Source organism: Coleofasciculus sp. FACHB-1120, from assembly GCF_014698845.1.
In the GTDB taxonomy this organism is placed as follows: domain Bacteria; phylum Cyanobacteriota; class Cyanobacteriia; order Cyanobacteriales; family FACHB-T130; genus FACHB-T130.
The window spans coordinates 1-57671 of sequence record NZ_JACJTV010000027.1; the positions used below are offsets into that span (position 1 = coordinate 1).

The following is a 57671-nucleotide window of genomic DNA, read 5'->3' on the forward strand; positions in this document are numbered from 1 at the left end:
GTCACGAGTGCGTTGCGGCACTGTTTGGGCAACTCGCAACTCGCTCAACATCGAGTCCTCTGCTTCGCTTAAGATAATCCGAATCGGAGCTGGCATAAATAATGGAACACTCCGTTTAGAGAACCTATCCCATCTTATATTTAATTAGTCCCAGCTACTTACCAGAGAATGTGGCAATTCTTTTTCAGCCCCCCTATAGTCCTCAAGCTAATCCAATAGAAAGATTATGGAAAGCTATCAAGAAAGATATGAAGTGGGAACTGTTTGATAACTTAGATGAGTTAAGAGACTCTCTCAAAAAGATTCTGGATAAGTTAACCGTACAAGATATCACTTCTTTAACAAAGTGGCAATTCCTTGTTGAGGGGCTATCTGTAGCAAACATTTAGCTAATTGATATAAGCCGTAAATGACCAGAGGAAGAGAGATTCTAAAAAGACTGATAATGAACGCAGCGATCGCAAGGCCCACTGGGATTGATCGCACATCGAAACAACTCAGAGCGAGCATTGTATGAGCAGGTGATATCTCCAATCACCCAGCGCCCATCCAACAGACTGCACTCTGCCGGGGTATCGAACTTTTGAACGTATAGAGCAATCTTGTGAAGCTGATAACGACCCGATTTGAGCAGATAGCGATGCCTACGTTCTAAAACCATATACGTTTGACCCTCGACTTCCAGATAAGCTCCCGGCTCAGGATGCCAGTCTAGATATAGATGACTAAGGGTAGAACGAGAATGGCTCAGAATGACTTCTGTAGGCAAAGGATTCAGCTTCATAACCAATTAATATCGACAGACCGCCAGAAAATTCACATCTATCTACAACAATCCTATTTAAGTCATAAGAATGCGTAGTGCGGGCATCTTGCATGGAACTGAACGCAAGCAGAACGCTCACACTACGCAAAAATCTCACGACTTAAGGATTGCCATCGGTTATTGACCCCGACGAATCACTCCGCCGGAGCCAATCCCTTAGTTCGCAGCCTGACGCTCTCTGGCTTCCTTGATCACCTCTTCCGCGATGTTATTGGGGCAAGGAGCATAGTGTGAGAACGACATTGAGAACTGTCCACGCCCAGAGGTCATGGTACGCAGATCGCCAATGTAGCCAAACATTTCGCTCAAAGGCACATCTGCCTTAATGCGTGCCCCCGTCTGACCTGTCTCCTGAGATTTCATCATCCCCCGACGACGGTTAAGATCCCCGATGATATCGCCCATATAATCATCTGGCGCAAAGACATCGACATTCATGATCGGTTCGAGCAACTGCGGCGCAGCCTTAGGAACAGACTGCCGATAAGCGGCTTTTGCTGCAATCTCAAACGCCATTGCCGACGAGTCTACTGGGTGGAAACCTCCTTCAAGCAGCGTGAACTTCAAGTCCAAGCAAGGGAACCCAGCCAATACACCGCGATCGACGCAGCTTTCAAAGCCTTTTTCCACTGCTGGCCAATACTCTCTCGGCACACTACCACCCGTCACCTTTGACTCAAACTGGAAACCGCTTCCTGGTTCACCCGGCTCAATGACATAGCCAATTTTGGCAAATTGACCAGAACCACCAGACTGCTTCTTGTGGACGTAGCTGTCTTCGAGGCGCTTCGTAATCGACTCGCGGTAGGCTACCTGAGGTTTACCCACCTCAACCTCTACCCCGTGGGTGCGCTTCAGAATGTCCACCTTGATGTCGAGATGTAGTTCGCCCATTCCCTTGAGGATCGTTTCGCCGCTCTCCTCATCTGTCACCATGTGGAAAGATGGGTCTTCTTGCACCATCTTTGTGAGCGCGGCGACCATCTTTTCTTCACCCCCCTTTAGCTTCGGTTTGACCGAAATGGAGATGACGGGTTCTGGAAAGACCATTGGCTCCAGCGTGGCGGGATTCTTGGGATCGCAGATGGTGTGTCCGGTTCGGATGTTCTTCATGCCGACGATCGCCACAATGTCACCCGCCTGAGCTGAGTCGATCTCTTCGCGAGAATTTGCATGCATCTCAACCAAGCGGCTGACCCGCTCGGTCTTACCTGTGGCGGTGTTAAGTACGGTATCGCCCTTGGACAATGTACCGGAGTACAAGCGAGTGAAGGTTAAAGCACCGAAGCGATCGTCCATGATCTTAAACGCGAGTGCCCGCAATGGTTTGTCTGGATCGACAAGCGCAAATTTGCCTGTTTCATGCCCTTCCAGATCCACCTCTGGCTGCGGTTTGACCTCCATCGGGTTCGGCAGGTAGTCAACCACAGCATCCAGCACCAACTGTACGCCCTTATTCTTAAACGATGAGCCGCAGTAGGTCGGGAAAAACGCCAAGTCGCGAGTACCCTTGCGAATACAACGCTTAATATCCTCCATCGACGGCTCTTCCCCTTCGAGATACTGTTCCATCACAGCATCGTCCTGCTCAACCGCTAGCTCAATCAACTGTTCGCGGTAGGTCTCGACCTGATCGACCATATCGGCAGGAACCTCTTTGATCTGATAGTTCATCGGATCGCCAGAGTTATCCCATACCCATGCCTTACGGGTCAGCAGATCGACCACGCCGGAAAACTGTTCTTCAATACCAATCGGCAGCACCATCACCAGTGGCTTGGCACCAAGCACTTGATCGACTTGCTTGACGACTCGGTAAAAATCAGCGCCTGTGCGGTCAAGCTTATTGATATAGACGATGCGAGAGACTTTGGAGTCGTTGGCGTAGCGCCAGTTGGTCTCAGATTGTGGTTCGACTCCACCTGAACCACAGAAAACACCAATACCACCATCAAGAACCTTCAGGGAACGGTAGACCTCAATGGTGAAATCAACGTGTCCTGGGGTATCGATGATGTTCAGTTGGTGATCGTTCCAGAAACAGGTAGTCGCAGCTGACTGGATGGTAATCCCGCGCTCTTGCTCCTGTTCCATGAAGTCCGTCGTCGCCGCGCCTTCGTGTACTTCACCAATTTTGTGGATTTTACCTGTCAGTTTCAGGATTCTTTCAGTTGTGGTGGTCTTGCCAGCATCGACATGAGCGAAGATGCCAATGTTTCGATAACGAGTCAGGTCTTTCATAAATTGGTCTCTAGAGTAAATACAACGAACCGTTGGCGACCACCTGCAAGCATTACAAGCCAGGAAATCAATGTTGCCTTTGTAGCCAGTGCAGGCTGGATTTCAATTACGCGGAATATAAAGAAATCCTTTTGCGTATCTCTGGCAACATTACTAATTGTAAATTGTGGAATGTCAAGGTGACAGTGGTTAGAGAGATTAGACATATTTGAATCAGCGATATCGCAGCCGCTACTAGCGATCGCGTCAATCTCACTGTTCTCTACCAAGCCAGATGCTCGGAGTTCGCTTGCTGGCAACTCTAGGTTGTAGCGGCTCTTGTAGGGCTTGGCAGTCTTTTCGCCCCCTCGTTCTCGTAAGAGTGCTGACAGTTGATGTGGGGGGGTTGGTTCTGTTTGAATCTTCCTGTTTGGAGCGGTTAGCAGCTTCGTGAAACAGGATCGCGATCGCTTTCGCGATTGAAGGCATATTCTCAACGAAAACTGAGTGACGGGAAAGCTTGCACTGTCCAAAAAGAACACTGCTTTTACAAGCCTACGGGTAAGGTTAGCGTGAATGCAGTCTGTCCAGATAATGTCGGATCAAGCGTCAGATTACCACGATGCGATCGCGCGATTTCCCGCGACAAGCTCAGTCCTAAACCAATTCCCTCTACTTTGCGCGTTCGGGCTGGATCGCCGCGATAGAAACGGTCAAAAATGCGGTTTCGTTCATCCAGAGGAATTTCTTGAGAGCAATTACTGATGGTAATCAACACAGTTGTACTCTGACGACGAGCATGAATCCGAATCCAGCCATTCGGGAGATTGTATTTAATGGCATTGCTAATCAAGTTTTGCAAGACTTGAATGAGTAAGTCGCGATCGCCCTGTACGCGCAAACCGTCAGCAATTTCTGTTTGAATCTCCAGATGCGGTGCCAGCAATTCGATATCTTCCAGCATCTCAATTAACAAGCCGGACAAATCCACCTCAACCCGATACAGGTTCATTTGTCCGGCATCTGCTAGGGAAAGCAGCAACAGTTTCCGCACAATCCCCGTCAGTCGGCGCACTTCATCCAGCAAATTGCTCAGGCTTTGTTGCACCTCGCAACCGGGATCGGCTTGTTGCAAGGTGCGTTCCAGTTCTCCTTGCAATATCGCCAGCGGAGTCTTGAGTTCGTGGGCAGCATCTCCACTAAAGCGGGATGCTTGTTTAAAACTACGTTCCAGACGTTCCAACATTTTGTTGAAAACCTGAATCAATTCGACAAATTCAATATCTGTTGTCCCGATGGGAACCCGTTGTTCCAAACCGCTAGCGGTGACATTCCCAATACTCATGGTTAGCCGTCGGATGGAATGCAAGGTGCTTCCAGCAATTGCCCACGCACCCCCGGCTACAAGCAGAAGTACCCCTGGAATTGAAATCAGGAAGATGTTGCGGATGACGACCATCTCAGTTGCGATCGCGTTTAAACTCACTGCGATCGCAATTTGAGCAAAAGGTGTTGTAACTGCACCAATCCGCCATGTTCCGCTTGCGGTGCGCTGAGTGACGAATCGAGGCGTAGGCGGCGGTCGATCCGGCGGCGGTTGCGATCGCGCTGGAAATGGCGGGTTGGTTTCGGAAAAGGGGGCTGTTGGGCGATCGGAAGGGGGTGATGGAAACGGCGGCAATTGGCGGCGCGATGTCCAAAGGTTTCTGGTATCGAGATCGGCAGTCCATTGCTCGGAACGATACAGCACATTGTTATCTGCACCGATAATTAGTAAGGTGATCGCTGTTTTTGTATCAGTTCCGAACGACTGCCCAAGTGAGCCTTCATAGGACTGCCAGCCGCGCGGTCGAGGGCGACCTACCCGCATCAATTGGCTTTCCAGTTCTGCATCCAGACGGCTCACCTTTGCCTCATAAATCAGCCACCAGGAAATTAATCCAAACCCGACGAGGGCGCTACCTGCAAGAACAGCAGACAATAGAGCAATTCGGATACGGAAGGAACGCAACTTCACTGTTGAGCCTCTGATTGGCGAAATCGATAGCCAACACCGCGAATGCTTTCAACCCAACCCGCGCCACCGATGGAATCAATCTTTTTGCGAATGCGTTGAACACACACATCGACTACGTTGGTATTGGGATTAAAGTCATAGCCCCAGATGTGTTCCAAGATTTGCGTTCGGGTGAAGACTCGTCCGGGCGATCGCATCAGATATTCCAAAAGATTGAACTCGCGGGTGGTGAGTTCTACAATATGCTGATTGCAGGTGGCTTCTCGCGTGATGCGGTCGAGCTTGATCGGGCCGACGCAAACCAGATTTTGGCGATCGCCCGCAGTCCGACGTATCACTGCATGAATGCGGGCAACGAGTTCTTCAACAAAAAATGGTTTCGCGATATAGTCGTCAGCACCCAAATTTAGACCTTCAAGTCGGTCATCCAATTCATTACGAGCAGTCAACAAAATGACTGGCACATTCTGTCCTTTCCGGCGCAGGCTCTTGAGGATAGACAAACCATCTTTTCCCGGCACCATGATGTCAAGCACGAGCGCGTCATACTCGTTATCCAAGGCGCGAGTATAGCCCTCGTCTCCGTTGTCACAGTAATCGACGACAAACCCCTGTTCCTTCAATCCGGCTCGGACAAAGTTAGCAATTTTCGCTTCATCTTCAACGAACAGAATATGCATGGGTTTCTCATGCGTCGGGCAGCTTGGGCGTTTATTCAGTTTAGCCTGTGGTTATCTGTAAGCGACAGGTTCCAATAATTTTTTCCTGCAAATTCAGAAATTGGCTCTATCGACTAGGCAATAATTGAATTGACCAATTTTGGTAATTATATGAAGCTAAATCAGTTGATCGCCGTGTTGCAATCTGTTAAAGCAAACGCCAACAAAGGCAAAGCCGAAGTATCGCAACTAGGTCAGAAGAGTACCTTGTTTCAAGGATTAAGCAGAACTTATCAGCCTAGAGAAGAGGATGGATTTGTATATCCTCCTGAATCGCAAAAACTGACGCTGAAGGCTGAGGAGTTGATCGAGAAATTTGTGCAATCTTGCTCTGAATTTTTAGACCTATCAGCTACTCAGGACTATGCTAATACTGAGGCTAAAGCATCTGTAACAGTAGATGGACAGACTATTATTGCAGATGTTCCTGTTTCCTATCTATTATTTCTCGAAAAGCAGCTTCAGGATGTGAAGACGTTCATTGCTTCGCTACCCGTGCTTTCGATTGACAAAGACTGGCAGCATGATCCCAATCGAGGATGCTACGTCACCAGTCCCAAAGAAACTGTGAAAACAAAGAAAATTACTGATTTTGTGGTTGCCTATGAAGCAACGGAACATCACCCTGCTCAAATCAAGGAGGTTTCCAAAGATATTGTGGAAGGAACCTGGAGTTTGATTGAGTTCTCAGGGGCACTTCCTCAAGACCGCGTGAATCGACTGCTGCGTAGAGTGGATGTATTACAAAAAGCTGTGATTCAAGCTAGAGAAGAAGCCAATGGCAGAGAAGTGCAGCAGCGGCAAGTTGCCAATGCGATTTTTGGCTACTTATTTGCAGATTAAACTACACTGGATTTGGAGTACAAGTTCATTTTTAGCGAGTAGGGTATTTGCAGGTTCAAATCCTGCCCCCCAGTTGATCTGGGGGTAGGCAAATGGTAAAGCCGCCCTAGCGCATTAAGCTCAAAATAAAGCTCAAGCTATTGCTCCAATCTCATCTTGAAAAATCGCTTCCTGTATCATTCTCTGTAGAACGAGGCTAGCGAGACGCGGGTTCAAATCCCGTCCCCTGCTCTAAATATGCGGGGGTAGTTTAGTGGAAAAACCTCACAGCATCAGATTGATTCTGCGGAAACCGGAAATCTCTCATATAGGCTCAGCGATTACTTCTTTCCCGGCATTCAGGATACGAGTGCCGGGATTTTAAATTGGGAAAACTTTTCAGGTCATATCAATCTGTTGAGATAGTCATGGTTTCGGAAAGGAGTTGGACGACTTTGCCCCTGTGAGGGTTGTAATATGCAAATGGAACTTCAACTTGTTTAGTGGCATAGCTAACAACTGCGTGTACCGGATTGACTAACGCTTCTTGTGCTGAGTTCAAGCTGATCTGCAACCGATAACGCTAGTTGTTAGACCTGAAAACAAATGTACAAATATCGCGCTATTTTGAAGCGGGTGGGTATTGTGCTGATCGCGGTCGGGATTCTCGATATCGCGTATCTGGTCTATTGCATATCACAGCAAAAGAGCTATTCATCCAGCTTGAACATCCTAGCTGTAGTGGGGGGTGTGTTTCTCTTTCGGGGTAGCCTGCGTGCCGTTCACATCGTCACCTGGTTCGCTGCTTTCATGCTCTCTTACTTCGTCAGCGTATTCATACTGCTTCCATTTTTGAAGCCAGCAGAACTCTGGGGAACTGAATTTCGCCTCGATCCGGTCGGTCTTTGTCTGTCGCTTTTACTTACAATTACGCTGATCGCCCTTCATTTTTGGATCTACACACAGCTGCGAGCTGCACCTGTAGTATCGGAAAGCTTTAACTCTGGGCATTCTGCCTCCACTCCGAAGTTTGCCTTCATCCTTGGGGTAGCGCTCGTAGTATTACCTGCTGGCATGATGCACTTCACGCGAGGTGGCGCGGCTGGAGCTAAAGCAGTGGAGATAGCTCGTACACAATACGGACAGGACTACAAGTATCACCTCACAGGTATGAGTTGGTCGAACGGGAATGTGAGAGCTAGCCTCACGGCATACAACGAACAAGAGATAAAACCTGTTCAAGTAGAGTGGGAACAGTGAGCAGGGCTAATCACGTAGCAGGGACAGGAACAGCAGTTTGTGTATTTGAGGTGCTTGACCAGTGTTTGAGCAGAAATTGGACTAGAGACAATGCTTTAAGATTAATCTGTAGGGTGATTGCGATGATTTGAAGCAATTAAGGCTTAAGGGAAAGCAGTATGCACTTCATGACTCTCGCTGCTCAGAACGTTAGCATTCGCATCCTTGAAGCCTCTGCACCTGTCATCACTATGGAATGCAAGCTGTTGCCAGTAGTGTTTGTGCATGGTATGGCGTGTTCCGCAGACCTCTGGGATGAACAACTTGCTTATGCCGCCCGGACTCGACGTGCGATCGCGATCGATTTGCGGGGACACGGAGCTTCCTCACCGCCTGCGGATGATGACTACTCTCCCGCCTCGTGTGCAGCGGATCTCTTGGCTGTATTAGAAGCCCTTGGACTTGAGCAGATCGCGCTCGTTGGGCACAGCTTCGGCGCTTGCGTCGCACTCGCTGCGGCGGCGGCTAAACCTAACGCGATCGCGCAGTTGGTACTGGTAGATCCACCAATCGATTGCACTCAATGCCCCGCAGAGGTATATCAGTCACAAATAGTTCCGATGCAAGCAGCGCTGGCAACTGACGACTGGCGAGCAGTCCTGGAAGACTCTTTCCGCAACGCACTGGCGGGGGGCACCTTGGCAACGCAAGAGCAAATACTCGCCCGCCTTGCTGCTACCCCAAAGGATCGGCTGCTGGGAACGTCTCGCGGTTTGTTCGCCTTTAAAGCAGTGGAAGCTCTCGATAGGTATCTCGCTTCGCCAGGGGCACGCGCTCACGCTATTCTTGCTCCGTCGAATAACTCGCCGTTCAGCCTTCACGTCCTCCGTCCAGCACTAACCACAATCACTCTACCCGCTACAGGACACTGGCTCATGCTTGATGCGCCTGAGCCGTTTGCTACAGCACTCGATACCTGCCTAGCAGTTGTCTAACTAAGAACTCCGTTGTCATCTATGCTTGCTTCATCACCCATGTTGAGGGCAAAAATAACATAGTAAAATTCTGCCATGCCAGTTCAACAAATCCTTCTGCTTCCTGTCGTTCTGCTTGAGACGGCGTATGACCCTTATCCTGACGATCTAACAAAGATTGCAAGTGTGTTAGAACCGCCAGGGGAAGTTGAAATCGGGTTAGTTTGATAGGAATCTCAACGATTTCGGGTATAAAGCTGTTGGCTGAATTAGGAACTTTGGGATAGCCTCGTTGTATTCCACTGTCAGCTGATCAGGATGGGGTGATTCGGAGTCAGGTGTTTCCAGGCTTGTGGTTGGCAGCGCATGACCTATTGACTGACTGGGAATAGGGAGGAGTGCTTGCTGTGTTGCAGTCAGGGTTGGCGGCACCAAAACATACCGCATTTATGCAGCAGCTCTCGCAGTAACTATGGTTTTGCGAGTGGTAGATCCGGTAAAACTATCTTCTTAGCGATGTTAGGACGTTAGACGACTTCAAAATTTTAGGTGTATGTTTACTGTAAAAGTTTTTATGGTAAGTCATTTCTCGCTCAACTTCATATTGAAGTTTGGTGTACCAACTCAATAAATTTCTAGCAACATAAATGAATTTTAAAAGTTTTTCTGAGTTACGAGAGTTTATTAGGCGTTACAATTCAACCTCCGTCCTGGAGATTGGAACTAAGAAATGCTGGCAAATTTGGGAAACTCAACCTTCAGCTCCTGTAGACTGGGTGAAGCGCAATGCCGAACGCAATTATGCTGTCCGGCTCATGTTACTAGCTAGTGCAGGTAATCCCCATCGGCGTGAGAATATTAGTGTTCAGGCGTTTGATAATTTAATTAATGCTTACCATAACTGGAGCGGACATACTATTTCAGAGCAATATCTTCTTGAAAAAGAAGCAGAAGTTCTATTAAGTTCTCTCACAAAATGGGAAAGTGATAATAAGACAATAGTAAAAAATTGGTCTTTAGAATTAAGTAAAGTTTTTGATTTAGGAGTAATTCGTAACCATGTAGCTTATTTGTTTTTTCAACGGATAGTTTCTTTCCAAAATGCAGGTTTTGGATACCCAATCTCTCGCATACGGCGAACAATCAAATTTATTGAGTTGCTAGATAACTATTCTGAAAAAAATTTTTCTAATGAGGTTTCAAGATATACAAAGCTAAACCATTCAGATTACTTTAAACAAATTCTAGGCTGCTTAGCTTTATTTAAAAAATCTAAAAAACAAGGATTCTGTAATTTATCTCAGTTCGCCAATTTAATAGATGAAGAAGTTCATAAATTAGGGATCACGCCCGAAAATCTAGAAATATTTGTGAAGCAAAATAGTGCGGTTCTTACCACACAAGTTGATAATTCTTTTCGTAGAAAAGTTAATCAAACCTTTGGTAGCGTGCCTAATTTTTATCAGCCGTTTTTTTACAATCATTTTTTAGAGATTCCATTTGTTGAATTGAATCACCAAGAATTTTGTTTGCCAGATCCTTTTTCTTTTACTGAATCTTGCTGGAATCAGATTAGAGGTATTACTTTTAAGGACAATAATAGAAAAAAACTAGAGCAATTATTAAGTAGTGCATTTGAAGATTATCTTGAAAATGTACTTCTTCCTGTTATTAGTCCTGACTCGTTTAACAGAATTCCTGAAGTCAGAAACACTAATTCTAACAAAGACAAACGTGCTGATTTTATTATTAATACTCCAAGTTCATATATAGTATTAGAATGCAAAAGCAGCGTTATGTCTTCCGATACAAGCGCTTATTTCCAGGCTGATAAAGTTGCTGATCTTTGGTGTCGTATCCACTCCGCATTTGAGCAAATTAGTAGAACAGTACAAGCTCTGAATCTTCACGACAAACCAGTAATTCCTCTCGTCCTAACTTTCTATGACAGTATTGCTGCCGCCTCAGTATTCGAGGAAATGATCAAACAAACTGATTATTGCTCTCGTATGGGAATGAATGTGCCGCCAGTTGTACATTCTCTACATGAATTTGAACATTGGATATCCGATAGAAGCCTTAATAATTGGGCAGAATTAATTCTATCAAAACAAAATGGTCATTCTTCTATAAAGCCTGACAATAAAGGTCATGATTATAAACACTTAAATAGTATTTCTATTCTATAAAGTTTATATAAGGATTATTTAGAGGAGAAATATAGTTGAATCGGGTGCTGCTTGATAGCGAATGCGGTACAACTAATAGTTGTGCAGCTTATGTTATGAGTGAGGGTGTTATTTGGAAGTTGTCTGTTAGCATCTCATGTGAAATGGTTTTGAATTGGTGGTAAAAATGGAGCCAATATGAATCAGCAGTTGCCTCAGTTCATCCACCGTGTTGTTGAACGTTTACAGTCAATTCAGGGAATTGCAGCGATCGCTCTAGGGGGTTCAAGGGCACGAGGCAACCATACACACAAGTCAGATGTGGATCTGGGAATCTATTACAACCCAGAGAATCCGCTTGATGTGACTGCTCTAAATCACCTTGCCTCTGAACTTGACGACAACCACTGCGCAAATCTAATCACCCCAATTGGTGGATGGGGAAAATGGATTAATGGCGGTGGTTGGCTAAAGGTAGAAGGAGTATCTGTAGATTTTCTCTATCGTGATGTGGCTCAGGTTAATCGTGTCATTGGTGATTGTCATGCTGGGCAAATTACTATTGATTACCAACCAGGGCATCCACACGGCTTTGTGTCCTCTATTTATATGGGTGAAGTTGCAATTTGTCTGCCACTTTACGATCCGTATAACGTTTTAGACGCTTTAAAGGCAAAGACAACTCCTTATCCTATTCAGCTTGAACAAGCAACTATTAATACTTTTGCCTGGGAAATTAGTTTTTCACTGTTCATTGCACAAAAGGCAATTGCACGCGGTGATGTTGCCTATGCAGCAGGTTGCTGTTTCCGTAGCGTAGCTTGTATGAATCAGGTATTATTTGCACTCAATGAAGAATACCTATTGAATGAGAAAGGTGCGGTGGCAGTTGCCAACAACTTTGCCCTCTGTCCACAGAACTATCAACAACGGGTTGAGTCAGTCTTTGCTTTGTTAGCGGCTGATGCAAAATTAATGATGGATGCGATCGCAATCCTTGAAGGAATTGAGCATGATTTGAGTCAATGGTATGGCAATCGTCGGTTAGTTATTGACTGACGCAGACTTCATGAATGATGCAATTTCAAGTTCTGGGAGTCGCTGAAAGCGTCGGCGAACGCTTTGAACTCGACAGCATCGTGACTGCAAAAGAGGCGCACGCCGTTAGTGCGATCGCGCGATAATGCGCGTAACCGATCTTGATTGTGGAGCCTCGCCTCGCGATCCACTACTACCAACACAAATATCCCAAGCATCGGTTAGGTAACAAAGAAACACTACTAGCTAGATAAATTATGCAATACGTGTTAATTATCCATGAAGTTGAAGACTACGAGTCGTGGAAGAAGGTTTTTGACAATGCATCCGACATAAGAAGGGAAGCTGGAGAGAGGTCGTATCAGGTCTTAAAGTATGAAAGCGATCCCAACAAAGTGGTGCATTTCTCATCGTGGACATCGATAGACGATGCCAAGCGTTTTTTTGAATCTCCTAAACTCATTAGAATCAGAGCTGAAGCCGGAGTAAAGGCTCCTGATTTCATATACTTGGAGCAACTAGAGTCGGGCACTTTGTAGGATCGCGTAGTAGGAATTCCCTACAAGTCTGTCTGCATGGCGATGACACAAATCCAACTTGCCTATCCCAAATATTCCATCAAATCGGGGACTAACTGAGCATAGTCTCCTGTTTTCGCCACGATCGCTCTTAATTTCTGCTTCTTCAATCAATCTGATTGACGCAGACTTCATGAATGATGAATTTTCAAGTTCTGAGGGTCGCTGGACTGGTCGGCGAATGCTTTGAATTCGATCGCATCGTGACTGCAAAAGAGGCGCACGTCGTTATTGCGATCGCGCGATAATGCACGTAGCCGATCTTGATTGTGGAGCCTCGCCTCGCGATCCACCTCCATCATCCATTGGTAGAACCGCATTCCCGGTGTGCAACGTGGCTCGAAGGAGTCCATCTCGTGTCGGTAAAAGTAGGCATCGCCAGCATTCAGCAGCCAACCCTCTGATGTCTGGATGGCAACGCCAGCATGACCCCGCGTGTGACCCGCAAGCGGGATGAGGAGAATCTCTGGCGGTAGGTCCTCAAGATCGCGCACAGCCTGGAAGCCAAACCAGGGTTCGCCCCCCGGCGAATAGAACTTCCAGCGTTTCACCTCGTCCCACTGGTCGGGACGATAGCGCTGGCTGGGAATGAAACCGCGCCGATCCTGGGCTGCGTCAATTTCAGGCTGCATTACGTGTACGATTGCTTCAGGGAAATCCTCCAGCCCACCAGCATGATCGAAATCGAGGTGGGTAAGCACAATATGGCGCACGTCCCGTGGGGAAAATCCTAGTTGCTCGACCTGAGCGATCGCCGTATACTTGCGATCGAACTGGATACCGTTGAAATGAATAAAAAACGGGCTGAGTCGCTCGTAAGGTGACTTAACATCGCGCAGACCGAAGCCAGTATCGATTAGAACAAGCCCCTGGTTTGTCTCGACGAGCAGACAGTGACAGACGAGGCGAGCCGTCAGACCGCGACTGAAGCCATCGAAGAGCGCCCCACCGACCGGACACATACAGCCACAATTGAGATGATGAATCTGCATAAGTGTTCTGCTTTAAACTACTTTTTGTCTACGGGTATTGATGTCTGCACCTCACTCGACGCTTGCATTTGCTCCGGTCGGTATGAGAATGCCTGCCAAAACACCTTTATATACAGATGATCGGGAAGGCATAGCTTGCGTTACTTGTTAGCCGACTCAGGCTCAGTCATCTGACGATGTAGTTCAGCCTTGACCGTATCAGGCAAAACCTTGCTTACATTGCCCTGAATCTTCGTCAGAAGCGAACCAGCGATGATGTGATCCTTGCCTGCCATCAGAGCATCGAAACCCTGTTTGGCGACTTCAGCCGGGTCATCATTCTGTTTTTCACCCACCGTGGTGTCGTCCATTCCCGCACGATCGAAGAAGTTGGTATCGGTTGGCCCAGGCATGAGTGAGGTAACGGTGACGCCTGTATCCTTTAACTCGTTGCGTAGCGCTTCCGAGAAGGAATGTACAAATGCTTTGGAAGCCGCGTAGACTGCTTCAAATGGCCCTGGCATGATGGCAGCAATTGACGAAGTGAAGAGAATTCGACCCTTGCGGCGCTCGACCATATCTTTCACTACTCGTTTGGCGAGATGCACAGATGAAACGACGTTCAGGTTGATGAGATTCAGCTCGTCCTTTAGGTCAGTCTCGCGGGCGAAATCACCGCCGACACCGACCCCTGCATTTATCGCGATCGCCTCTACCGATCTGCCAGTCGCCTTAATTTGGTTGTAGAGTGTCTCTACACCGTCATAAGTAGCAAGATCAGCCTGTACCGTCTGCACCTTGGCACCCAGTCCCTCAAAGGTTTGAGCGGCTTCATCGATACTCGATCCGGTAGCTGTGACGAGGAGATCAAAGCCGTTTTGGGCGAACTGTTTGGCAAGCTCGTAACCGATGCCCTTGGAGGCACCTGTCACGACAGCCAGAGGTCGGTTCGACGAACTGTTCATAACCATTTAAACTCCTGTAGGACTTCTCCACGCTAGGAAAGCTGTGGATTGTGCTTCTTTTTCGCTAGCAGACAGTCTGCGCGAATGCGATCGCAACTCTTACTAATCCTAGGAAGACATCTGTGCGATCGCGTCTTTCCAAGGAAGTATGGCTGTTGTGTGTTTGAGGTTACTTTTCTGGAGTTCGGGCGATCGCCTGCGGTTTCAGATACCCGACTTTTTAGAAAAGTCGGGTATCTCGCCTTCACTCACCTCAGATTACAAAACTGTAATTTAAGCAAGGGGTCAGCTGTAATTTTGGTTGAGCTTAATTGAATTTATAGACACGTTTCGAGATTCAACCGAAGGAGAAAGCTTGTGATGAATACCCGCCGACTGCTGACAGCGATCGCAATTCCTGTTCTAGTAGGGACGTTTGGATTTGTAACTTTGAATCAGGCAACGGCTCAATCGCCCAACCGACAGGCGCAAAACTCATCCCAGCCCAATCAACAACAGCAGGGACAGGGACGCAGACGAGGGCCAAATTTTGCCGCAGCGGCTCAGAAATTGGGCATTTCAGAAGCTAAGTTGAAAGAAGCGCTGGGAGTGCCAGCGAATCCTACACCAGGACAACGCCCGCCTCGTCCCGACTTTAAGGCTGCGGCGGCAAAACTCGGCATTACCGAACAAAAACTGGTTGATGCGTTGGGAGTTCCGCCGCGTCGCCCACGTCCAAATTTTGCAGCCGCAGCGCAGAAGCTGGGCGTGACAGAAGCCAATTTGAAGGCAGCGCTTGGAGTGCCAGCGAATCCACCAACAACACCGCCCGAACCCGGACAACGCCCACCCCGACCCGACTTTAAGGCAGCGGCGGCAAAACTCGGCGTGACGGAAGAGAAACTGGTGAATGCGCTGGGAGTTCCGCCCCGTCCACCTCAAGATGGCAATCAACGACAGGAAGATCGTTCTCCTCAGCAATAAACTTGAATCAATTTAGCAACCCTTTCGTGGATACGACCAAATTTTCAATAAGCCCTGGCGATTAGAAATCGCGGCTAAACAAACCAAGTCCGCCTGCGCGGACTTAAGACAAATCAAAGATTTTGAAACCCGCACAGGCGGGTTTTGTCTGTATAGACGCGGTTTCAACCGCTCAGTTGAGAATGCTTAAGACAAATCAAAGATTTTGAAACCCACGCAGGCGGGTTTTGTCTGTGTAGACGCGGTTTCAACCGCCTAGGTAAATTGCGATAATTCTATTTGGAGCCGATGAAATGAAAAAAGACCATCTGAAAAGAATTCCCCTTATCTCCATGATGAAGCGACGACAGGTGCTTGGCTTCCTAGGGGGAACAGCGGCAGTATCGCTTGTGGGATGCTGGCGCGGAGAGTCTATCTCAGCAAAACCGATAAGTTCATCAACTCAGACACCGACTCCGATAGCGATCGCGCAGACTCCGACTTGCGTCGTAAAACCCCAACAGACGGAAGGGCCATATTTCGTGGATGAGAAGCTTAACCACTCTGATATCCGCTCAGATCCCTCTGACGGTTCGGTGAAGCCAGGAGTATCGTTGCGTTTGGTGTTTCGGGTCTCTAGGATTGATGGAAGATCCTGTACCCCTTTGAGGGGTGCAACTGTAGACATTTGGCACTGTGACGCGCTGGGCGTTTATTCGGATGTTCGGGACTTCAACGGAGATACGCAAGGGCAGAAGTTCCTGCGTGGCAATCAGGTGACGAATGCAAATGGAACCGTCGAGTTCGTAACGATCTACCCAGGTTGGTATCTAGGCAGAACGGTTCACATTCACTTCAAGATTCGCGCCGATTCTGCGTCCGGGCGGGGTTCTGAGTTTACTTCGCAGCTTTACTTTGACGATGCCCTCACGGATCGAGTCCACGCGCAGTCTCCCTATGCGGCTAAGGGACAGCGCACCCAGAGGAACGATGGAGATGGCATCTTTCAAGATGGCGGCGATCAACTGATGCTCCAGCTTACCCAAGATGCACAAGGCTACGTGGGAACCTTCGATATTGGGCTTCAGATGATTTGAACGAGCGGATTTTACTTATGAGCGATCGCATTCTCCATAATTGCAGAGTTGATAGAATGCGATCGCTCAAAACGCCCAACTCACTCGCGACGAAACACAAACAGATTGCCTGTTGCACCGCGTCCTACCCTAATTTCTTCGTCTAAATAAGAGGTTGTCCACTCTGCCTGATTCCGAAGGAATTCCAATACTGGGATTTTCAATTCAGGGAAACTCCAGCTTTCCATGCCAAAGGGTTTTGTTGCTTGCATCGAAAAACTGTCAGAAGACGAGGTATTTAGTTACCGCGATCGCAAAAAACCTTTGATTTTTAATGTAGTATAATTGTAATGTTAAGAATTCAGTGACTACTCTCGAAACATCGCGCAGCCACCTGTCGGCTAAAAGCAAATTTTGGTGGTTCCGCATATGCTAACAACCTTTGAAGATTAAGATAGCGCACAACTCCTGGGAGCTTTGTGCAACTTAGACTTAGTACTAAGTCGTTTTGCTCCATCAAACTCACATCAAGTAGAGTTAAATATGCAACTTCATGAGCGAGAAGTCACTCTCAAACTAAACTCACGTCCCCTACGCCTCGTTTATTTAGTCCGTAATAGAGAAGATTTAATTAATGCAGTGACTCTCTACACTCACGTATGGGGGGGTGCAGCTAACCCTGTTTTGCCCATTCCTGAGAATGAGACAGAAGTTGATACTTTTAAGCTTGTCCTCCAATGGATAGATCCCGATTATATTTTTGTTCCAAGGGAAGGAATTTCCTCTGATGTAGATAAAGTTTTAGAGGAGCTACCTGCCCTAAAGCGTCCTATTTCAAATCAAGAAATTCAAAGGCATATTAATGGTTCTAATTCTGATTTACTTCTTTTGTCAAATGGAACACTTTCTCATATGGGATTTATTCTCCCATACATATACCCTAATCTTTTAAATGAAAGCGGCATTCGTCTTATAAAACCAAGTGGTTCCTTCAGCTTCGAGATTGCATTACAAACTGGTGTCTCAACTCAGTTCTATCAAGACTACCTTGTAGGACACTTGGCTGCGAAAGTTTTTTCTACTCCTCATACTGTTGAGGAGCTAATCAAGGTGAGTTTGCTAACAGCCCGGCTACAAAGCCCTGTCTGGCTAACAATGCAAAGAACTACACGTAGGTGCGATAGTTTAAACCACTACATAATGGAAACAAATGATGAAGAGACTCTTTGTTTGTTTCTTGATGATGGTAAAGATATTGGTATAGCTACTGCTTTTTGGAACTGTCGCTGGCTCTTTCCACACAACAAGTTATTTTTGCCTAGAGAAGCTTTTTTGAAAGATATTGAATCTCATGTTTCTCTAATTGTCGAATTTATGCATTCAATTCGCGCACTATTTGTTACTACCCCTATTGCCCGTGAAGATGCACTTACTTTATGCAACATCCTTAAACATGCCTTTGCAGCAGCGGGTCGAGAAATTCTAGTGAAGGTTACTTATCGGGACTTCCATTTTGATGCAATTCCAGGCACTACCTCTTCTGGAGAAACTCTCAATTTTACTAGGTTAATTACTCCGGATGACTCTGTTCGTTTTGAGCCACCTGTACCTATCGGACATGAAAAAACAGAATTCACTTTTGGTTACAATGCAGAAGTTAAATTGGTATCGGGTAGACAATTGTCTATGCCATCTACCCAAGCATCATCAGTTTTGCTCACAAATGAGCTATGGCGAATTGAATTTGCAGAGAGTAACAAAGACAATTTAGGGGAGTTATGGCTAAGACAGGACTTAACTGTAAGAGCAGCAGCTAAGGGTGTCACTGGAACTGCTTTATCAGGGCGAGAATGCCGCTTTTACATTCATCTAGACAATATTGTAATCACCCGACAACTCAAAGACGCTGGCTTTGAGGTCAGACCTAATAAACATACCCGCTATGCACAAGGATGTATTAAGCGCTTCGGGGGATTCAACAATGTGATAAATCTTATTAATAAACAAGGAGCAGATATTATTGCTGCTTTAGTAACTCACAAAGCAGAACAAGGTGGATTATATAGAGAAAATCTTAAGTCATTCCTTAATAAGCAGCGCGGTTTGAGTCAAAAAGAAGCTGACAATGTTCTTACGCAAAAGCTTCCTCTTTTGTTGGAAAATGGGCTTGTGCGCCGTGGATACTCTCTATGCTGTCCTACTTGTAATCTAACTGATTGGTACTCCCTCGAAGAGGTAAGGGAATTTATTGCGTGCCGAGGGTGTGCTGAAAATTTCCAGCTACCTTTACATGGGTTACAGTTTACTTATAAACCTAATGAACTGGCTGCTCGGCTCGTAAAAGAAGGGGGACTAGCAGTCCTTATGACCGCTGCTCTTTTTAATCAAATTCCTCGTTCAGGCTTCATCCAGTTTGGAGGAGAGCTGCTGCGTCTTGGTGAAAAAACGAATTTTGCAGAAGTTGATTTGTTTTGGCTTACTGGTAATGCTTTCATTATTGCCGAGTGTAAATCATATAACAATATTGACCAGCAGGGAATTGTAGAGATTACAGACTCCTTGGAAAAGACTCTAAACGTGGCTACCTTAGTTGATGCACAAGTAGTCGTACTAGGCGTAGTCACTAACTCTTCTAATCTATCTGAGCTATTTGCTGTTGTAGCCGATGCTGCACAGAAATCTAAAGAGCGAGGTATTGGTGTACACTTAGCTCTAAATGGAAAGCTTCATCTTTGGGGAAGTGTGGATGGAATTGAGCCTTGGAAAGTGAGGCTTGAAGAGTTACAGGTTGATAGCAGTCCTCCAGAAGAAGAGTGGAGTGTGGGGGAGTCGCCCAAGTCTTATGGTTTTGGGGGTTTGATAGAATCTTTTGATAAGAATGTTTTGCGCCGTTGGGAGCAGGAATTATGTAAGGGAACCTAACAAATCTAGGTTGTTCAGACCCTTGAGACCCCTACTCCTATCTTTTTTATCTGTACCAAAAACTCATACTTGAAGTTTGGACAATTTCCTATGCTGACCTTGCAGACACTTTCTAAGCCAGACGCAGACAAGGGCACTTCTGTAAAAACGAAGTCGCTTTACTCTCAGCATCCGGGTTGTCGATATGCGCTGGAGTCGGTCGAATGATGCCGTTAAATAAATCATCCAGACCATAAGGAGTGAAAAACTGCCATTGTCCTTGAGCATTTAACCGAACGCCTACAGCCGTCGCCGTGTGCAGCCAATCACTCACCCCATCTTCAGCGCTATTGTAAGGTCTGCGACCGGCACGCCAACGCGCAAAACTGGCTTGATTTTTAACATCAAACTTGTAATTCGGAAACTGCGCTGTTAGGGTAGCCTTGGCGGTGAGTTCTTGGGAACGATCGCCAAGCGCATCAAAAAAGGCAATGTCAAAGTCGTTGATGATTAACTGACAGTCATTGCCAAAGAGCGATCGCCAAACTGTATTTCGTACTGCACCGCCAGCTAACCACCAGCCGGGGAGATTCAAAAGCGCGATCGCCGGTAACACAACACCAACCGGCGAATCAACTAAAATCTTCTGGAGGCGAGTGGAACTATCCATGTTTTGCTTGTCTAGTTTTGTTCCAATCTTTCCAGTTATTGACTCAGTTGTATTTTAAGTTCGCGCAGCATCCGACTGGTTCCCTCATCAATTGCTTTTTGCACCAGTTGGGGAATCATTTCGGTAATCGGCAAATCGGGAAAGATAGCACTGACGGATGATTCAGCGTAGCCACCATTTTGTAGAATGTAAATCTTGAGTTGGCGATTCCGATATATCCACACTTCCGGAACGCGCAGCACTTCGTAGGCGTTCAAGGTAGTCTTTGAAGTTACATCAGACTCAATGGCGAGATCCGGGGGTGGGTAAACCGCTAGATCCATATTGGTGCAACCCCGGACACGGCTGGCATTCTGGATGTAAAAGCAAGTATCGGGTTCGACTCCGGCAATTTCTGGTTGCTTTAGAGTAGTTGAGCCAAAATCTTCCCAGTCCCGCCCTTGAGTATCTAAGATAGCTTTGACAATATCAGCAATGATGCGATGGGGGCGTTCATGCAGTGCCAAAGGGGACATTATTTCCAGCGTTCCTCGGTAGTATGCAATGCGGGTGCTGCGCTTTTCTCCCAGTTCCGTGAGAATCTGTTCAAAATCTTGCCAAGACAAGTTATGAATGCTAATCGTGCTACCAGGAGTGAGTTCAATGGCACGAATGGGAATGGTAACGGTCATTGGTGTTCCTCCATCGATTGCTGGGGTAGCTTCTTCAACCGTAACTCGCTATTCACCCATAATTATCATTAATGACTAACTAAAAGTCATTGCTAAATAGCGATCGCTAAACCGTATTTCGTACTGCACCGCCAGCTTACTACCAGTTGGGGTGATTGAGGAGAGCGATCGCAGCCCTGGCAGGAGTCAAATAAATATAAAGCTCCGTTAAGCGTTTTGTTAGACATGATAGATTGAAAAATTTCATCGAGATGTGGAACGGGTGGCTGAGAAAAGAATTCTCCGAAATCCATAAAATACTGGACCGGAAGACCACCGATCCCAGAGTTTTGAGCGATACCGATTGATAAAAAGTTCGTGTAATTCGTTGGGTAAACGCTCTAAATAAGGGACTAAAGCTGTACCCAAATTCCACTCCAACAAAGCATCAGCATCTTTAAGCAGATGGGGATAAACCTTCTCAAAAATTGTTAAATTGTGCCCACCAGAGGTATAAAGGAGTTCTGCATAAGTCTCAATAGAAAGTACAGGTGATAGTCGCTTCCAACCATTCAAAGCCTCGAAAAAAGGATTTTCGCTGGCAGTTTCTATAATTAAGCGATGGGTGGGATGATGGTGATTAGACGGGATCTGTACGACCAATTGTCCATTCGGAGCAAGCAGAGAAAACAATCGGGGAATTAAGGATAAGTGATCTTCAACCCATTGAATTGCCGCATGAGAAAAAATTAGATCCCACTCCCCTGTGACTGTTTGAATTTCTCCTAATTTAAACCGCAGATTAGAGCGAATTTGTGCCTGAGCGCGAGTTAGCATCTGGGGTGAAGCATCCAGACCAATGACCTGACTATGGGGTAATGTATCAGCTAAGCGTTGAGTGAGTTCACCACTTCCACATCCGAGATCGATTACTTGCAACTTGCCTTGCGATTTAACTAGCGCTATCAAATCAGTAAAGGGTGCAAAACGCTCTGATTGAAACTGGTGATAGCGATCGGGGTTCCACGGCATTGAGTGATTTCCTGGTTAAATCTTTAGACGGTTTGAAGTTCTTGTTGAAATAATAGTTCAAGGACGTGATTTCAAGCATCAGCAGCAGCTTTTGGATTGTCGCGATCGCGCACGTTTACGCCTATTGGAGAAGCTCCTCTCTGTCGTCTCAGGTTCCGCAAGCAAGAGCGATCTAGAATTCCGAAAAGAATCTATGGCTTAGAAATTAAGGAGTATGTATGACCGGGAAATTAGATAGAAAAGTGGCAATTGTCACGGGTGCATCGGCTGGTATTGGTGAAGCGACTGCGATCGCGCTAGCAGCAGAAGGCGCACAGGTCGCGATCGCAGCAAGGCGTTTCGACCGACTGAATGCAGTCTGCGATCGCATTGCAACGGCGGGTGGAAAAGCATTGTCCATTGTGGCAGATATCACCGATGAAACCCAAGTTCAGAACTTAGTGGAAAAAGCAAACGCACAATTCGGTCGAGTCGATATCCTCGTCAACAATGCCGGAATTGCTTTGTCAGGTAATATTGAGGGTGCAAATACCTCTGACTGGCGACGCATGATCGATCTCAATATTCTGGGATTGATGTATGCAACTCATGCGGTTCTTCCCATCCTCAAAGCACAAGGATCGGGACATATCGTTAACATTTCATCCGTTGCCGGTCGAACCGCAAGGGTAGGCATCGGTGGCTACAATGTCACCAAATGGGGAGTCAATGGCTTCTCGGAATCGTTGCGGCAGGAAGTGTGCAAGCACAACATTCGCGTCACCATCATCGAACCAGGCATGGTGGATACAGAAATCGACAGCCATATTACCGATCCAATCGCCAAACAACGCACCGAAGAACGGCGTAAATCGATCGTTCCTCTACAAAGCGAGGACGTTGCAGCCGCAATCGTTTATGCCGTGACCCAGCCGCCGCGCGTGAATGTTAACGAAATTCTAATTCGACCCACCGACCAAGATTGGTAATGAACTGCACAATCACGCGATCGCATTCCTGTACTGGTAAATAGAGCCTACACACATCAGTCAGGCTAAGTTGAGGGCGCTCAAAGAAGATAGGATTGCGATCGCTACTTTTCACCCTCATATCTACTTCGATCTGGTGACGCGACAGCGCGTGTACGCGAAGGATGAGGCACTGGGTTTGAGGTGCAGCGTTCCCCCTGCACCTCAAACCCATCGGTCTACACCCCAAATCAATGTATCAACTGGCGTCCTTACCCAATCAAATGGTTGTTCCTCGGAGAACCTATATCATTCAACGTTTCACAGTATCGGCGGATTGATTGAACAACAGATCCCGCGACTGTTCTGGACTGATTACTTGATCTTTGAAGGCTTCTGCTTTCTCATACGCCCGAATGGTTGCCGGACGAGCTTTTATCGCTTCAAACCAGCGTTGCAAGTTCGGAAAATCTTCGAGCTTTTGGTTTTGCTTTTCGTAGGGCACAATCCAGGGATAAGCAGCGATATCTGCAATTGAATAATCACCGGCAATAAATTCCCGGTCGCTTAATCGTTTATTCAGCACTGCATACAAACGTCCTGTTTCATTCACATAGCGATTAATGGCGTAGGGAATTTTTTCCGGGGCGTATTGGGTGAAGTGATGGTTTTGTCCTGCCATTGGCCCCAGCCCGCCCATCTGCCAAAATAGCCATTGCAGAACTTCTGCGCGATCGCGTATATTTGCGGGAATCAATTTTCCGGTTTTTTCTGCCAAATACAGCAGAATCGCACCAGACTCGAAAACAGAAATTGGTTCGCCACCATCAGCAGGTTCCCGATCCACAATTGCCGGAATGCGGTTGTTGGGGGAAATCTTGAGAAACTCTGGTTCAAACTGATCGCCCGTGCCAATGTTAATCGCAACGAGAGTGTAAGGTAGCCCAACTTCCTCCAGAAACAAAGTTATTTTATGTCCGTTGGGCGTCGTCCAGTAGTAAAGGTCAATCATGATGATGTGTCCTCAATATTACAAACATTAGTTTTCGCGATCGCTTTCAGTTTAGAAGCCTCATCAACAAAACGGATGGCTTCCATTTCCTCTCAATTTCTCTAAAATTTAATCCAAAATTTAAAAGTCCTTGAGGGGGCACTGCCGTACTCCCTACAACCCCTCAAGTCACAGAAACAACTACCCCTCCACTTTCATTTGCCATCTTGTCTACCGCACACACAGCGTAAGTTCCCGGCTCAACCGTCGCAAACGTTGTCTCTCTAGAAAGGATTCTTTGCAGCGTCCAAGTTGTACCAGTTTGCTTATAAAGCGTCCAGGAACGAATATCGGGATTGCTAGCAACATTCCATGCCAGCTTGCCATTTCTCAACCCTAGCGCCGTTGGGGGCGGAGGTGGGGTCGAATTTCGCCACGACATCACGGGTGGTAATGCTGGTTTGGCATAAGTCGAGGTTTTGAATTTGTCATAGATGCCCTGGCGATTTTCAACGAACGCTTCCATACTGAAGAAGATATTCCCCAGGGACAAATTCCCGCTCAAGTTGCGAGTAATTTCAACTTGGTTTTCTGTCTCCGCAAGAGTCCAAACCTTGCCATCCAACCGTCCCAGATTATTACCGACGTAAATATGTCGGCCTTTGGGGTTATTATCCGTCCACCACTTCAGCAATACAGGGTAACTTTGGGCGGTTTGGTCAATGCGCCAGTAGAGTTGCGGGGTGAGATAATCAACCCAGCCTTGATCTAGCCATTTTTTTGAATCGGCATAAAGTACGCTGTAGGCATCTAGCCCCCGAATTTGAGGCGGTTGTCCAGGACGGTAAATGCCAAAGGGACTAATGCCAAACTTAACGTGTGGCTTGGTTACCTGAATTCCCCGCGATAGGCGCTGAACCATTTGATTCACATTGTCCCGCCGCCAGTCACCTAAAGAGAGTTTCCCTCCAGCAGCCGTATAGGCGGCGTAGGTTTTATCGTCGGGAAAAGATTGGCCTTCGATGGGATAGGGATAGAAATAGTCATCCAAATGGATGCCATCCACGTCATAGCGACGTATCACATCGAGAATGACGTTGTATGCCCTGTCCTGAACGACTTTCAATCCGGGGTCCATCCACATCTGATTACCCCATACATAAACCGCTTCGGGGTTGGTGACGGCGATGTGAGGGCGGACTGGCGGGGAGTTAGTGATGGAGACGCTGGCGCGGTAAGGGTTGAACCAAGCATGAAGTTCTATATTGCGCTTGTGGCATTCAGCGATCGCATACTCCAGGGGATCGTAAAATGGCTCTGGTGCTTTTCCCTGGCTTCCAGTTAGCCAATAACTCCACGGTTCTAATTGCGAAGCATAAAAGGCATCCCCTTCCGGTCGTACCTGCAAGACCAGCGCATTCATTTTCATCGCTTGCATCCGGTCAAGGATGCCAATGAGTTCGGCTTGCTGTTGTGCAACTGTCAATCCCGCTTTGGAAGGCCAATCATCGTTCCACACGGTTGTCACCCACACACCTCGAAACTCCCGTTGATGACTGACTTTGACAGTCGGCGTCTGACCGGGTAGGATGGGTTTTGGAGGCACCACGATGTAGGAAGATGCAATCCGAGGCGCTTCGTCTAGATAAACTAAAGCTTGATAAATAAAAGCGGCAACATCGCCACGAGTTGCTGCCAGATTCGGATTGAATAATTTTAGATTCGGGTAGTTCACCACCAGCCCTGCCCTCGTCGCTACTGCGATTTCGTCGGTGGCATAACTAGGAATTCCAGCGCCATCTTGATATATCCGTGGCAGTGCTGTTTTTAGGTCAGAGTTTATATTCGCGGCAATCTGCAAGCCACTGACTAGAGAAACTAAAGCTTGCGTTCGGGTAATCCTGTCTGCTGGACGGAAGCGATTATCGGGAAAACCACTAATAAATAGTGTTTCGTAAGCTTTTTGAATCGCACTCGCCCCCCAGTAAGTAGAAGGAACATCAATAAAGGGAATATATTGTCGTTTCGCAGGTCTCGAAAATGCTGTACTAATAAGGGCTGCAAATTCAGTGCGGGTAATAGATTGATTTGGCCGAAAAGTCCCATCCGGAAACCCGTTAATAATCCGACGCTGGGCTAAAGCTTGGATGAATAAGCGTGCCCAATGAGTTTGAATATCGAGGAACTGAGTCGGGGTTGTCACCATAGTTGTTGCGAATTGGGAAAAGGCAATCGGGGAAAAGTTTTGAGTATTGATATCATTTCACTTTATCTGTGCCACAAATATGTCTATTGCCCCCTTAAGAAAGGGGGTTGGGGGGATCGCAAATGTGACAGCAAAATAGTGAATTGGTATAAGTTTTGAGTTATTAAAAGAGTTTTTTAATTCAAAATTCAACACTTCACTACTTTCAGTACCGATTACCGCTTAATAAGTTGTTCCAATGCCTCAGAGATAACCTGCCGTTGTTCGGCGTCGTAACCGCGACGTTCTAAAAATGCTTTGTAGCTACCTTCGCCAGTGACGGCACTTTCCAATAACTTTTGAGACACTTCGTAGACAGAGGGGAGTTCCACCTGTTCAATAATTCGAGTGGTACGCGATCGCACTCTTTGGGATGATTGCGCCATCTCTTCGTTACCATTGCGGTGATGGGCAACCGCCATCACCGCAGACATGGCTACATTTTTGACTAACAATTCTGAAACAGTGTCTGGATTTGACTGCAATGCCTGTATAACAGCCGCAGAGGGATTATCGGCGATTGTCCCCTCAGAGGTTAGGTAGGTGACGAAAAAGCCTCTCGCACCATTTTCGGTTTTGACTAATTTTCCCACTACTTCAGCTATCTGTGCGTCGGATAATTCACCCGCTTGCATCTGGGAGAGCAAAGATTGAGTCAGCGCGATCGCATTCTCAAAGGTTACTTTTTCTGGAACTGTAAACGCAGATCCACTCATGATTGTGCCTGAAAATCGTTCTCATGCGATGATAGCCAATTTAGCGTAGGGGCATGGTAGCGACATGATAGGGGCATGGCAATGCCATATCCCTAGGTTTTTCGTTCCTTCGCGTTATAGCCGGTTAAGCGATCGCGTTCACAATTTACCGATTTGCCGAATATTTACATTACTCCCAGTAATCAACACCCCAATTTTGCCACTAGGTTCTTTCACAACTCCCGGCAGCAAAGCGGCGGCGGCTAAGGCACCCTCGGTTCCACCACAATTTTCAGATATTGATTTTCAGACATTCCCACAAGAAAAATATCATGGAAATAGGACTGTGATAGTTGCCTATGTAAACTTTCTATAGATGTTTATCTATAAATATCATATAGATCCTTGATAGGGATTTTTAAAATACACTTAAAAATTAAAAAACTTATTTGTTAAAAAATATTTTTATTTATAGACATTTATCTATCATTACCATATAAATTCTTGATGACAACTGCTTGATGACAACTGCTCTAGGCATAAAAACCTATGGTAGCAAAGAGTTATATAAGTTTTTTTTAAATGATTTATCGCTTAATTATCTAAATCAATTATTCCCTTTTGGTTACTTAAACCATTAAGATAAGCAGAACGCTTAAGAAATTATTAATTCGGCATTCGCCTTACTGCATAGGTTGATTGGGGAAATTACGGGTTGGCTTGAGGCAACCCTAGCTTTGCTGCAAGTTTGGAGGGAATTCAGTGGTTCAGGTTCTCATTGAGAGTATTTGGTTAGTCCCTTGCTATGCCTTAATTGGTGCTATTTCCGGGCTATTATGGTCGCCCGGTATCATCCGCCGCACAGGGCCGCGCCCCGCTGGTTACGTTAACTTGCTGATGACCTTTTTGGCATTCGTTCATAGCTTAGTGACTCTGCAAGCGATTTGGAACCAGCCGACTCAAGAAATAACGTTTACATGGCTGTCGGCAGCGGGTTTGGATTTAAATTTCCCCCTAGAAATCTCAGTAATTAACGTTGCAGCGATCGCTTTAGTCACCGGGTTAAACCTGCTAGCGCAGATATACGCGATCGGCTACATGGAGATGGACTGGGGGTGGGCACGCTTTTATGCCTTGCTAGGGCTTTTTGAGGCAGGAATGTGTGGTTTAGCTTTGTGCAACTCGTTGTTCTTTAGCTACGTAATTCTGGAAATCCTCACCTTAGGGACTTATTTGCTGGTAGGGCTTTGGTTTAGCCAACCGTTGGTGGTGACGGGGGCGCGGGATGCGTTCTTAACCAAGCGGGTTGGGGATTTAATCATGCTGATGCCAGTTATTGCCTTGTATCCCCTGGCAGGAAGTTGGAATTTTAACGATCTAGCACAATGGGCAAAAACCGCTGATTTAGACCCTACACTAGCCGCGCTATTAGGTTTAGGTTTAATTGCTGGTCCGATGGGTAAATGTGCTCAATTCCCGTTGCATTTATGGTTGGATGAGGCAATGGAAGGGCCGCTTCCCAGTACGATTTTGCGGAACTCGGTCGTCGTGGCAACAGGTGCCTGGGTGTTAATTAAGCTACAACCTGTGTTAGCACTTTCTCCCGTAGTGTCGTTGGCGCTGATATCGATCGGTGGGGTGACGGCGGTTGGCGCTTCCTTGATTGCGATCGCGCAAATTGATATCAAACGCGCTTTATCCTATTCCGTCAGCGCCTACATGGGATTGGTGTTTATCGCCGTAGGCACTCAGCAAGATGATGCAGCTTTGTTGTTGATCTTGACTCATGCGATCGCAATGGCGCTGTTGGTAATGAGTGTTGGTGGAATTATTTGGAACAACATCACCCAAGACTTAACCCAACTCGGCGGTTTATGGTCGCGCCGTCCGATATCTGGATTAGCCTTTGTGGTTGGGACGCTAGGATTAATCGCTTTTCCGCCTCTCGGCAGCTTCTGGGCATTGCTGAAATTAGCAGATGGTTTGTGGGCAACTCAACCTTGGTTAGTCGGTTTATTGTTGGTCGTCAATGTTTTGACAGCCTTCAGTTTAACGAGAGTGTTTGGGCTGATTTTTGGTGGAGAACCCAAGCCAATGACTGTGCGATCGCCAGAAGCATTTTGGCCTTTAACTTTCCCTATGATAGTTTTGGCCGCCTTCACCCTCCACCTCCCCTTAGTGTTACAAAGCTTGTCGTTACTACCGAGTTGGGCAACTTTCAATAAAGATATGGCGCTGCTGTTGATTTGGTCTAGCATCTTTGGTTGCAGCCTTGGCGGGGTGATCTATCTGAATAAAATGTGGCAAAAACCCGTCCAACTTCCTTGGAAACCCCTGCAAGATTTGTTGGCTTATGACTTTTACACCGCCAAAATTTACCGCGTGAGTATTGTTTTCAGCGTTGCTTTAATTTCCCGCTTCATCTCTGCCTTTGACCGCTACTTAGTAGATGGCTTCGTTAATCTTGTCGGCGTTGCTTCCCTTTTCAGCGGACAAAGTTTGAAATACAGCACTTCCGGACAATCCCAAGCTTATGCGATGACGATAGTAATGGGAATTATCGTCTTAGGAATGCTGTTATACTGGCGCTTTCTTCATGGGGCTTTACCGCTCTTTGTATCCCTCGCTCAGTAGGTAAAGGGTAGGCAATAACTACCTGAATAAACTAACTGGCAATCTGGCTGATTTAGAATTTTCTGTCATTATTGCTTTTTTAACTGAAAAGGACAGAGAATAATGACAAGGAACGAACAAAGCAAGTATTTAGTATTAGGAAGGAAGGAAGGAACCAATGAACTCAAAAAAACAGAAAGCACATTTCTCTAGACGGAATTTGCTGAAAATTAGCGCAGGCGCAGTAGGGGCAGGGGTCGTAACCGCCGGACTCGGATCTAAGTTGGTTTTTCCCGACAAAGCTGTTGCAGAAAATGACATGACACCCGATCAAGCACTGCGAGCTTTAATGGAGGGTAATCAACGCTTTATTAGCAGAAAACCTAAAAATATCAACCAAGGTTTTGAACGTTTGGGAGCCGTTGCAAAAACCCAGAAACCATTTGCGGCGATTCTGAGCTGTGCTGATTCACGGGTTCCTTCTGAGATTCTCTTTGACCGGGGATTTGGCGATTTGTTTGTATGCCGCGTGGCGGGAAATATCGCCACTCCGGAGGAAACTGGCAGCCTAGAATTCGGCGGTTTAGTATTGGGGACTAAGGTAATAATGGTGATGGGGCACGAAAGATGTGGGGCGGTAGATGCCACCATTAAAGGTGCCCAAGTTCCCGGTCAAATCGGTAGCTTAATTGAGGCGATAAAACCTGGCGTAGAAAAAGCAAAAGGGAAATCCGGCGATTCCCTAGAGAATGCTATTAAAGCTAACGTTATGGTTCAAGTTGAACAATTGAAATCCTCTCCTGTCATCGCTCAGTTAATTCAGGAAGGCAAACTGAAGGTTGTCGGTAGTTATTACGATTTGGATACGGGCAAAGTTACCTTACTGAGTTAGCCAGAACTATAGCAATTCCATTTAAGTAGTGAGATATCTTCGATTAAAAAAGTGCGATCGCGCATTAGCAGAGGAAGAAAAGAGAGAAGAATATCTCCTACATAAATTGGAATTGCTATTATATAGCTAAACCGCTATTTATATAATTCTCATTCAGTTGGTCAACAGAAATCAGGAATCAGCAAATAAAAAACCATGCTCAGCACTTTAATTTGGCTACCCTTTTTAGGTGCCGCTCTCGTCGGATTCTTACCTAACTTATCTGCTAGTCAGGCACGTTTACTTGCGTTAGCGATTGTCAGTGGAATTTTATTACAGACAGGATTTCTCCTAACCCAATTCGACCTGAACAATGCCGGGATGCAATTCTCGGAATTTATGCCCTGGATTGAAAAGTTGGGATTGAATTACAGCCTTGGTGTTGATGGTTTGTCTTTACCGCTGTTGGCTTTGAATAGCCTGCTGACATGGATTGTTATTTACAGCACCTCAAAGCAGATTACTCGTCCTCAGCTTTACTATTCTTTAGTAATGCTGGTTAATGCCGGGATTGCGGGTGCCTTCCTGTCGCAGAATTTGATGCTGTTTGTGTTGTTCTACGAACTAGAACTGATTCCGCTTTACTTGTTAATTGCCATCTGGGGTGGAACTGAAAAGCGTGGCTATGCAGCGATGAAGTTCCTCATTTATACAGCGCTTTCTGGAATTTTAATTCTGGCGGCATTTTTGGGTATAACTTGGCTGGGTAACGCTCCTAATTTTGATTACAATGCCAACATTGCTCAAGGTTTACCATTACAAGCGCAGCTAATCCTGCTAACAATGCTGCTGGTAGGTTTCGGAATCAAAATTCCCTTAGTTCCGCTGCATACTTGGTTGCCAGATGCTTATGTCGAGGCTTCCCCACCCGTAGCCATTCTTTTAGGTGGCATCCTGGCAAAGTTAGGAACCTATGGTTTGGTACGGTTTGGTTTAGGAATGTTTCCCGAAACCTGGACAATTGTGGCACCAGGGTTAGCGATTATCGGAGCGTTTAGTGCCGCTTACGGGGCGCTGAGTGCGATCGCTCAAAAAGATATCAAGCGCATGGTCGCTTATAGCTCTATCGGTCACATGGGCTATGTTCTGTTAGCCGCCGCCGCTGCTACACCGCTTAGTTTACTCGGTGCCGTCATGCAAATGGTTAGTCACGGCATCATCTTAGCCATCCTTTTCCATTTGGTGGGTGTTATCGAAAGCAAAGTTGGTACCCGCGATTTAGATGTCTTGAATGGTTTGTTGAGTCCCCAACGCGGCTTACCGCTTACCACTGCTTTGCTCGTTCTAGGCGGAATGGCGAGTGCTGGTATCCCCGGTATGGTAGGCTTTATCGCTGAATTTTTGGTGCTGCAAGGTAGTTTCATCGTATTTCCAATTCCGACCCTAGTTTGTGTGGTTTGTAGCGGTTTAACGGCAGTTTATTTTGTGATCCTCATTAACCGCACCTGTTTTGGCAAACTGAACAATTCCGCAGCCTACTATCCCAAAGTTGAATGGGTTGAGCGCACTCCAGCTTTAGTTTTAGCAGCCATAATCTTCTTCTTGGGAATCTTCCCCAATTGGCTGGTACGTTGGAGCGAGCCGACAACCGCTGCAATGGTTGCTAGTATGCCCGCGACTACTACTCAGCAAGTTGCTATCCACTACCAGTCTTCAGTTCAGCAATAGAAAATTACTTTCATTCCTCTCGTTACGGCGCTCAGCCTGGAAACGAGAAACCTAAGCCCCAGCTCCCTTAAGCGCTAGGGAAGGGGTTGGGGGAGAGGTCAAAATACTGCCCGCACAACAAAATAACGACTCATTAAAAAACATTCAGCAATTCACATAAAGGAACTAAAAATGGTACAAACTCCACCTAAGCCTTCAACAAAATTGCCTCCTTCTAACCATGAGTTTGCCGATATTATTCATCGCTTAGAAGCTGGTGGTGCAATGCTGCCAGATACGCCGGAAAATCTCATGCAAATTATCGGTATTTATAAAGCGTATGCAGTCCCAATGGATTTCTACTGGCGCGACCTGCTTTATATTGCCGAGCGTGTCTTTTTAAATCCCTTTCCCTTCTTTAAATACTTTCTCCCCAAGGAGTATTTGGAGTTACATAATCATTACGCTGGAGACGATGCAGATTTGCGGATCTGGCGCGGAGAAGCCACTGCTCATCCCGAACTTCTAGAGTTTATGGAGAAGGGCGAAACTTCTAAAATGCCCAAGTTATTCCATCACTTAGGGCATGACCGAATCAATATGGAATTTGCCGAAGCTTGTATGCAAGCAATGCTTTGGCACGGCAGAGACATGGGTTGGGGTAAATTCGATGCCTATCTAGATACCGATGAATACAAAGCGAATGCAGATAGAGCAATTAAGGCTTACTTCCAAGGTAATCCGGCGATGCTGGGATTATATAAACTGTTCCCTGATATGTTCTTAGAACAGGTACGCCAACTGTCTTACTATAGTAATTTAGGCTTGTTCTGGGAAGTGATGGCTCCAGTTTTCTTTGAGATGTCCGACCTCTACGATGAGGGCAAAATGACCACTGTGCCAGAGGCGATGAATTTTCTGGTAAATGGAATTTTTGCGATCGCGGGTCGTCCTATTTATCATCACGTTTATATTCGGGGTGAAAAGTATGAAATTATCCCCAAATCTTGCGGTTTTACATGGCTCTACGAAGCCGCATTACCGTATGTGGAAGCTGTATTCTACCGCACCGCTCCCTTCCGGGGTACAAAATCTTACAATGCTCAGGCAAAGCAAGTTCCTGAAAATCAGAAAGATTTCCACTATGGAATTCTCTATGCTGATGTATTTCCGGTGGGGAATGCTGGCATTCCGCCGACATTATTAATGCAGGATATGCTACATTTTCTGCCACCCTATCTCGTAGATTACTATCGTCAACACTGCCGGGGTGAAGATGATATGTTAATCCAATTAGGGATTACTTTCCAACGCTCGATGTACTGCGTTACTTCTGCTGTCATCCAAGCATTGCGAACTGCACTTCTCTATCCTTTAGATGACTCCAATCCAAAGCATTTACAAGCAAATCGGGAGTTTTTTGAAGCTCAGATAGATCGCTTCAAGCGTCCTGAAGCTCGTTTGCGGGATATTCAGCAGTCGGATTATCGATAGGAGTTCCCCCCAAATCCCCTTCAACAAAGGGGGTTTTTAAAAGGGAGCGATCGCAAGTGAATGCCTTAATTCCTCCAACACACCTCAAATAGGGTTGTTAAAAAGGGAGCGATCGCTCCCTTTTTTTATTTAACCCATCAAAATTACCGTGTCGATAACGTGAATCACGCCGTTATCCGCTTCGATATCTGGTGCGAGAACTGTGGCATTTTTCACCTCAAAACCATCAGAACAATCAATTCTGATAGGTGAACCTTCAACTGAGGTGACAGAAGTCAGCTTCTCTAAATCGGCTTTCATTAACTTGCCAGGAACGACATGATAAGTAAGAATTCTGGCAAGTTGGGGAATATTTTGTACCAAGGTTTGAATCGTTCCGGGTGGTAGTTTTGCAAAGGCATCATCATTCGGTGCAAAGACCGTAAAAGGGCCGGGACTTTTCAGCGTATCCACCAACCCCGCCGCTTGGACAGCAGTTACTAAAGTTTTGAAAGAACCCGCACCAACGGCAATATCAACAATGTCAGCCATCTGTTCTCACTTAATAGATTGTATGGAAAAAGCTCTGATAACAGTTTAGGGTGAGCCTTGCCAATATTATTGGATTGGCTATCGGCGATCGCTTTAAATCTTTAATGTTCGTTAAAAAAAGTTGTAATCTCTTGCTCACCTAGATTTAATTCACGTAGAAAGAACCACCTGATTGCGTCCGCGTCGTTTGGCTTCATAGAGAGCTTTATCTGCGGCTTCATTGAGTTGTGTCGCTTCATTGACGTTGGGAAAGACAGCGATGCCACAGCTAAAAGTAACCGAAAACTCAGCACCGTCAGACTGCTGCCGAACTTGTGCAAAACCCTCGCGGATTCGATTGAGAACTTGTACGGCTGTTGCACCATCTGTATGCGGGAGAATAGCCGCAAACTCTTCTCCGCCATAACGACCCGTGATATCAGTTTTACGCAAACGCTGCTGTAACAGACGGGATAAACTTTTCAGTACGCGATCGCCTGTCAGATGGCCATAAGTATCGTTCACTGACTTAAAATCATCAATATCAATCATGGCAAAGGCAAGGTGCGTATTTTCCCGCTGACCTCGTTGCACCTCAATACTGAGTTGCTCTTTAATCGTCGTATGATTGAGCAGCCCAGTCAGACTATCGCGCACCATCACCGAACGTAAAAGACGCGATCGCTGCACTCGCGGCATCACCGACGCAATCAGATGATTTGGCTGGATCGGCTTGGTTAAAAAATCATCCCCGCCTAGCTGAATCGCCGCTAGCTGCTTATTCAGATCCGTCTCCATCGACAGAAACACAATCGGAATGCCCACATAAGCCGGTTGCTGACGGATCACCGCTGCCAGTTCCACTCCATCGCATCCCGGCATATACATATCCATCAAAATTAGATCCGGTCTGAACTCAATTAAAGGCGGCATCACCTGCAACGGATCTGTCACGACCAGCGCCGTCATTCCCGCCTGTTCCAAAGTCCAACCATAGAAAGATGCCAAAGGCGCATCATCGTCAACGATTAAAATGCGATACGGCTCTGGTGCTTGCGGCACCGTCAGCAAATCCAGCGCATCAATCAATTCCCCAATGTTAATTGGCTTGGGAAAATACGCCTTTCCACCCGCTCTCACCGCCTGTAAACGAGCCATAAGATCGTTTCTGGCAGAAATAAACAAAACTGGCAGGGGTTGCTCGCGGTGCTGCTGGATGGCAGTAATTGTTTTGGGACCAGCAAGACTATCTTGAGGGAAAACAACATCCACAATGGCAGCGGCGGGTGGTGTTTGCGCGATCGCCTCCTCCAGTTCAGCAATTTTGTCAAAAGTGCGAACCTGATAACCAAAACAACTGATTTGCAACGCCAAATCCTGCGACAGATGCGGATCGTCTTCCACCAAAAAAATCAGCCGATTCTCTGTCCAAGGCTCTTGAGACTGCAACGGGGGGAGGTTTAGATCCAGTACACAGGTGTCCTCCACAGCGATCGCCTGTTTCAATCCTCCTACCAGCACGCAGATTTGTGCTTGCTCTTCTGCGTTTGGCAACTTTCCACTATCCAAAATCGCTTTGAATATCAGTTCCAAGGTTCGTGCCGCATTCCCTAACGCCAGCAACCCAAACGTGGCACTAGAACCCGCCAAACGGTGCATCAGGTGGTGTAGTGTTTCCAAAGGTGAGGCAGCGGCTTCTAGCAGGGACTGGGGTTGATTTGCAGAAGACGAATAGGGCTGAACATCTGAGGTGCTGAGGAGTTGACGTTCTTGATTCTCTCCTGCTCCGGGCAGGGTTTCCCCGCCCCTACATCCTGGCTCCTGCGCTACCGTTCCCTTTTGCTCAAGGCTTTCCAGCAGCTGATTCCAAATTGTTTCTATCTGCTCAATTCGACTCGGCAGTTGTTGCCTATAGGCAAGGCGTAAGGCATTGAGTTGATCTTGCGGATCTTGAAGCGCATCAATCATGGTACTGCGACCACATACGATTGAGAGTTACAGAAAGGGTCATGGGATCGAACGGCTTCGCAATCACATCCAGTACACCAAGTTGCTTATAATAAGCTACTTCATGGGTTTGCACTTTAGCAGTCAAGAAAATTACCGGAGTGCTTAAAGTTTGCGGAAGTTCCCGCAGTGCCTTCAGGGTCGTCATCCCGTCCATCCCAGGCATCATCACATCCAGCAAAATCAAATCCGGGGCAAACGTCGGTGCTTTCTGAATCGCTTCGCTCCCAGAACTACAGACTTCTACTGTAAAACCGCCGACTGCTTTCAAACCCAAGCAGGCAATGGTTTGAATATCTGGGTCATCTTCCACAAACAAGATACGAATTAAAGGTGGAGCTGTCATATTACTTTCAATGGATTAATCCTTAATTTAAACTGAGTGAGAAAAAAGAGAGCGGAGGAATCAGGGAGAGAGGCGGAATTTTCCACTTGCCTTTGAACGGGAAGGCTCATGGTTGAATAGTAAAAGTTAAGTGTCATTCGCTTATGGTTCATCTTATCTAATGAACCACAAACTACCGATTAGCCGATTTCACAAATCATATTAATTTTTACCGCCCATCTGAGAAAGTTGAATAATCAGTAGTCAAACGACATTGAACTTATTACAAATTTTCAAACTTTCCAACATTCAAAAGTTAGGAATTATTCAGAATTAAGGAGGAGAATTACTGCGTCCAATGAGAGATTTAATCGTTTCCAGCAACTGCTGATTGGAGGTGCGGGATTTGACAAGTGCCGCAGCTACGTGATGTGCCGCCTCCATGCCAACGGTATTGGCAGAGAAAATGACAGCGGGGATGGAGGAAAAAGTCTGATTATTGAGATCCGCTAGCAATTCTAGACCAGAACCATCGGGTAAACTGAGGTCAAGAATCACTAAGTCAAAAGTTTTAGAAGACAGCTTGTGTCTAGCCTCATGAAGATTTTTAGCTGAATCCATTTCGGCGATATTCTGCAAAATTGTTGAGACAACCTGAGTTAAATCTGGATCGTCCTCAACATACAAAATATGAGGCTTACTGTCTGAGTTCTGCCGAACTGCTTGCCGAACAGCTGCCATTAACCGCGCCTGATCGATTGGTTTATCCAGCCAGTCTATCACCGGCAACCCACCGCCACTGAGTTGTTCGCGCCCCTGTTGGGCTTTGGCAGAAACGACCACAATCGGGAGACTCTGAGTATTTTCATCTTCCCGCAGTTCCCGGATCAAAGAGATGCCATCTTGACCGGGTAGCGCCAAATCTACAGTCATGGCTGCATAGCAATTTTCTGACAAAAGCTGCTTGGCTTGGGCTGCATTGTAGGCGATATCAGCACTTAAACCTTCTTGTTTCAGCATCAGCGACAGCAGTGTGGCAATATCGGGATCGTCTTCACAGATCAGGATGGGGAGACTTTCCGGCGATTGGCAAGTCGGAATCTTTGAGATCCGTGCTTCGTGCCATTCTGGTAAATCGAAGTAGAAAGTCGTCCCGACATTCGTTTGAGTTTCAAAACTAATGTGTCCTCCGAGTTTTTCCACGATCGCTTTGCAGATACTTAAACCTAAGCCAGTTCCTCCCTTTTGACGGGTATCTGAGGAATCTGCTTGAGCAAATTTCTGAAAAATCCGGGGGCGAAAGTCTTCGGGAATGCCACAACCGCAGTCGGTAACGGCAACTCGGATGGTATTTGACGATTGAGGTTGACGGGAAACGGAGAGGGTGACAGTGCCATTGGGGGGAGAGAATTTGGCAGCATTGGAGATGAGGTTAGCGAGTACCTGCATCAGGCGATCGCGATCGACATTCACCAGAACATTAGACAACTCAGACTCCAGTACCAACTGCACCCCAAACTGTTCGCCATAGGCACGGTTCGCCTCCAGCGCCTGCTCTACGAGTGGCATTAGTTCCAGCGGCTGGAGATAAAAATCCATTTTGCCGGATTCAATCTTTTCAATATCTAAAATGTCATTAATCAGGAGAATCAGACGCTCGGTATTTTTATGAGCAATATTTACTAACGCCTTTGCCTCATTGGGAATTTCGCCCGCCACGCCTCCAGCAATTAAACTCAAGGAGCCGCGCACCGAGGTAAGCGGCGTCCTCAACTCATGACTGACGATAGAAACAAATTCGTTTTTCATTCGCTCCATCTCCTTGCGCTCGGTAATGTCGCGCACGATTGCCAGCACTTCATCCTCTCCGTTGACAACAACGCGAACTTCATAATCGCGCACAGAGCCTATCTCTCCGGTTGGGTAAGCAGGATTCAATGGAGCGAGCAGTTGATATTCAAAAACTTGTTTCTCGTTAGTAGACAGGGCTTTGGCGACATAATGCAGCATTTGCTGCGCTACCTCGGTGGGCAAAAACTCCTGCACAGTTTGACCGATGACTTGAGCGGGAGTGAGCGCCCGAACGTCATTTTTAGCCGCTCTGAAGTCTAGAAAGGTGCCATCTTTACGGATGCGAAACATCGAATCTGGAATCGCGTCGAGGAGGGCGCGAGTTTTGGCTTCACTTTGGCGCAGCACTTCACTTTGGCGGAGGGTTTCCTCTGCTTGGATGCGTTCAGTGATGTCGGTGGCGACGCCAATTGCGCCCATGACTTCGTTGTTGGCGTTTCGCAGGGGCGAATAGCGCACTTCAAAGGTCAATTTGCCCATTTTTACCAGTGATGTCAAGGCTCTGCCGGATAGCGCTTGCCGAACTTCTTCGAGAATCTGAGGGAAGCGGCGGTACACTTCAAAGATGGATTGACCAACCACCTTACCAGCTTGCAGTCCCAAAGTATCCAGACCGCTCCCTTCGGAAAAGGTAATGATACCCTGACGATCTAAGGCAAATAGAACGATGGGCGCACTTTTCACCACAGTCCGCAGACGTTCCTCACTATCGCGCAATGCAGTCTGAGCGACTTGCGATCGCGCAAGTTCTGCTTCCACTTGCTCGAACAAAGCGGCTTGTCGAATGGCGATCGCAATTTGCACGCTTAGCGCCTCTAGCAGTTCGACTTCCTCAAATTGCCACTGTCGCGACGATCGACAGTGATGGGCGATCAGCAGCCCCCACAAGTGGTCTCCTTGCAAAATCGGCACGACTAGATTCGCTCGCACCTGAAATCGCTCTAGCAATTCAATATGGCACGGGTTGATCTGAGCCGTGTAGATATCGTCAATGACACTGATACGACCTTGTTGATAAGCATTGGTGTAGCTTTTGGTAAAGCACGGATCTTTGATATTGCTTCCCAGAACTGCCAACCACCCATCACTCACGGACTCGACAACAACGGTGCCACTTTCATCCGGCTCAAAGCGGTACAAAATTGTTCGATCTGTCTGAAGAAACTGCCGCACTTCCTCCACGGCAGTATTTAGGACATCCTCCAGCTTCAACGATTGGCGGATACGCTCTTGCATGGCTCCTAAGAGCTGCTCTCGTCGCAGAAGTTGCCGTAAAATTGCTTCAGCCTGCTTGCGTGCGGTAATGTCGGTGTGAATTCCAATCAACCCCACCAGATTGCCATTTTCATCGGTGATGGCATCCGCTCTTAGCAAAATCAATACAGTGCGATCGCTCTTGGTACGCATCTCGACTTCACCACTCCAGCAGGAGTTGCCTTGCTTGATGGTGCTGATGACTTCACGAGCGCTATTCGGATCGCAGTAGCGGATAGATGGCCCCCCAGCCGCATTTATTTCATCTGTGGTGTATTCAAACAATTCCACAAACGCTGGATTGTGATACAGGGACTGCCCTTTGGCATTCGTAATGATGATGGCATCACTCGCATTTTCAACGGCTTTGCTAATCCGAATCAGATGTTCTTGGGCTTCCACTCGGTCGGTAATGTCCATCTGTACACCCACAAAGTTTGTGAGTTTTCCTTGGGGATTCTTTACTGGCGCAACTCGCAGTTCGTTCCAGAAAAGGGTGCCATCTTTGCGGTAATTCCGCAAGATGACATTGCACTCTTTTCCCTCCCGGATTGCTGTTCGCAACTCGGCGATCGCAGGTTGTTCGGTATCGATTCCTTGCAGGAAGCGGCAGTTGTACCCTAAAACTTCGCTCTCGGAGTACCCGGTCATTTCCTTGAAACTGGGATTGATATAAATCAGGGGATTGTCTGGCTTGCTAGCGTCGCTAATCACGATGCCGTTATTACTAGCAGCGATCGCCTTCTCCAACAGGTGCAGGTGTTCCTGTGATTGATGGGGTTGCGCGATCGCTCTCGACACAATCAATCCGCCAATTTCACCTGTGCCAGTACGCCACGGCTGTACTTCCCACCTTACCCACTCCACAGTTCCATCAGTACGGGGTAAAGATTCCTCAACCTTCTCGATGCTTCCCGCTAAACAACGCTGATGAATTGCCTGCCAACGGTCTGCTACTCCACCCTCAATTTCATAGTAAGAGCGCCCGATAATATCCTCACCAAGATTTTGCTCCGTCAGCCATCGATGGCTGAACAGCAGGTAACGCATCTCGCGATCGAACATCGCAACGGCTGCTGGCGCTTGCTGGATAAACAGTTGAAGCAGCTCTTGGTTATCGGTGTAATTCATGAGTAAGGCTGGGGGTGAGCGTGAAGTTAAAGTGACGCAGCTAAACACTTCTATTCCAATGGTGCCCAAATGCAATCTTCAGCTATCATCTGCATCACCAAATCGCTTCTTCCGGGCGCTGACAATCCTGCTCAGTGCAGGGTTCAATCCTACCTTAGCCCCTTTTTTGAGCGGGAATTAGATCGGAGGATTGGGGAGATCGAAATTGAGGGCGTTGGAGCCAAAACTCATGTCACAAGTCCATGAAATTTTGAATTTTTGGTTTGGCAAACCCGATGAGGCGGGTTATGGGAAACCCCGTAAAGTCTGGTTTACCAAAAAACCGCAGTTTGATGAGGAGATCCGAACCCGCTTCTTAGGAGACTACGAACTAGCCGCAGCGGGTCAGTTAAATCCCTGGAAGGAATCGCCCCAAAGCTGTTTAGCACTGATACTGCTATTAGATCAATTTCCCAGGAATTTGTTTCGCGGGAGTGCCCAAGCCTTCGCAACCGACAGCCTTGCCCTGTCTGCTGCACAGCACACAGTTGCCAATGGCTTCGATCGAGAACTGCTGCCAGTCCAGCGATGCTTTATTTACTTACCGTTTGAACATAGTGAAAATCTCGAACATCAGCGTCAGTCAGTGGAGTTATTTCAGCAATTGGGCGACGATCCTGACTGTATTGATTACATTTCCTACGCAGTTCGACACTTCGAGGTAATTGAACGCTTTGGGCGATTTCCCCATCGCAATCAGATTCTCGGTCGAGAGACAACGACCCAGGAGGCAGAGTTTCTTCAGCAGCCTGGGTCGTCATTTTAACGATCAAGATGCAACTGCATCTTGAATGCAACTGCATTGACTGTCTTATCGCGCTGTCCCCTACTTACGAGTTGCTCGTTAAGGAACCGGGCGCTTGGCTTGTACCTTCACCTGCAAACCCGCTGTATGCGGTTGATACTCTTTCAAGTCGATCTTGACTGGCTTGACGTTCCAAATTTCTTGGCAATACTCTTTAATCGTGCGATCTGAGGAAAATTTCCCCGTGCGAGCAACGTTGAGAATTGACATTCGAGTCCAGTGCTTCGCGTCTCGATAAGCTTGGCTGACTTCTTGCTGGCAGTCAATATACGCCTGGTAGTCAGCAAAGAGCATATACTCATCCCTGTCTAACAACGATTCCACAATTGGTTTGAAAAGGTCGTGATTTTCGGGTGAGAAGTAGCCGGAAGCGATCGCGTCGATCGTTTGTCGCAGTTCGGCATTGTTATGGTAGTAGTCTCGCGGGTTGTATCCCCTTGACTTCAATGCATGCACTTCTTGAGTTGTCAAGCCAAACAAGAAAAAGTTTTCAGGCCCGACTTCTTGGCGGATCTCGATGTTGGCACCGTCTAGCGTTCCGATAGTAAGCGCCCCATTCATGGCGAACTTCATGTTGCCCGTACCGGAAGCTTCTTTGCCCGCCGTGGAGATTTGCTCGGAAAGATCGGCGGCTGGATAAACTCGCTGACCGAGAGAGACCGAGAAATTTGCCAAGAAAATGACCTTAATGCGATCGCGCACATCCGGGTCATTATTGACGACTTTCGCCACCGAATTAATCAACTGAATAACCAGTTTGGCAATGTAATAGCCGGGAGCAGATTTGCCCGCGAAAATAAAAGTCCGGGGCAAGATATCAACATTGGGATCTTTTTTGATCCGGTTGTACAGCGTAATAATGTACAGCACATTCAACAGCTGACGCTTGTACTCGTGAATCCGCTTCACCTGAATATCAAACAGAGAATCTGGATTTACTTCAATGTCGTTGTAGAGCAGAATGTACTCTGCCAAGGATTGCTTATTTTTGCGCTTAATCGACGAGAAGCGAGAGCAAAACTCAGCATCATCAACAAACGCTTCTAGCTGCTTGAATTGATCGAGTTGTGTTACCCAATCATTGCCAATTTTCTCGGTAATCAGCTCAGACAGATGGGGATTGCTCAGCAACAACCACCGGCGCGGTGTCACCCCGTTCGTTTTGTTGTTAAACTTTTCGGGCCACAATTCGTAGAAATCTCGCAAGACATCCGCTTTGAGCAAATCTGTATGCAGTGCTGCCACCCCATTGATGGAATGGCTCCCTACACAAGCTAAATGTGCCATGCGGACGTACTTCTGGGCACCTTCCTCAATAATTGACAATCTCCCGATCCGCGCCTCATCCCCCGGATACTTGGCACGCACCTCATCAAGAAAGTGGCGGTTAATTTCATAGATAATCTCTAAGTGCCGAGGCAACAGATGCTCAAACAAGCTCACAGGCCAGCGTTCTAGAGCCTCAGACAGTAGTGTATGGTTCGTATAGGCGAAGACGCGCCTGGTGATGTACCAAGCTCGGTTCCAGCCCAATTCGTACTCATCCACCAACAACCGCATCAGTTCGGCAACCCCAATCGATGGGTGCGTGTCGTTGAGCTGGATAGCAACCTTGTCGTAGAACCGATCGAAAGTCCGGTGAATGCGTTGATGCGAATTGATAATGTCTCGGAGGGAACAACTGACGAAGAAATACTGCTGTTCTAGGCGCAGTTGCCGACCCTGAGAGGTGTTGTCGTTGGGATAGAGAACTTTTGAGATATTTTCAGAAAATATCTTGTTAGTAACGGCACCGGCATAGTCACCGCTGTCGAAAACTTGGAAGTCGAACTCTTCAGAAGCCCCCGCCCGCCAGAGACGCAGCGTATTTACCGTATTGTTGTTGTACCCAGATACGGGTGTATCGTAGGGCGTCCCCAAGATTTTCCGATCGGGAATCCAACGCACTCGATAACGACCTTGCCCATCGCTGTAAGCTTCTGTATATCCGCCGAACTTCACTTCAACGGTTAATTCTGAGCGGCGAACTTCCCAAGGGTTGCCAAACCGGAGCCATTTGTCGGGGTGTTCGACTTGAGCGCCATCCTGAATCCATTGGTCAAAGATCCCGAATTCGTAGCGAATACCGTAGCCAACTGCCGGAATTTCTAAGGTGGCGAGGGAGTCGAGAAAACAAGCCGCCAGACGCCCTAAACCTCCATTGCCGAGTCCGGGTTCTGCTTCTAATACTTTGAGGTCATTGATATCGAGTCCGGACTCATGGAGAGCTTGGCGTGCCCGTTCGTACAAACCTAAGTTGAGTAGGTTGTTGTCCAACTGACGACCCATCAAGAACTCTGCCGATAGGTAGTATACGGCTTTGACATCTTTGTCAATGTAGGTTCTGATCGTGTTAATCCATCGGTGCAGCAAGCGATCGCGCACAGTATAAGCGAGAGCCATGTAGTAATCATGGGGCGTCGCCCAATACTCATCCTTTGCCAGCAAATAATACAGATTATCTGCAAACGCCCGTTTCAGGGTTCCTACCGTCATCCCAGTACGATCGTCTTCCACCTGGACTTCAATGGGTTCAATGGGTTCAATGGGTGTCTCCAAGTGGTCGGCGTTCCCCTCATACGGCGGCTCAAAACGCCCCCCCTGTGAGGGCTGATGACTACTTTCTGTCATGTATAAATCTCCGTTTAACAGCGGTCTGTTGCTACTCCCAATCCTGTCATAACTGACTTTAGGCTGACAGGGCGGGAAGTATTGGCTAGAGCGTCTTCACCAAACCAGCGCCTAAGCGATTTGTGTAAATCTTTAGATTAAAGCCAAAAGTTATTATATTTTGGCTAATGATTTTTATGGCTTTTTATTAAGAAAAATTGTGGAATAAATATAACTCCTTATAGGAGTAATTTTTCATTATCTCAAGGTTACAGCAGTACCGCCTTCTCAAAACCTACCTAATATTGATAAGTTTTGTTACATATTTTTTGGGGAAAGAATGCAGAGTAAGCCGTATTTTGATTAAAAGTTAACAACCTTTTAAGGTTGGCTGCCCACTTACAAATTTTTGGCTCAGCATTTCACATAATCTTCATGATTTTTTCTCTAAAATCAGACGTATCTTCACAATTTATTCCCTAAATTAGATATAAAACTAAGATTAAATATTTATTAAAAATTTTTTGGTGAGAAAATAGTATGAGCTTGCTGTCTTGCCTTGCGTGGTTCAAAAACGGCTTTCTGGGAGTTCTGCAAAAAGCAAATAGGGGACTTATTGGAAAACATTAATATCGCTTGCTAATAAACAAAATTGTTAACTATCACCTAGGAAGTAGTGAAGATGAATGCTAAGACACTCAGAAGCAAGTATGCAGACGGACAAAGGGATTTTAGGCAAGCATATCTATACCGAGAAAAACTCACCTTTGCTAGTCTGGATGGTGCGAACTTCAGCCAAGCAAATCTAGGCATGATCAACCTCAGGGGAGCAAATCTGCGTGGAGTAGACTTCCAACAAGCAGATATGAGAAGGGCGAACTTGAAGGATGCAGATTTAACGGGAGCAAACCTTGAGGAAGCGAATTTAGCGGGAGCAAATCTCAGCGGAGCCAATCTTACGAAAGCCAATTTAAAAAAGGTAAATCTAAACCGAGCTGTATTAGGTGGAGCAAACCTGAGCCAAACTAATTTAAGGTACGCAAATCTCTGCGAAACCATTCTGTTTGGAGCGATTTTAACAGGAGCGATTCTGCTCAAAGCAAATGTAGCCGGGGCAGTTTTGCTAAAGACAAATCTGACTAATGCGGCTGTAATTGACACCGATTTGAGCAAAGCACGCTTAGAAGAGGTAACGATGCCTGATGGTACAGTCCAGAAGTAATCGGCACGAAATTGCTCAATTGTGCAAAACATTTTTTACATTCTGAAATACCGTTTGTGGGGAGCGCTAATTAAATAATCGATATACTTTCACCTTGCCCGTTGGGTTTAGCCAAGGCGAAATCTAACGCTAAATCCGGCAGTTTTGGTGAGTTCTGTGACCTCAAACGCTACTTGTTGACATTACCGTTAGGGAATCAATAGGATTAGGCTGGGTTTGGTGCTTTAACCTAACCTAACCGATAGGCGATTGCATCTGACTTTGGCTCCCTAGAGAAAGACGCGATTCGTTCCTTGATTCGTAAGATATATTCTTGAAGGATGCCACTTTCTTGTAAGTAGGCTTAGGCTCCATCCTATTTACTCACCACCAGAAATTTTTATGGAAACCGTAGCGTCGATTTCGCATCAATCGGACGGAGAAATTACTTTTCTCGTTGATGATGTCCAGGTATGTCAAGATATCATTCCTGTTAGCGGGGCTTGGAGTAAATTTGAGGAGCGATTAGGTTCTCCATTATTGGCATTCAGCCACAGTAACTCATTTGAAGTCATTCAGGAATCCGGGAATCATCCCCTAGTCACTGCTGTTCATATTGCCCACAGCGAACATCGACCGCTGTTGCTGACTCCAGATGCAATTTGGCTGACGATTGCCCAAGGGTTTGCACAACACATCAACAATCATGCCGAAGAGTTGCGATCGCGTTTTGTGGGTCATTTAGGCAAGCTGGAGTTAAAGGTTGAGACTCAAAAACTTGCTCAACCGAGTGACTGGGTTGAAGTGATTGAACAATGGTCAGAACGCATTCGTCACAATGTTAAGCCCGATATTCACTCACTCATGGTGTGCAACTTCAGCACCACTACATCCATCATTCAAACCGCAAGTCAGGTGGTGATGATGGATGCATTGCAGCAGTATTTTGATTATATGCTCTATGCCATTTGCGGCATTCCTTGGATTACAGTGCGCGGAACAGAAGCCGACTGGCGCAGTATCCGAGAGCGGGTTGAAGCGATCGCTGCTTACGATCTGGGTTGGTGGACAGAACGGCTGTTGCCAATTTGTGACGCTTTGATTGACACCGTTGCTGGTAGACCTCCACTGAAATTTTGGCAGCAGATTTATAAACCAAAGGAGATATACGGTGGAAAGGTGATTACAGGATGGTTAGCCGATCTATTTCCTTACATTAATCACTCCTTCACCCACGCTCCTACACAAAAGAATCCGATTTTAGATATCCCTCGTGCAGAACTCACGGTCGAGGACGGAATCTCACCAACAGTATTACCCACGGGACTCTCTAAAGCAGCGATCGCACTCGTTACCCCTCAAGGAAAAGGTGAATTAGAAGTGGTTGCAGGCTTTATTGGAGTTCGGCAACAAGATGGCTATCTCCAACCGGAAATCGGCTGGGCAGTACGGGAGCAAAATCGATTTCTCAGGTTCCTAAACACGCTAAAGCAAAAACCCGGTGTGCGATTGCCGATTGATTGGTCAGAGTGTCAACCCCCACTTGCAATGCCAAAGGAACTGACTCAACTCCACAGCCATTTTGACGGTGGCACAATTGTTGGTCAAAGCGAATATCCTTGGCACATTCGGGCATTACAGGACTATACTCATCACGAGTTGAAAGGTACTGACAAACCGTTCACTGGTTTCATCGATATTCAGGGCGATCGGTTCACTGGTTTCATCGATATTCAGGGCGATCGCTGCATTGCCTACGGTTATGTACGCCGCCTCAACAGTAGAAATCGCCTTTGGGAATGGTGGGTGATTGTAGGCAAACCCGTTTGGGAAGGAACCATTACCATTTTTGGCGAAGAAATTTGGACATTCAGAACGGAAGACGTAAAGGTGATTGCCAAAGGAATTCCGCAACTGTTTGAACGGATCGCGAAAGCTAAGGGACAATACTACTTTGACGATCCTGACTTCCAACCAGATGATTCATTGTCGGCATCCAGATAGGTTTTGGCATCCGATTTAATGGGATCACTTACTCTGATAGGTGCGATCGCGCATTCTCCTAAGCAACCCTATTCCCCGCGTACAAAAGTAATTTCACAAGCGCTAGGAGCGCCAGTAAATGCGCTCAATTCACATACCCTGTGTCCACATCCATACCATCTGAGACACTCAATAACCAAACCATTGCGGCAGTACCAACAGAACCCGTCTGGCGTTTGAGTGTTGAGCAGTATCACCAGATGATTCGTCTTGGCATCCTGAGCAACGACGATCCGGTAGAACTGCTGGATGGATGGTTGGTCTACAAAACGCCGAAAAATCCGCCCCATCGTGCGACCACAAAACTCACTCGAAATGCCTTAGAAGCCATCATTCCAGAAGGCTGGTACGTTGATACCCAAGAACCTATCCCAGCGAGGTGCAAGAGGCTCGCTTGGAGCGTAACGGTGAAATTAGTGTAATTAAGCGCGATCGCTCTTCTAGCTAAGAAGCAAACTAACCAACTCTAACTATCCATCTTATTTAGGTTGAGCTGGTTGTACTTTAGCTTGAATATTGACATCTTTGACACCTCTAATCTCCCGCGCCAAAGGTTCAATTCGCTGGTATTGCTCTTGTGTAGGAACGGTTCCTGCCACAATAACAACACCCTCATTCGCTTTTACAGTTAAAAAGCTCGCGGGTAAATTTGCTTCTAGCTTGCTACGCACTTCGCTGGCTAAGTCAGCATCCGTTCTTTGGTTATCATTCGTCAACGCTTGGTCGCGCTGTTCTCGTGCCCGAATGTCGGCATCAAGTTGGTCTCTGCGAACCTGACTTGTGGACTCTTGTTTACCCTCTCGTGCGTTTTCAGCACTGGGAGTTCCGATAGTTTCGCCAGGACTATCAGGAGCATTGGAATCGGTTCTGCTAACATTGGTGCCACAAGCAGCGGTAAACAGTAAGAAGCCACCGAGTAGAAATGGAGTTATCTTATTCATCTTCATCTTTTATTTCTCAATCTCCTTTATTGAAAGTTCCGTCTATTTCCAGCATGAAAAACAAATGTGACGAGAAAGTGACAGGAATTGAGACGCTAAAGAAGTGCGATCGCCATCGCCTTGCCTTCTCAGCTGCAAAGACCTTTTCTGCCGCCAAATCAAGCTCAAACTTCACTTTAAAACCATTGCAAAGATTAGCAGCCGGTAGTCTGGCTCTATCTAGGTTTTGTCCAGATAGGTAGAGCAAGCAGGACGGATTGCAGGTGCGATCGCTCCTAGGCTATTAACTCTCTCTTTCTATCGAGCGCTTTCTCTCTCCCTAGGTGGATTAGGCAAATCGTAACTCTTCACTACGATCCCAGTACATTGAACTGTGTAAAGCATCAGAAATTAAATCAAGGTAGGAAAACAGAATGAGAATTTTCTTTTGGGTAAGTTTGTCTTTTGTCGCTGTTGGCGCGATCGCGCTTCTTCTCCAACCCATTATTGATGTTCATTAATTTAAGTTTGCTTTCAACAAAAAGACCAGTCGGTAGTTCACTTTAGCCCTTAGATTGAAAGGGCTAAATTTTATCAATTATTCTGTCTAAAAGCCTTACCTGAATAAGTTTGGTTTTGTTAATTGTTATTGGTTACGCTTGGGCTGACCTGATGCAAAGGCGTTACTTTAGCCATGCTGCGTTGCTAAAACTTTACCTTAAAACTATCACGAGGATAGACTCTCGGTAGCCTGACTATATCCAGGCTTTGTCCAGAGCAGTAGAGCAAGCAAGATGTTCCGTTAGGTAAAGCTTGAAAGTTGCTCTTAATAGCTAGAACTTAACAGTGAGAACTCAACAAAAACAAGATGATAGCTCCCTTTCGGCATGAGCAGCTATAAAACCATTGGATTATCCACAAAAGCATTTTTAACCGAGTTGTTTATGCCCGCAGTACATTTACCACCTGGGCCTAAAGGTCATTTTCTTGTAGGTCATCTTCCGGAAATAAACCGCGATCCACTTAAGTTCTTGAGCAAATGTGCTAGAGAGTATGGCGATCTTGTTTGCTGGCAGTTTGGGCCATTTCCAGCTTTTTTAGTGAACCATCCCGACTTGATCGAGCAAGTATTGGTCACTCAATACCCCAACTTTGTTAAAAGTAGCGTGTACCGACGCGGATTGCGCGTTGTAGGGAACGGCTTACTGACCAGTGAAGGCGACTTTTGGCAGCGTCAACGCCGTCTGGTTCAACCAGCTTTTCATCAGGAACGAGTTGTCGCCTATGGAAAGGTAATGGTTGACTATACTGAGCAATTAATTGACCAATGGCGCGATGGCGAAATCCGCGATATTCATCAAGATATGATGTTGCTGACCGAAGAAATTGTGTCAAAAACACTGTTTGATGTTGATATTAAAGATGAAGCAGAAGGGGTGCAGGCAGCGCTAAATGCAGTGATGGATTTTAATTCCAATCTTGCTAATCAATATTTTCTTCCTGGTTGGGTGCCTACTCCTAGTAACTTGCGCTACCAACAAGCAATTAAACAATTGGATGCGATTGTCTATCGCATTATTAACGAGCGACGAGCTAGCGGTAAGGACACAGGCGATTTACTTTCCCTATTGCTTCAAGTGCGGGATGAAGCTGATGGAACTGGGATGAGCGATCGCCAAGTGCGAGATGAAGCAATGACTCTATTTTTGGCGGGTCACGAAACGACTGCTAACGCTATGACATGGACATGGTTTCTACTTGCACAGCACCCAGAAATAGAAGCGAAATTGCAAGAAGAATTGAAGACAGTGTTGGGCGATCGCGCACCCACGGTTGCCGATTTACGTCAGTTGCCTTATACAGAGCGAGTGGTGTTGGAATCAATGCGACTGTATCCGCCAGTGTGGGGAATGAGCCGACGTGCTGTAGAAGACTGCGTTCTGGGCGGGTATGAGGTGAAAGCGGGTACAACTGTGTTTATCAATCAGTGGGCGATGCACCGAGATCCTCGCTTCTTTGAAAATCCCGAAGTTTTTCACCCGGATCGTTGGGCAGATAATTTGATCAAGAAGTTGCCCACCTTTGCCTATTTTCCCTTTGGTGGGGGGTCGCGAATCTGCATTGGCAAGGCTTTTGCCATGATGGAGGCAAGTTTACTGCTGGCAGCGATCGCGCAAAAGTTTCGCCTGACGCTACAACCAGAGTATCCGGTGGTGCTGCAACCCTCGTTAACACTCCGCCCAAAACATGGGATGAAGATGTTGGTGACTCAGCGATAAGCGATCGCGCACTACATTTTAGAGTTTTGGTGAGAAAGTGTTTAGCCCGATTTAATATCACTACCTTGCGTTAGCAACCTTAAGTTGAGTGACTTAATTTTTTAGAAATATCTAAAGGCTGACACTTCCTTCAGAAAATGCCAGCCTTTAGAACTTCTATTGAGTAGAACTAGAAACCAGCAACTCCGCGATAAACACTTATAACCACTGTGAGAATGGTGATAACTCCTATTGAAGTGCTAAGGATAAATAGAACAGAAGGTTTCTTTGCAAAAGGGGTTTCGCTATCGTGTTGCACAGCGTCAGTTTGATTGGGATTTTTTGGTTGTTCAGATGTCATAATGATGCTCCAAATTTAGATTTCAATGAGTTTAATTGATTAGAACAATTACCAAAGATTGCTGAGGATATCGCCCCAAAAATGAACGATACCTTGTCCACTTAATGCCTCTATAATCAGGATAGATACAAAACCTATCATGGCAAAGCGACCATTCCAAATTTCCGAATTTGGTGTGAAGCCTTGTTCTATGTTAATGGCAGCTTCAGTATATTGTTGTTCTGTTTTTTCTGGCAAAATTTGCATTATTTAAATTCCAAACACGACTTTGTAAAAAGAAGGAAGTCAGATTTAAAGGTGAGTAACGGTAAGAGGAATTAGCAATAGATCGCCTTGCTTAGATTATTCCCCAAAACTGCAAGACTCCCTGACTGCTTACTAAATCAATGAGGACAGCAATCACAATGCCCACCATTGCCAAACGACCATTCCAAATTTCAGCGCTAGGGGTAAAACCCCATTTCCATTCGCTGCTGTAATGTTTGTAGCTCAAATTTTCTTCTCTATCTACAATCTGCATAAGCTCGCTCCAAACTGTTTTGTTTTAACTATATTATTTGAAAGAAATCTTATAATGTTCTTTCCAAAGTGGTAAAACTTATCCCATTTCAGCAACTTATTCGTAATCACTAATCCCCCCTGATCCCCAACTCCTTTGTCTAGCGCACATCACCCGGTTAAGAGTAGAAGGGGGTAGGGGGGATAGAATATTTAGCCTGAAAATGGTGAATGAGTATTGTCTAAATCTCTGAAGTATTTTTTTCACGAAGCGTCTGCAAAAAAAGGCAATCCCCCCAACTTTTAGTTTTTAAGACTACAGCACCTCATATTGTTAAAGGTAGAAGGGGGTAGGGGGGATAGAATATTTAGCCTAAAAATAGTGAATGAGTATTGTCTAAACATCAGGAAAATTTTTTGTGATGAATTTCTCCGTATAAAGAATGATGTATTTTGGGAAACTATCGATAAGGGTTCAGCAGATAGGTAATAGCGAGAGGGAGGAGGAATTTTGGAGCGATCGCTTCCAGCACCCAAGCTGAAATTGAGAAAAGTAGCTCTTCGCTCAACTTGAACTCGAATAAACCTAGATGCGATCGCACTGATAAATTACTACCGTGCGTTAGCGAAGCATGCCGTCAGGCTTATCGCATTTCTACAGAGTATCGGGGTCAACTCCCATCTGCCGCAGCCGCTCTGCCAAACGCTCTGCCCGTTGACGCTCCTGCTGTGCAACTTCTGCGGGTGTAGAGAGTTGATTCCCATTCTGGTCGTACCAGTACAGCCACTCCCGCGTCCAAGCCCGATAAGTACCCTGCGCCCTACCAATTCCTAAGCCAATCTCAGGTATCCACACTGGCTCGCCGGATTGCAGCACATACTGCCCATCCACTAAGCGATAAACCTCAAAGGGTTTGTGCTTGTCACGCCTATGGTACTCCGGGTTGTAGATCGCATAGTACAACACGCCAATACTGGCATACTCATCTTTCTTGCTGTCGTACTCTTGACCGTAAGTTTTAGAGACATACTCAAGTGCCAGAAGGGGAACCTTGTCCTCTTGCCAGATAACATAACTCAACCGTCCCCCAGCACGAGTCAACCGTTCAACTCCCAAGCTTAAAAATCCATCAGGGACAATTGCAGATTTTTCAGGGTTATAGTAGACCCCCATATTGATGCCCCAAAACCAGTCTGTGCGGTTCTGCCAGAGCCAAGCTAGGATATCGCCTAATAAGCTGGCGACGAGAATTTGCAGTTCGCTATCCACAGGCTTATGGTCAGTTTCAGGCAGTTCTTCAGCGGTGGGAAGATGCTGCAACGGGTTGTACTGTACCATAACGATTCACTGTAGTAACTTTCTGCTTGTATCTTAGCTAGGTAGGGCAGTCGAACCCAGGTTTTTGATAGACATCACGGCTTGAAAAGTGTACTCCGTTACTGCGGCACTTGCACAAGTCGAGCCATCACAATATATAGGACTCCTGGTATCAAACAGGGTTCTCACTGCTGGTAATAAATTCCTTAATTCGTTCTTCCCGTAAATTGTCGAGTGCCGTCTCTAGATTACCTGTTGGCTCTGACTCAACAACTAATGACGTGCCTGAATGATAAACTTTGGACTCTTGGGACAAAGGCTCCAAAATCAGCTTGCCGTCTTGGACTGCCAAAGTAAACTGAGTCGTGCTGGTCAGCCGAAGTTGTTCTCGTATCTCCTTAGGAATGAGAAGATGACCAAGTTAGTCAAGGGTAAATACATCCATATTTACTTAGGTGCTTCGGGCGCATAAGATTTTGTATTTTCCCTTTTGGCAAAGCGATCGGTTTGACGAACCAGCTAAAAGATTGCATAATGTACGTAGCACTGATCAAGTCAAAGGTCTCGACCGAGCCTCTGGCTCAGCGCTCTTGTTACTACAGCGGGTATAGCCCACTGTATTCGTGGAGAAAAAATAATGAATCCTGTTGAATTCCGCATACCAGCGGACGAGTATCGTGTACTGCCGATACCCTACTATGGGCTAGGTAATGGGCACCCGCCAAAGATGGCGACCTGTTATGTCCGAGTAGATGACCTTCCTGAAGACCTTAAAGACTGGATGGCTGTGAACCCCCGCATTCCCAACTTCGACAAGGGGGGGGATTTAAAAGGAACCGTCGCTAAGGGCATAGTTACGACCCTGACGGAAGATCCAGAAAAATTTGTATTAATGAATCAGGGTATCCACCTAATTGCTGAGAAGGTGGACTTCATAAAGGAAAGTGGAGGCAAAGGATTAGTGACGGTAAAGCTTACTCATCCTGAGCAACACGGGCTGGTCAACGGGGGTCACACCTTCCGGGCTATTCGCCAAGTGGCAGAAGATGCTGAGCGGCCTGATCCTTGGAATGCTTACGTCCGCCTTCATATCATGGAGATGGAGGGGACGAATGCAGCTATAATTGCCCAGATTGCTGAGGGATTGAATCGTTCTTTGCAGGTCGATAATCCGAGTCTTGAGAACCTGAGGGGAACCTTTAACGAGATTAAACAGCATCTTGCAGGGAAACCTGGTGCCGAGCAAATTTCATACCGTCAAGGAGATGAGGGTGAGGTTGATATTCAGCAAGTTCTCACATATATGAGTCTGCTAAATATCAATAATTTTCCTGATCGGAAAACGCATCCAAATACACTCTTTGGTCAACCCAAACTTGTCCTTGATACCTTCGTTAAAGATATCGAGAGCAGCAATTCTGGATTTAAGCACATTTTGCCACGCTTGCACGAAATTCTGGTTTTAACTGACTGGATACAGAAAGCTGCTGCTGGGCAGCCACAGATTGCGCGGCTTAAGGTGAGTAACGCGAAGAAACAGAATCGTGTCCGTTCAGAACGTCATAAACATCGACCAGCATACTTTGCTGGAGGCACAATTGGTGGAAACGTGCCTCTTGGTTTGCTCTACCCAATGGTGGCTGCATTCCGAGCCAATATTTCTCGTTCCGAATGGAATGAGGGAAGGCTGGAATGGCTTGTTTCTCCGAAAGAGCTGCTGGAGGCAACCATTAAAGAGATGGCGCAGATAGTGCGGCAGGAGTATGACGATAACAAGTCTAAACCTGCGGAGGTTGGTCGCAAGGAAGCAGCGTACCGGGGTTGCTATAGTGTCATTGTCATGGAGTTAGCACAGCGCAACATCGTGACATTGTGACATTTTAGCGAGTCTTACTGAAAATCTAAAGTCACTCTAATAGCACCCTGCTCTAGGGTGCTTTTTCTTAAGGAGTTAGATTAAAAGTAGGGTAGCACTGAGCCGAGCGATTTTCAGAGATGCGATCGCTCTCGATTCTCGAATTCGCAGACACGCGATCAATATCAACAATCACCATCGCCGTCCAACCGTCATCGGTTTCTTCTAATTGGAACTGGTGTACAGTAACCGCTTTATATTTACTTGGTATTGATGGCGATCGTGATCGCCATCATCGCGATCGCGCGTTTCCCACTACGAGGGGACGTGGCTGGAGCCTTTGATTTGCTTGCCTGCTTGCCGCAACTGACAAGTCAGTTGCAGGTTCAACAATACCAGTATTAGTCCCAGACTTGGAATTAGCAGAAAAATTTTCTCCGAGCCTAGTAAGAGGGCCAAAGGAGAGACAATAGACAGCGACAGCACCGCCAAGGGATCGAAATGGTGAATTCTCAGTACCGCAAAAATAGTTGGTGGCAATACAATTAGTGCCCCTAGCGTTCCCGCGGCTCAGAGCGTCGCTGAGTTCGCATGAATAATCGCAGTTGGGCTATGCTTGCGTAAATTAGGATTAAGCTAGCTATTAAAGTAAGACCAAACAACGCCCCAGTTCTGCTCTCATTTACTTTTGCAGCAGCATTTATACCAGTAGCTGATTGTGCAGGGGACAGTAAAATAAATAAAGCCAAGGGGATGATCGCAATCACTACATTCAGCGCGATCGCTACTACCGCTGGACTTTTTTCACCCCAAATTAAATCCTTTACCAACGAGCTATCAGCGAATCTCTTGCTATTAGAACCCCTCTTGGAGCGAGCGCTTACCCAATCCTGTAGAGTTTGGCGATGAGGCGTCACAGCAGCAATTAAACAGAGGTATAGCAACAGATTCAACAACGATAGTGCCAAGAGGTTTTCTAACAGCGGCGCAGCGTAAACGCTACGATTTTCTATGGAGTTGTAATTGGCACATCCTAGAGTCAAAACTGTAAAGCAAGCAGTTAACAAATAACTCTGCTGCTTACTTAACATAGTGGCCTTGGGATTACGAAAACAACGTTGCCAAGCTTGCCAAATAAACCAAGTCAAAATGCTGTAGTTTAACAGCACAAAGCCTACGGCAGTTAAAACACTGTCACCCAATGGTAAGCTAAACCACTTAAACCCTTCTAACCCTGTGGCAAAAGATTCATTAAAAGAACTAGCAGACAAATGTGGGATGAGGCAAAAGGGGTTAAGCAGCTTCAGCCAAGTCGTTGAATTATAGTAACTGGTCGTACTTATTCCCTTAGTTAGCATTAGTAAAGCCAGAACCGTACCACTGCCTAACCAACCTTGAAAACCGCCCAGCCAAGAACTGGCAATGCCATATAACAACGCAGCACTATAAAAGAAAATACAGCTACCAACGAGAACCCCATAGAAACTCAATAGTTGTCCCAAAGAAATTTTGGCGGCGAGTCCAGCCCACAAATGGAAAGGAACTGCAACGACAGCTACCAGATAAATCAAAATCAGAACCCCCAGCAGTTTTCCCGTCAAAATACCCGCAGTAGAGTGAGGGCTGAGCCGAGTAAAATTTAGGGTGCCGCGACGTTTTTCAGTAGCCAAATCGCTAATTAGCAAATAGGTTCCTGCTAGTAACAGGATTAAGATGCCAATAATGCTCAGGGATATAAATCGGTCTAGTGACCATAATTGCGAGTTGATAACCAAATTGCCTAATCCATCCAACAGACATAGCGGTTCTTTACTATTAGGAAGGGGCTTGCCTGTGCAATATTTATTGTAAATATCCGCGATTCGGTTAATAGGATTCGGCAGCTGGGTTTGAAAATACATGAATATTCCAAATTGACCCAGCACAGAGATAACACTTGCCAACAGAATGTTGCGAGGTTTAAGACGTCCTTTGAGTTCCCGCAACAGTTGGGGATTCCAGTTACCCAGTGGTTTTATCAAATTGTGCATTATGGGAAAAATCTCCTCTTGAAAGGATGTTTATAAATACCCACTGCGATTGGAAGGATAAGAGTATCCTGTAAGTTATGGATATACAGACGAAAGACGAAATCTGCCTTCGCAGGTTTCCAAACTTGGGTTTTTGGTGAGTCGGCGTTAGCGTAGCGTGCCGTAGGCTAGAGAGACTTAACTTGTGCAATATTTTCCCCTGTCAGAGTATTTAAATCGAATGTCACTGACTTAAAGGAAAATTAGTCATTCTTTGGGAAAGTAAACAGTAGCGGCAATTCATGCGCCCCTACAAATAACCTATATTCCACTCGATAGAGAACTGCTATATTCGCTGCAATCTTAAAATATCCGCATCGGCATTTACAATTTGCAAAGCCTTTTTGTAGATAGGCGCTAAATATCAAGGATTACCATTGCTGTCCAACCGTCATCGTTTTTTTCTAATTGGAACTGGTGTAAAGTAACCGCTTTGACATCTACCCGTTGTTGATGGCGATCCCTATCTAGCTTTTCTCCCGTTGTAACCGCGCTTAGCTGATGCACTCCATCTTTCTCCTCAATCTCAACCTGTTGTGCTCTCAGCAGTAGTAACTCGCTGTCTTTGTAGTAGATGAATTCTTGCAGGAAATTAAACAGCAGCATATCCAGCTCATCGTTTTCTAAGCTGAAGGTGCGTGTCTCGGTTAGCGCGATCGCATCCAGATTATCAATCATTACGTTAAGGGTTGCATCACCCGCCGCGATGAAAAGCTCCTCTAAATCCTTTCCCCAGGCGTGAAAAGCAATATCAGCAGTGGCAACATCTTCAAGAAACTCATAAGGCATAGGATTATTGCTCACACGACTTTAACTGACTAATAATTTCTTCCTTGCGATCGCTTACCTGTTTACCGATAAAAACTAGCTCCGTCCCCTCTTGTTCAAATGGCTCCAGATCCCAACGTCCAGCCACGAAATTAAAAAGATAGTTTCCTTCAGGAAATCGTACAAAACCTTTCGCCCGGTAAACATCTGTCCCAATTGAGTCGGCAAATTCTTCAAAACATTGCCGATCAAAAGTGGCAGGACTTGTCGCGCTAAAGGACTCAAATTCAAGTTGGTGAACGTGATGAGGTTGCGGTTGAACTCGCTCTCGACCAATCCCAAATAGCAAATCTGGGTCTACTTGGCATCGCTTAGTATGCAAAATTGAGGCGACTTCGTTGAAGGAGCGCAATTTATCCTCTATTGTTTTTAACTCGC

The 57671-nt window shown here is 46.4% G+C and carries 54 protein-coding genes (1 of these 54 running past the window's edge); 22 read left to right on the forward strand and 32 right to left on the reverse strand.

Annotated features, from left to right (window positions below; genetic code table 11):
- Positions 1–170: 170 nt before the first annotated feature.
- The gene (locus tag H6H02_RS20145; RefSeq protein ID WP_190821044.1) at positions 171–389 is read left to right on the forward strand and encodes a transposase; all 219 of its coding nucleotides are present in this window, start codon (positions 171–173) and stop codon (positions 387–389) included.
- 41 nt (positions 390–430) lie between these two features.
- Here the strand turns inward: H6H02_RS20145 and H6H02_RS20150 are convergent, their stop codons facing one another.
- The 5 genes from H6H02_RS20150 to H6H02_RS20170 all read right to left on the reverse strand — a co-directional run bounded on the left by H6H02_RS20150 (position 431) and on the right by H6H02_RS20170 (position 5743).
- Positions 431–784 (reverse strand): DUF6464 family protein, encoded by a 354-nt coding sequence (locus H6H02_RS20150; RefSeq protein ID WP_190821046.1) that lies wholly within the window; start codon positions 782–784, stop codon positions 431–433.
- A gap of 198 nt (positions 785–982) precedes the next feature.
- A complete protein-coding gene (gene fusA / locus H6H02_RS20155) occupies positions 983–3067 on the reverse strand; it encodes an elongation factor G (RefSeq protein WP_190821048.1) in 2085 nt (694 codons plus the stop codon).
- The gene (locus tag H6H02_RS20160) at positions 3064–3579 is read right to left on the reverse strand and encodes a hypothetical protein (RefSeq protein WP_190821051.1); all 516 of its coding nucleotides are present in this window, start codon (positions 3577–3579) and stop codon (positions 3064–3066) included. Before H6H02_RS20160 ends, fusA begins: the two co-directional genes overlap by 4 nt.
- Before the next feature lie 14 nt (positions 3580–3593).
- A complete protein-coding gene (locus tag H6H02_RS20165) occupies positions 3594–5063 on the reverse strand; it encodes an ATP-binding protein (protein WP_190821053.1) in 1470 nt (489 codons plus the stop codon).
- The gene (locus tag H6H02_RS20170) at positions 5060–5743 is read right to left on the reverse strand and encodes a response regulator transcription factor (protein WP_190821055.1); all 684 of its coding nucleotides are present in this window, start codon (positions 5741–5743) and stop codon (positions 5060–5062) included. Before H6H02_RS20170 ends, H6H02_RS20165 begins: the two co-directional genes overlap by 4 nt.
- A 150-nt stretch (positions 5744–5893) precedes the next feature.
- On the opposite strand from H6H02_RS20170, the gene H6H02_RS20175 reads away from it, so the two are divergent.
- Positions 5894–6625: a hypothetical protein gene (locus tag H6H02_RS20175; protein WP_190821057.1), complete on the forward strand. Its 732-nt coding sequence runs from the start codon at positions 5894–5896 to the stop codon at positions 6623–6625.
- A gap of 388 nt (positions 6626–7013) precedes the next feature.
- Here the strand turns inward: H6H02_RS20175 and H6H02_RS20180 are convergent, their stop codons facing one another.
- Complete coding sequence (locus H6H02_RS20180; RefSeq protein WP_190821059.1) at positions 7014–7166, reverse strand: hypothetical protein; 153 nt, start codon at positions 7164–7166, stop codon at positions 7014–7016.
- A 44-nt stretch (positions 7167–7210) separates the two neighbouring features.
- Here H6H02_RS20180 and H6H02_RS20185 point away from each other — a divergent pair, with 44 nt between their 5' ends.
- Positions 7211–7864, forward strand: a complete 654-nt coding sequence (locus H6H02_RS20185; protein WP_190821061.1) for a hypothetical protein — start codon at positions 7211–7213, stop codon at positions 7862–7864.
- 167 nt (positions 7865–8031) lie between these two features.
- On the forward strand, positions 8032–8838 hold the full coding sequence (locus H6H02_RS20190; protein WP_242040795.1) for an alpha/beta fold hydrolase: 807 nt from the start codon (positions 8032–8034) through the stop codon (positions 8836–8838).
- Between the two features lie 19 nt (positions 8839–8857).
- On the opposite strand, the gene H6H02_RS27740 is transcribed toward H6H02_RS20190, so the two are convergent.
- A complete protein-coding gene (locus tag H6H02_RS27740) occupies positions 8858–8992 on the reverse strand; it encodes a hypothetical protein (RefSeq protein ID WP_277922581.1) in 135 nt (44 codons plus the stop codon).
- A 472-nt stretch (positions 8993–9464) separates the two neighbouring features.
- Between H6H02_RS27740 and H6H02_RS20200 the strand changes: the two genes are divergently transcribed.
- The 3 genes from H6H02_RS20200 (at position 9465) to H6H02_RS20210 (ending at position 12562) form a co-directional block, all read left to right on the forward strand.
- Positions 9465–11006 carry a hypothetical protein gene (locus tag H6H02_RS20200; protein ID WP_190821066.1) on the forward strand — a complete coding sequence of 514 codons (1542 nt, stop codon included), beginning with the start codon at positions 9465–9467 and terminating at the stop codon, positions 11004–11006.
- A gap of 177 nt (positions 11007–11183) precedes the next feature.
- Positions 11184–12044 (forward strand): nucleotidyltransferase domain-containing protein, encoded by an 861-nt coding sequence (locus tag H6H02_RS20205; RefSeq protein WP_190821068.1) that lies wholly within the window; start codon positions 11184–11186, stop codon positions 12042–12044.
- Between the two features lie 236 nt (positions 12045–12280).
- Positions 12281–12562: an antibiotic biosynthesis monooxygenase gene (locus H6H02_RS20210; RefSeq protein ID WP_190434699.1), complete on the forward strand. Its 282-nt coding sequence runs from the start codon at positions 12281–12283 to the stop codon at positions 12560–12562.
- 170 nt (positions 12563–12732) lie between these two features.
- Here H6H02_RS20210 and H6H02_RS20215 read toward each other — a convergent pair whose 3' ends face one another.
- Positions 12733–13593 (reverse strand): MBL fold metallo-hydrolase, encoded by an 861-nt coding sequence (locus H6H02_RS20215; RefSeq protein WP_190821070.1) that lies wholly within the window; start codon positions 13591–13593, stop codon positions 12733–12735.
- 140 nt (positions 13594–13733) lie between these two features.
- The gene (locus tag H6H02_RS20220; RefSeq protein ID WP_190821072.1) at positions 13734–14537 is read right to left on the reverse strand and encodes an SDR family NAD(P)-dependent oxidoreductase; all 804 of its coding nucleotides are present in this window, start codon (positions 14535–14537) and stop codon (positions 13734–13736) included.
- 360 nt (positions 14538–14897) lie between these two features.
- Between H6H02_RS20220 and H6H02_RS20225 the strand changes: the two genes are divergently transcribed.
- A complete protein-coding gene (locus tag H6H02_RS20225; protein ID WP_190821074.1) occupies positions 14898–15500 on the forward strand; it encodes a hypothetical protein in 603 nt (200 codons plus the stop codon).
- Positions 15501–15793: 293 nt separating this feature from the next.
- On the forward strand, positions 15794–16576 hold the full coding sequence (locus H6H02_RS20230; RefSeq protein ID WP_190821076.1) for an intradiol ring-cleavage dioxygenase: 783 nt from the start codon (positions 15794–15796) through the stop codon (positions 16574–16576).
- Positions 16577–16656: 80 nt separating this feature from the next.
- Here the strand turns inward: H6H02_RS20230 and H6H02_RS20235 are convergent, their stop codons facing one another.
- A complete protein-coding gene (locus tag H6H02_RS20235) occupies positions 16657–16827 on the reverse strand; it encodes a PAP/fibrillin family protein (protein ID WP_190821078.1) in 171 nt (56 codons plus the stop codon).
- A gap of 271 nt (positions 16828–17098) precedes the next feature.
- On the opposite strand from H6H02_RS20235, the gene H6H02_RS20240 reads away from it, so the two are divergent.
- Positions 17099–19477: a hypothetical protein gene (locus H6H02_RS20240; RefSeq protein WP_190821080.1), complete on the forward strand. Its 2379-nt coding sequence runs from the start codon at positions 17099–17101 to the stop codon at positions 19475–19477.
- 112 nt (positions 19478–19589) lie between these two features.
- Here the strand turns inward: H6H02_RS20240 and H6H02_RS20245 are convergent, their stop codons facing one another.
- The 4 genes from H6H02_RS20245 to H6H02_RS20255 all read right to left on the reverse strand — a co-directional run bounded on the left by H6H02_RS20245 (position 19590) and on the right by H6H02_RS20255 (position 21808).
- Positions 19590–20126 (reverse strand): nucleotidyltransferase family protein, encoded by a 537-nt coding sequence (locus tag H6H02_RS20245; RefSeq protein WP_190821083.1) that lies wholly within the window; start codon positions 20124–20126, stop codon positions 19590–19592.
- Positions 20127–20161: 35 nt separating this feature from the next.
- Positions 20162–20797 (reverse strand): Uma2 family endonuclease, encoded by a 636-nt coding sequence (locus tag H6H02_RS20250; protein WP_190821085.1) that lies wholly within the window; start codon positions 20795–20797, stop codon positions 20162–20164.
- Between the two features lie 92 nt (positions 20798–20889).
- Positions 20890–21024 carry a hypothetical protein gene (locus H6H02_RS27745; protein ID WP_277922582.1) on the reverse strand — a complete coding sequence of 45 codons (135 nt, stop codon included), beginning with the start codon at positions 21022–21024 and terminating at the stop codon, positions 20890–20892.
- Between the two features lie 16 nt (positions 21025–21040).
- Positions 21041–21808 (reverse strand): methyltransferase domain-containing protein, encoded by a 768-nt coding sequence (locus H6H02_RS20255; RefSeq protein WP_190821088.1) that lies wholly within the window; start codon positions 21806–21808, stop codon positions 21041–21043.
- A 218-nt stretch (positions 21809–22026) separates the two neighbouring features.
- Between H6H02_RS20255 and H6H02_RS20260 the strand changes: the two genes are divergently transcribed.
- Positions 22027–22776: an SDR family NAD(P)-dependent oxidoreductase gene (locus H6H02_RS20260; RefSeq protein WP_190821090.1), complete on the forward strand. Its 750-nt coding sequence runs from the start codon at positions 22027–22029 to the stop codon at positions 22774–22776.
- A 292-nt stretch (positions 22777–23068) separates the two neighbouring features.
- Here the strand turns inward: H6H02_RS20260 and H6H02_RS20270 are convergent, their stop codons facing one another.
- The 3 genes from H6H02_RS20270 to H6H02_RS20280 all read right to left on the reverse strand — a co-directional run bounded on the left by H6H02_RS20270 (position 23069) and on the right by H6H02_RS20280 (position 26707).
- The gene (locus tag H6H02_RS20270; protein WP_190821094.1) at positions 23069–23767 is read right to left on the reverse strand and encodes a glutathione binding-like protein; all 699 of its coding nucleotides are present in this window, start codon (positions 23765–23767) and stop codon (positions 23069–23071) included.
- A 163-nt stretch (positions 23768–23930) separates the two neighbouring features.
- A complete protein-coding gene (locus tag H6H02_RS20275; RefSeq protein ID WP_190821096.1) occupies positions 23931–25952 on the reverse strand; it encodes a family 10 glycosylhydrolase in 2022 nt (673 codons plus the stop codon).
- Between the two features lie 215 nt (positions 25953–26167).
- Positions 26168–26707, reverse strand: a complete 540-nt coding sequence (locus H6H02_RS20280) for a hypothetical protein (RefSeq protein ID WP_190821098.1) — start codon at positions 26705–26707, stop codon at positions 26168–26170.
- Positions 26708–27448: 741 nt separating this feature from the next.
- Between H6H02_RS20280 and H6H02_RS20285 the strand changes: the two genes are divergently transcribed.
- From H6H02_RS20285 to H6H02_RS20300, 4 genes are all read left to right on the forward strand, one after another.
- Positions 27449–29320, forward strand: coding sequence for an NAD(P)H-quinone oxidoreductase subunit F (locus tag H6H02_RS20285; RefSeq protein ID WP_190821100.1), 1872 nt, complete (start codon positions 27449–27451; stop codon positions 29318–29320).
- Between the two features lie 157 nt (positions 29321–29477).
- A complete protein-coding gene (locus tag H6H02_RS20290; RefSeq protein ID WP_190821102.1) occupies positions 29478–30191 on the forward strand; it encodes a carbonic anhydrase in 714 nt (237 codons plus the stop codon).
- A gap of 195 nt (positions 30192–30386) precedes the next feature.
- The gene (locus H6H02_RS20295) at positions 30387–31898 is read left to right on the forward strand and encodes an NADH-quinone oxidoreductase subunit M (RefSeq protein ID WP_190821104.1); all 1512 of its coding nucleotides are present in this window, start codon (positions 30387–30389) and stop codon (positions 31896–31898) included.
- 171 nt (positions 31899–32069) lie between these two features.
- Positions 32070–33371, forward strand: a complete 1302-nt coding sequence (locus tag H6H02_RS20300; protein WP_190821106.1) for a CO2 hydration protein — start codon at positions 32070–32072, stop codon at positions 33369–33371.
- Between the two features lie 129 nt (positions 33372–33500).
- Here H6H02_RS20300 and H6H02_RS20305 read toward each other — a convergent pair whose 3' ends face one another.
- From H6H02_RS20305 to H6H02_RS20320, 4 genes are all read right to left on the reverse strand, one after another.
- A complete protein-coding gene (locus tag H6H02_RS20305; protein ID WP_190821108.1) occupies positions 33501–33902 on the reverse strand; it encodes a fasciclin domain-containing protein in 402 nt (133 codons plus the stop codon).
- Between the two features lie 150 nt (positions 33903–34052).
- Positions 34053–35849 carry a diguanylate cyclase gene (locus tag H6H02_RS20310; RefSeq protein WP_190821110.1) on the reverse strand — a complete coding sequence of 599 codons (1797 nt, stop codon included), beginning with the start codon at positions 35847–35849 and terminating at the stop codon, positions 34053–34055.
- Complete coding sequence (locus H6H02_RS20315; RefSeq protein WP_190821112.1) at positions 35842–36234, reverse strand: response regulator; 393 nt, start codon at positions 36232–36234, stop codon at positions 35842–35844. The genes H6H02_RS20310 and H6H02_RS20315 overlap by 8 nt, the downstream gene beginning before the upstream one ends.
- Before the next feature lie 312 nt (positions 36235–36546).
- Positions 36547–40449: a PAS domain S-box protein gene (locus H6H02_RS20320; protein ID WP_190821114.1), complete on the reverse strand. Its 3903-nt coding sequence runs from the start codon at positions 40447–40449 to the stop codon at positions 36547–36549.
- Between the two features lie 229 nt (positions 40450–40678).
- On the opposite strand from H6H02_RS20320, the gene H6H02_RS20330 reads away from it, so the two are divergent.
- Positions 40679–41254 carry a DUF924 family protein gene (locus tag H6H02_RS20330; RefSeq protein WP_190821118.1) on the forward strand — a complete coding sequence of 192 codons (576 nt, stop codon included), beginning with the start codon at positions 40679–40681 and terminating at the stop codon, positions 41252–41254.
- Between the two features lie 78 nt (positions 41255–41332).
- On the opposite strand, the gene H6H02_RS20335 is transcribed toward H6H02_RS20330, so the two are convergent.
- Entirely contained in the window at positions 41333–43828 is a 2496-nt protein-coding gene (locus tag H6H02_RS20335) for a glycogen/starch/alpha-glucan phosphorylase (RefSeq protein WP_242040798.1), read from the reverse strand.
- A gap of 796 nt (positions 43829–44624) precedes the next feature.
- Here H6H02_RS20335 and H6H02_RS20340 point away from each other — a divergent pair.
- The 3 genes from H6H02_RS20340 to H6H02_RS20350 all read left to right on the forward strand — a co-directional run bounded on the left by H6H02_RS20340 (position 44625) and on the right by H6H02_RS20350 (position 47608).
- Entirely contained in the window at positions 44625–45164 is a 540-nt protein-coding gene (locus H6H02_RS20340) for a pentapeptide repeat-containing protein (RefSeq protein ID WP_190821122.1), read from the forward strand.
- A gap of 381 nt (positions 45165–45545) precedes the next feature.
- Positions 45546–47147: a DUF4419 domain-containing protein gene (locus tag H6H02_RS20345; RefSeq protein ID WP_190821124.1), complete on the forward strand. Its 1602-nt coding sequence runs from the start codon at positions 45546–45548 to the stop codon at positions 47145–47147.
- Positions 47148–47287: 140 nt separating this feature from the next.
- Positions 47288–47608, forward strand: coding sequence for a hypothetical protein (locus H6H02_RS20350; protein WP_242040796.1), 321 nt, complete (start codon positions 47288–47290; stop codon positions 47606–47608).
- A 57-nt stretch (positions 47609–47665) separates the two neighbouring features.
- On the opposite strand, the gene H6H02_RS20355 is transcribed toward H6H02_RS20350, so the two are convergent.
- Positions 47666–48127 (reverse strand): BON domain-containing protein, encoded by a 462-nt coding sequence (locus H6H02_RS20355; RefSeq protein ID WP_190821127.1) that lies wholly within the window; start codon positions 48125–48127, stop codon positions 47666–47668.
- Positions 48128–49050: 923 nt separating this feature from the next.
- Between H6H02_RS20355 and H6H02_RS20360 the strand changes: the two genes are divergently transcribed.
- Positions 49051–50385 (forward strand): cytochrome P450, encoded by a 1335-nt coding sequence (locus tag H6H02_RS20360; protein WP_199329390.1) that lies wholly within the window; start codon positions 49051–49053, stop codon positions 50383–50385.
- A gap of 169 nt (positions 50386–50554) precedes the next feature.
- Here H6H02_RS20360 and H6H02_RS20365 read toward each other — a convergent pair whose 3' ends face one another.
- The 6 genes from H6H02_RS20365 to H6H02_RS20390 all read right to left on the reverse strand — a co-directional run bounded on the left by H6H02_RS20365 (position 50555) and on the right by H6H02_RS20390 (position 52893).
- On the reverse strand, positions 50555–50725 hold the full coding sequence (locus tag H6H02_RS20365) for a hypothetical protein (RefSeq protein WP_190411555.1): 171 nt from the start codon (positions 50723–50725) through the stop codon (positions 50555–50557).
- A gap of 48 nt (positions 50726–50773) precedes the next feature.
- Entirely contained in the window at positions 50774–50971 is a 198-nt protein-coding gene (locus H6H02_RS20370; RefSeq protein ID WP_190821131.1) for a chlorophyll a/b-binding protein, read from the reverse strand.
- A 91-nt stretch (positions 50972–51062) separates the two neighbouring features.
- Positions 51063–51245 (reverse strand): chlorophyll a/b-binding protein, encoded by a 183-nt coding sequence (locus tag H6H02_RS20375; RefSeq protein ID WP_190821133.1) that lies wholly within the window; start codon positions 51243–51245, stop codon positions 51063–51065.
- A gap of 439 nt (positions 51246–51684) precedes the next feature.
- Positions 51685–51825, reverse strand: a complete 141-nt coding sequence (locus H6H02_RS20380) for a hypothetical protein (protein ID WP_190821135.1) — start codon at positions 51823–51825, stop codon at positions 51685–51687.
- Positions 51826–51878: 53 nt separating this feature from the next.
- Positions 51879–52562: a Uma2 family endonuclease gene (locus H6H02_RS20385; RefSeq protein WP_190821137.1), complete on the reverse strand. Its 684-nt coding sequence runs from the start codon at positions 52560–52562 to the stop codon at positions 51879–51881.
- Positions 52563–52713: 151 nt separating this feature from the next.
- Positions 52714–52893: a hypothetical protein gene (locus H6H02_RS20390; protein WP_190821139.1), complete on the reverse strand. Its 180-nt coding sequence runs from the start codon at positions 52891–52893 to the stop codon at positions 52714–52716.
- Between the two features lie 285 nt (positions 52894–53178).
- On the opposite strand from H6H02_RS20390, the gene H6H02_RS20395 reads away from it, so the two are divergent.
- A complete protein-coding gene (locus tag H6H02_RS20395; RefSeq protein ID WP_190821141.1) occupies positions 53179–54417 on the forward strand; it encodes an AIPR family protein in 1239 nt (412 codons plus the stop codon).
- Positions 54418–54669: 252 nt separating this feature from the next.
- Positions 54670–54801 carry a hypothetical protein gene (locus tag H6H02_RS27750; RefSeq protein ID WP_277922583.1) on the forward strand — a complete coding sequence of 44 codons (132 nt, stop codon included), beginning with the start codon at positions 54670–54672 and terminating at the stop codon, positions 54799–54801.
- A 149-nt stretch (positions 54802–54950) separates the two neighbouring features.
- On the opposite strand, the gene H6H02_RS20405 is transcribed toward H6H02_RS27750, so the two are convergent.
- The 3 genes from H6H02_RS20405 to H6H02_RS20415 all read right to left on the reverse strand — a co-directional run.
- Positions 54951–56426 (reverse strand): hypothetical protein, encoded by a 1476-nt coding sequence (locus H6H02_RS20405; RefSeq protein WP_190821143.1) that lies wholly within the window; start codon positions 56424–56426, stop codon positions 54951–54953.
- A 396-nt stretch (positions 56427–56822) separates the two neighbouring features.
- The gene (locus H6H02_RS20410; protein ID WP_190821192.1) at positions 56823–57254 is read right to left on the reverse strand and encodes an archease; all 432 of its coding nucleotides are present in this window, start codon (positions 57252–57254) and stop codon (positions 56823–56825) included.
- A gap of 4 nt (positions 57255–57258) precedes the next feature.
- Positions 57259–57671, reverse strand: the end of a protein-coding gene (locus tag H6H02_RS20415) for a GTP-binding protein (RefSeq protein WP_190821145.1). The gene runs 472 nt beyond the window's last position; 413 of the gene's 885 nt are visible here — the last part of the coding sequence; the start codon falls outside the window, past its right edge; the stop codon is at positions 57259–57261.

Excerpts from the sequence above, each read along its gene's own strand:
- H6H02_RS20150 (WP_190821046.1), bottom strand. The coding sequence starts at position 784 with ATGAAGCTGAATCCTTTGCCTACAGAAGTCATTCTGAGCCATTCTCGT.
- fusA (WP_190821048.1), bottom strand. The coding sequence starts at position 3,067 with ATGAAAGACCTGACTCGTTATCGAAACATTGGCATCTTCGCTCATGTC.
- H6H02_RS20170 (WP_190821055.1), bottom strand. The coding sequence starts at position 5,743 with ATGCATATTCTGTTCGTTGAAGATGAAGCGAAAATTGCTAACTTTGTC.
- H6H02_RS20175 (WP_190821057.1), top strand. The coding sequence starts at position 5,894 with ATGAAGCTAAATCAGTTGATCGCCGTGTTGCAATCTGTTAAAGCAAAC.
- H6H02_RS20185 (WP_190821061.1), top strand. The coding sequence starts at position 7,211 with ATGTACAAATATCGCGCTATTTTGAAGCGGGTGGGTATTGTGCTGATC.
- H6H02_RS20190 (WP_242040795.1), top strand. The coding sequence starts at position 8,032 with ATGACTCTCGCTGCTCAGAACGTTAGCATTCGCATCCTTGAAGCCTCT.
- H6H02_RS20200 (WP_190821066.1), top strand. The coding sequence starts at position 9,465 with ATGAATTTTAAAAGTTTTTCTGAGTTACGAGAGTTTATTAGGCGTTAC.
- H6H02_RS20205 (WP_190821068.1), top strand. The coding sequence starts at position 11,184 with ATGAATCAGCAGTTGCCTCAGTTCATCCACCGTGTTGTTGAACGTTTA.
- H6H02_RS20210 (WP_190434699.1), top strand. The coding sequence starts at position 12,281 with ATGCAATACGTGTTAATTATCCATGAAGTTGAAGACTACGAGTCGTGG.
- H6H02_RS20215 (WP_190821070.1), bottom strand. The coding sequence starts at position 13,593 with ATGCAGATTCATCATCTCAATTGTGGCTGTATGTGTCCGGTCGGTGGG.
- H6H02_RS20220 (WP_190821072.1), bottom strand. The coding sequence starts at position 14,537 with ATGAACAGTTCGTCGAACCGACCTCTGGCTGTCGTGACAGGTGCCTCC.
- H6H02_RS20225 (WP_190821074.1), top strand. The coding sequence starts at position 14,898 with ATGAATACCCGCCGACTGCTGACAGCGATCGCAATTCCTGTTCTAGTA.
- H6H02_RS20230 (WP_190821076.1), top strand. The coding sequence starts at position 15,794 with ATGAAAAAAGACCATCTGAAAAGAATTCCCCTTATCTCCATGATGAAG.
- H6H02_RS20235 (WP_190821078.1), bottom strand. The coding sequence starts at position 16,827 with ATGCAAGCAACAAAACCCTTTGGCATGGAAAGCTGGAGTTTCCCTGAA.
- H6H02_RS20240 (WP_190821080.1), top strand. The coding sequence starts at position 17,099 with ATGCAACTTCATGAGCGAGAAGTCACTCTCAAACTAAACTCACGTCCC.
- H6H02_RS20245 (WP_190821083.1), bottom strand. The coding sequence starts at position 20,126 with ATGGATAGTTCCACTCGCCTCCAGAAGATTTTAGTTGATTCGCCGGTT.
- H6H02_RS20250 (WP_190821085.1), bottom strand. The coding sequence starts at position 20,797 with ATGACCGTTACCATTCCCATTCGTGCCATTGAACTCACTCCTGGTAGC.
- H6H02_RS27745 (WP_277922582.1), bottom strand. The coding sequence starts at position 21,024 with ATGTCTAACAAAACGCTTAACGGAGCTTTATATTTATTTGACTCCTGC.
- H6H02_RS20255 (WP_190821088.1), bottom strand. The coding sequence starts at position 21,808 with ATGCCGTGGAACCCCGATCGCTATCACCAGTTTCAATCAGAGCGTTTT.
- H6H02_RS20260 (WP_190821090.1), top strand. The coding sequence starts at position 22,027 with ATGACCGGGAAATTAGATAGAAAAGTGGCAATTGTCACGGGTGCATCG.
- H6H02_RS20270 (WP_190821094.1), bottom strand. The coding sequence starts at position 23,767 with ATGATTGACCTTTACTACTGGACGACGCCCAACGGACATAAAATAACT.
- H6H02_RS20275 (WP_190821096.1), bottom strand. The coding sequence starts at position 25,952 with ATGGTGACAACCCCGACTCAGTTCCTCGATATTCAAACTCATTGGGCA.
- H6H02_RS20280 (WP_190821098.1), bottom strand. The coding sequence starts at position 26,707 with ATGAGTGGATCTGCGTTTACAGTTCCAGAAAAAGTAACCTTTGAGAAT.
- H6H02_RS20290 (WP_190821102.1), top strand. The coding sequence starts at position 29,478 with ATGAACTCAAAAAAACAGAAAGCACATTTCTCTAGACGGAATTTGCTG.
- H6H02_RS20295 (WP_190821104.1), top strand. The coding sequence starts at position 30,387 with ATGCTCAGCACTTTAATTTGGCTACCCTTTTTAGGTGCCGCTCTCGTC.
- H6H02_RS20300 (WP_190821106.1), top strand. The coding sequence starts at position 32,070 with ATGGTACAAACTCCACCTAAGCCTTCAACAAAATTGCCTCCTTCTAAC.
- H6H02_RS20305 (WP_190821108.1), bottom strand. The coding sequence starts at position 33,902 with ATGGCTGACATTGTTGATATTGCCGTTGGTGCGGGTTCTTTCAAAACT.
- H6H02_RS20310 (WP_190821110.1), bottom strand. The coding sequence starts at position 35,849 with ATGATTGATGCGCTTCAAGATCCGCAAGATCAACTCAATGCCTTACGC.
- H6H02_RS20315 (WP_190821112.1), bottom strand. The coding sequence starts at position 36,234 with ATGACAGCTCCACCTTTAATTCGTATCTTGTTTGTGGAAGATGACCCA.
- H6H02_RS20320 (WP_190821114.1), bottom strand. The coding sequence starts at position 40,449 with ATGAATTACACCGATAACCAAGAGCTGCTTCAACTGTTTATCCAGCAA.
- H6H02_RS20330 (WP_190821118.1), top strand. The coding sequence starts at position 40,679 with ATGTCACAAGTCCATGAAATTTTGAATTTTTGGTTTGGCAAACCCGAT.
- H6H02_RS20335 (WP_242040798.1), bottom strand. The coding sequence starts at position 43,828 with ATGACGGTAGGAACCCTGAAACGGGCGTTTGCAGATAATCTGTATTAT.
- H6H02_RS20340 (WP_190821122.1), top strand. The coding sequence starts at position 44,625 with ATGAATGCTAAGACACTCAGAAGCAAGTATGCAGACGGACAAAGGGAT.
- H6H02_RS20345 (WP_190821124.1), top strand. The coding sequence starts at position 45,546 with ATGGAAACCGTAGCGTCGATTTCGCATCAATCGGACGGAGAAATTACT.
- H6H02_RS20355 (WP_190821127.1), bottom strand. The coding sequence starts at position 48,127 with ATGAATAAGATAACTCCATTTCTACTCGGTGGCTTCTTACTGTTTACC.
- H6H02_RS20360 (WP_199329390.1), top strand. The coding sequence starts at position 49,051 with ATGCCCGCAGTACATTTACCACCTGGGCCTAAAGGTCATTTTCTTGTA.
- H6H02_RS20365 (WP_190411555.1), bottom strand. The coding sequence starts at position 50,725 with ATGACATCTGAACAACCAAAAAATCCCAATCAAACTGACGCTGTGCAA.
- H6H02_RS20370 (WP_190821131.1), bottom strand. The coding sequence starts at position 50,971 with ATGCAAATTTTGCCAGAAAAAACAGAACAACAATATACTGAAGCTGCC.
- H6H02_RS20375 (WP_190821133.1), bottom strand. The coding sequence starts at position 51,245 with ATGCAGATTGTAGATAGAGAAGAAAATTTGAGCTACAAACATTACAGC.
- H6H02_RS20385 (WP_190821137.1), bottom strand. The coding sequence starts at position 52,562 with ATGGTACAGTACAACCCGTTGCAGCATCTTCCCACCGCTGAAGAACTG.
- H6H02_RS20395 (WP_190821141.1), top strand. The coding sequence starts at position 53,179 with ATGAATCCTGTTGAATTCCGCATACCAGCGGACGAGTATCGTGTACTG.
- H6H02_RS27750 (WP_277922583.1), top strand. The coding sequence starts at position 54,670 with ATGGCGATCGTGATCGCCATCATCGCGATCGCGCGTTTCCCACTACGA.
- H6H02_RS20405 (WP_190821143.1), bottom strand. The coding sequence starts at position 56,426 with ATGCACAATTTGATAAAACCACTGGGTAACTGGAATCCCCAACTGTTG.
- H6H02_RS20410 (WP_190821192.1), bottom strand. The coding sequence starts at position 57,254 with ATGCCTTATGAGTTTCTTGAAGATGTTGCCACTGCTGATATTGCTTTT.